This window comes from Virgibacillus salexigens (assembly GCF_000723585.1).
GTDB classification, from domain to species: Bacteria; Bacillota; Bacilli; order Bacillales; family Amphibacillaceae; genus Virgibacillus; species Virgibacillus salexigens.
This window is the reverse complement of record NZ_CCDP010000001.1, coordinates 1,499,457-1,557,127: the sequence shown is the minus strand read 5'-3', so window position 1 is coordinate 1,557,127 and position 57,671 is coordinate 1,499,457. Positions and strand designations below refer to the sequence as shown.

Below are 57,671 nucleotides of genomic sequence, written 5' to 3'. Positions count from 1 at the left end.
GGCTTCCTCCTGAGGCTTGTAGAAAAGCAGTCATCATTCCAAGTAAAAGGAGAAATCCTAATAACAGTAGATTACCAGTATTTGGAGCCCCGTCTGTAACAAAAATAGTATATAAATTATTTCCTATTTCTTTTAGCGAATCCCAAATTGCAAAATCATGAATGAGTAACGCTCCTACTACAATTCCTGTCCCTAGAGACAGTAAAACATTTCTCGTTAATAGTACAAGTACCAGCATTAATACTGCTGGGATAAGTGAAAAAATGGTTCCTTCCATTGCTGTTACCTCCATATAAGATTGTTTACAAAAGGAAAGAAAACATACTGTTCAAGAAAATGGGATAAGTAACTGTAGGGGGTGTCCGTTAGAAAGGTAGCTTTTGTAGACAGAAAAAAAGACAATGATAGAAAATAACCTACCATTGCCTTTACAATATACGTTATCCTCCATTTCGATCAGTAGTTCTCCATGCGACTTCTTTGCATGACAGTATACTTCTTATTCAAAAGCATACCAGTAACAATAAGCCTGACACCTATTGTACTTCGGCAGTAAATCCTTTCCTCCATCATCCTAGTTGTCATCCTCCGACTGAGTACTCATATCTATTGCACCTCTACCTCACCGATCTGATAAGGTTTATTATTCAAATTATTATATTAAGTATAGCAAGGTTTTAATTATTATTCAAGTCATCTTTTGGTACTGAGATATTTGGTCCACCCTCGTCACCCCCATAAAAGTCAGGGACATCTCCCATTAATACTCGAGAGTCAACATAGACCCTAGTACTTATCTCCGATGGTTCAGTCGTAAATGGAACAACAATTTGTGCATTGACAGTGACTGGGATATAAATCTCAATTAATACTGCGTTTATCCCAAATTTCTTTACCTCATACTCTACATCTGATTGAATACTACCGACAATTTCAAAATGGACAGGAACTTTTGGACCTAAATTAGATAATATTGTACTTCCTGTAGCTTGCCCAATCGGAATCTCTACCACAGTAGGATCTTTATCAGCTAAATCATTGGCTGTATCCCCATAGTCCTGCGGCTCCATATCCGGATCATCTGTGTTCAGCGTTTCACCTTTATTCATTCCATATAAGAAGTATTCTGCTCGTTTTGTAGCTGTTCGTAAGGCGCGATTGACAGCAGATGATTTCCAGCCAACAATTGCTGGACTGCCATTATCCTTTGTCGTTACTTCCATTAAATCATCGAAGCTAATATTTTCCGTTGATTTAACTGCTTCATTGATTGTCCGTGTCGCAAACTCTTGTGTTTTTTGATTTGCTATCTCCATTAAAGGCGGGGTTATCCCTTTATCCACGATGATGATACTAAGGGAGGTCAAGATTACAAAAGCAATTGTCGTCATTAAAAAAACAACCTTTACTGGAGATGTTGTTCGCAGTTTAAATCTTGGTCGTCTACCCATACGAAAACCCCCTTGAAACAAACTTATGCTTGTTTCAAGTTAGTTAGAATTTAAAATCTACATAAATAAAATGCCTCCCTCTTAGGAGACACTAACTTAAGATATTCGTATTAAGGCATCCTTGCCAATCATACCTTCTTCCCAACCATATTGTTCCTTTGCAGAATGAGTTACCTTCTCTAGTGGTGCATGTAGTAAATCATCAATCGTACGAACACCTACTGCACGACCTGCAATAACTTCTCGATCTGCCAATTTTTCACTTAACAAATCCACATCTAATGCAGCACACATAATGTAACCAATTTCATTCGAGATAATTAATAAATTCGTCTTAGGCAACTCAACACAAATAGCTGTAAAGAACATACCATCCTCTACTTCTAATGGATTTACTGTAATCATAAGTGTAAACGGCCTCCCCTTCATCCTAGTCACCATATCTATATGCAAAAGGAGGCCATGGCGTCACTACCCTTCGTTAACAAATTGTTGCAATGTTTCCGCTAGTATGTCTCTTAAAAATGCGGGTAAATAATATTGTTTTACTTCCGATTTAGCTACTTCTGGCAACAATCTACCAAATGTAAAGGTATCTGCAGTGGCTACTCTATACGTTTGATTAGCCTCTAAGGCTGATTGTCCATCAAGGAACGCTTGCCTTATAAAAATATCTCCATTCGTTAATTCTTCGGTAGCGAGTTCTATTCCAGAGAATGTCATTTTCCCTAAAACTTTTCCACGAAAACCAAAGCCTTTCAGTTGAAAATTCATAAAGTCTTCTGTTTGTGAAGTACGAATAACTTCTAATAATTCATTACCGGTCAATTCAACAACACATGTATTAATTGGATGTGGGCAGATTCGATGAATATCTCCATATGTTACCTCCCCTTCAGGAAGGCCCTCTAACAATACACCGGCATTGAGCATAGAACAATCGGCGTTTGTCTGCAATTTTATTGAATCTGCCAAAGCCTTAATAATCGGTGTTTCTTCCCACCAATTAACTGCTAGCGGTTCGGTTAAGTTTACCACTGGTTCGGCTAAATGAACGGTTGCTTGCTCTAAAAGCTGGGTAACCTTGTCTTCCGTTTGGTTATCTTGCGGTAAGTGTGAAATATTTGTAGTATAAGCTTCTTTATTTACGAGTTTTTGTGTTTGATGATCCCAAGTTAATATAACTTCACCAACATAATTACAATGCTTTCCTGCTGCTGTAATTAATGTATCATTTATATATTCTCCTGTTCGTAACAGGTGGTGCGTATGGCCACCAATAATCACGTCAATTTCTGTAAATCTATCAGCAATTTCTTGATCTTCACTGAAGCCTAAATGAGACAATAAGATAATAATATCTACTTTTCCCCTAATATCATCTATGATTTTCTCTAATTGTTCATATGGTGGAGAGACGTGCCAATCCAATAGTTCATAAAAAGCATTAAATGGTGCCGTGAGCCCAACTACACCAATGGTTACATCATGAACAGTTTCTAGTACTACGCTAGGCTTCAACCAGTCCGGCTCCACCTGATCCATACTATGTAAATTACCACAAACGACATCAAATTGAGCATGATCGTAAAGCTGAAACAATTCATCATGTGATAGGGTTATCCCCTCGTTATTTCCTAAGGTAATTACATCATAATCAGCTTCATTCATTAATTCGACATTTGCCTTCCCCTTGAAGGCATCTGCAATAGGATGCATACGATCCACATGATCTCCAATGTCAATTCTCCAACTCGAATTCCCCATTGCTTCACAACGTTTTTTTGCATCCTTTAAATAACTTGTAACACGAGACCAGTTATTAAAGTTGCTATGTAAATCATTTGTATAATAAAAATAAATTTTCTCTTCCATTTTGTTATGCTCCTTACGACAGCCCTTGAGAAATCATTCGAATTCCTATTATAATTAATAAAATCCGCAAGATCCATTCAAGCACCTTTCCTGTTAATCGTTGATTAACCCAAGCACCAAGTTTCCCACCAACCCATGCACCTGGTATAAAAAAGAGAAGATACTCCCACTCGATATGGCCGAGGGCAATATGAGTTGCCGCTCCAATTAAGCTAATAAAAAATATCATAAACATCGATGTAGCTGTAGCAATGTGAGCTGGGAAACCAAATAATAAAATCATAGCTGGAACCATAATAGAACCGCCGCCTATACCAAACAACCCAGATAATATACCAACGGCTAAAGATAAACCAAAGGCTATCCATTTTGAAACGGTATAGTGATAAGTAGTTCCATTAAGATGAAACGTTCGTACACCTTTTAATTCACTATTCATGTGAATAGATGGTTCTTTCCGTTTTATAAAAAAAAGAAGAGATATGACAATGGTAATGCAACCAAAATATAAAAGAAATTCATCAGCTTCTACAAATTGATTTAACCACGATCCGAGTATCCCGCCAGGTATACTTCCAGTTAAAAATAAGATCCCTGTTCGAACATCAACACGACCACGTTTATAATAAGATACTGTCGAAGACATTGCTGTAAATACCATTGATACTAAAGAAATACCTACGATTGCTTGTGGTGTTGCCCAGGCAAAAGCATCTGAGGCTTGATTCAGGAACAGCAAACTAGGTATAAGTACAATCCCCCCGCCTAATCCCATTAAACCTCCTACAAATGCTGTTATAATCCCTATAACTAAACAAACAACAAAGACCAATATCTATCCCTTCCATCTACATCAAAATACGTTCTTCATTTAATACTAGCATTGATTTTTAACATTTCCCACATGTATGCCTTAGCTTTTAATAAACATTTACACATAGGAAAACCAATTATAACATGAGACTTTTTAAAACCTTGAACCTCAAAAAAATTTTCTTAATAAAAATAGCACTTAACCATACATAGGTCCAGTGCTATCATTACAAGGTTTTTAACTAAATAACGATTTTTTTCCATACAGAACTTCTTTCTCCTCCGAATCAAACAACTCATTTCTGGAGATAATAAATACAAAAGGAGGGAAAGGAGGGATGTGAATGATCTATATTCAAGTTAAAGAGAATATTATATTTATAAAGACCTGGCCCATAATTATGACAATCCTACTCATCAAACAATTATGGGCACTACTTTGAAGAGGGGCATGTCCCCTCTTTTCACTTATAGTATGGATGAATTTAAATATAATTATACTAAAAGAATGAAATTTACTAGAGAAATTCATTTCAACGACTGGTTATCCCTGCTGCAACGCTCTAGTAAATCTATCAGTCTTAACTATTTATCCTTTAATTAATACCTTTCCTCTATTCAGAAACATAATTGTTTGCATTCTCTTTTTCAGGTTTAATCGTCTTCATTTTATAAATAAAATAGTAATGCTTATAGATGGCCAGAAGCGCTAATAGAACCTGAATGAAAAGGATGTCCATATACCAAATTGAAAACAAGATAAATGCATCTGCTATGAGATTAATTCGAATTTTTTCTTTCCGAGACATCCCTTTTTTCTCTTTGAATCGGACAACGTATTTCTTATAGAAAGCGGTCTGTTTAAACCAATTATCCAAACGTTTAGAACTTTTGCCAAAACAAAAAGCCGCAAATAGAAAAAAAGGGCCTCCAGGCAAAACAGGGAGTATAATCCCACCAATTCCTATCCCCAGTGATATACACCCAAGTAGAAAAAACAACATACTTTTTATATTTTTAATGGTAATCACCTTACTTCATTATTTTTCACGATCATAGGAGCGCTCGACCAAATCAACACATAGAAATGGAATCTCAAACAATTGTATGCACGGACGATAATTTTTAAACGTTCAAGATGAGAGCTACTTCAAAATAACTATACTCCTATTATACAATCGCATTACTACGTTCAACAAGCCGTTTACTTTCCATTAACTCCCTTCGTCTGCAGATAGAAATCACACCGTAACCTCCCTCCTTCGTAATCTAGCTTAAAAAACTAATTTTTTCACGTGCTGTTATTTACACTGCTTGTACGTTTACCCTTTTATACCATTGCTGTTTCTACAACATTTGTTAACGTCAACACAAAACAATATTGATCTATACAGTATAAAAGTTAAACCTTAGAGCTTTTGGCAAAAACATAATTTATTAGAGAAACAAACGAACGTTAAATTATTATAAATTCACACTTGCATTTATATGGTTATATAGCTTACTATATAACCATATAACAAACAATAAAGGCGTTGATGATATGGCTCAACATTTTCAATCGGAAAAACCAATATTTATACAAATTCGAGAAAAAGTAGAGGATCAAATAGTTCGAGGGTCTCTCAAAGAAGGAGAACAGGCACCTTCCACAACGCAACTCGTAAATTTCTATAAAGTGAATCACGTTACTGTTGCAAAAGGTATGAATCAATTAGTCGAAGCAGGGATCCTTTATAAAAAACGAGGAATTGGTATGTTTGTCGCAAAAGGAGCACAACAGAAATTGCTCCAAAAAAGAAAGGAAAATTTTGCTTCTGTCTATTTAATAAATATGATCCTAGAAGCTGAAAAACTGAAACTTTCAGAAGAAGAACTATTTGATTTAATCAAGAAAACAAAGGAGGAAATCCATAATGACGCATAAACTTGAACTAAAAAATATCTCTTTAACTTATGGAAAACAACAAAGTCTTAATGATGTTACAACTGTATTGGAATCTGGAAAAATCTACGGCCTAATCGGAAGAAATGGAGCTGGAAAAACATCATTGTTATCATTAGTTGCTTCTTATCGCCTTCCTACATTAGGTACCATTACCTTTGATGGTAATGGGCTGTTTGAACACCCTAATCATATGAAAAATATTCACTTTGGTTACGACCGTGTTTATAAAGATGAAGCAATTGAAAATGCAAATAAATACCTCGAATCAGTTAAATTACACCGACCACACTTTGATGAAACTTATGCAGATCAATTAATTTCCAAATTCAAAATTGATGTAAACAAGCCACTCAGTAAATTTTCAAAGGGAATGGTTGCTGCTTTCCACATTATGCTTGGGCTTGCAAATCGCACACCAGTTACCATTTTTGATGAGGTATATTTAGGGCTTGATGCACCGACAAGAGAAATGTTTTATCAGGAACTATTAAAAGAACATGAAAGAAACGATAGAATGTTTATTCTTTCCACCCATTTGGTCTCTGAAATGGAGCATCTATTTGATCATATTCTCATTCTACATCATGGCAAACTAGTAGCCGATGAAGATTTTGAAACCTTCACGAATCGAGGAGTAAAACTTATTGGAGCTAACGAGATCGTCGATGAATTTACTGCAAACAAACATATTTTGCATGAGGAAAAGCTAGGTGGTACCAAGGCTACAACAATTTATGGGGAATTCAAGGAGGAAGACTGGAGACGTGCTAAATTAAAAGATCTTGAAGTTTCTCCGATCTCCTTGCAACATTTATTCACATATCTCACAAAGGAGGAAGCATGATGCGTCAGCATTTAAATAAAACTGTTATTAGGGAGCTCTATAAAGAATGGTTGAAATGGTCAATTTGGTTATTTGCTATTATTATCATCCTTCGTGTTTTGCATTGGATTGGAGATTATTTTGGTGAAGTAGAACCAGCGATAGATCACTTTATGTATTTTATGAATGAATCTAGCCCTATTTTTATGCTCGTTGTTGGGATCATGATGGTATTCACGTTTCTTCGATATTATACGGAACATGGACTTACACGGAGAACCTATTTTATAGGCGGGGCTATCGCTTCGCTCATGATCACTATAACCATTGGGGTCATTAGTATGCTTCTTCCTGTAATAGAAGGAATCGTCCTATCACTATTTGGTATTCATTATCCAGAACATTTACAATTCCACAGTTTCGGATATTGGATCAGCTACTTTCTATTATTTATAATAACTTCATGGCTTTACTATATCATTGGTTGGTTTATCGGCCATGTTTTCTATCGATATAACTGGTGGAAAGGCATATTCGCAAGTTTTTTTGGCTTTGTCTTAGTGATGCTAGAAAATGTTATCAACGGAGAAACGGTGACCGTGTATGGTGTTCATTTTGAAGGACTTTCACTGTCTATATTCACTTCTATAATCATCTTACTGCTGTTAAGTGCAGGTATGTTAGTAATCAACTACCGATTAGTAAAAGATATTCAAGTGAAAATGAAGTAAACACCTTGCATCATGATTAGATACACATTAGGTATAAATCACAAACTAAAACCCTTGCCACAAACATTGCTGTGACAAGGGTTTTGTCTGTTTTAATCGATGGAACCTTCCATTTCGAATTTGAATATTTTTGACTTTCAACTCATGTTTTATCTAATCAAAACGTTTATGTTATGCGTTTTTGCTATTATTAGTCTTCAAACTAATTCATACTTTATCAAGCTGACCGGGCACAAGAACACTATTACGGGGGTAACATGAACTTTGGACAAAACATATCCATTCCCCACCATATATTGTCGAGTCATTTCGCTTTGTCCTGTTTTAGTTCAATTGATTTTAACAAGACATGTAGCAAGAGTGATTTATTCACTCTTAGAAAAATTGATACCATATAAAAAGAATAATTTTTTAACTTTAAAGACCCTAATACTGTTTTATAGGTTTCCTTTTTGTGGATAAACGATTCCCGACCACCCTCTAATATAGACTCATGCTTTTGATTCTGATTTTGTTGTTTACTATTTTTTTTAATCATTTCAGCTAGTACTTTCCTTGGAATAATCTTTTGTCCGTTTACATCTACCTCAGCCTTATCATCTGGATAACCTTTTTTCAAAAGCCACCCACGTTTATTATCAGGAAGCTTCGGTTATCGGATTTGAACAATTCGGTATCGGGCATGACCGCTCAGCTGCCGGTGGAGGAACTCGTCTATTTCGAACTGCATATAAAGAGGGGGCGGAGTATGTTCCACTACTAAAAGAAGCGCATCAATTATGGAAAAACCTAGAGATAATTTGCATTATACGTTATTGCACTTTGGCAGTTAGTCTAGCAACTTTTTTTTATGAAATTTGCCTGTATATGGAAGCAAAAAATCCTTTTTCTATAATGTGATTGCCTCCAAGCAGTCTAGTAGTTATACCGGCAGGAAAACCAACAGAAACACACCTTGAGACATATGCGGCCATTTTTCGTACGGCCGCCTACCCCTACTACATCCCCTTTCGTCTAATGTTTCAGTACTTTGAACCATCTTATTAATAAAAGCTTTTCCTTAGCAACTTTAATTTCTATTTTATTCAAATATCGATTTACGGTCCTCTAAAAGCCGAATTCTTCCTCAATTCTCTTCTCGGTTTGTTTCTGCAACGATTCTTCCCTTTCATTCGATTCAAACAAGATATTACCGCTTTGAATATATGTTTGAACTTGGCTAAAGCCAATTGCTTCAAGAGCGCGCCTCAATTCGGCCATTTTGATTTTATTTCTTCCACCTCCGTTAACACCTCGCAACAGTGCAATATAAATCATCATTCTACCCTTTTCCGGCATTACGTTTCGCATCATTCAGATAGAGCGTACTTTGCAATAAAAGCACCCCCCATTTAGACAATTACGTACACAGAAAGAAAAATTAAAACACACTTATTATTCGTCTCCCCCCAGCATTGTATAGATTTCAATCAAGTTTCCATCCGGATCACACAAATGAGCAATCCGAGCGCCCCACTCTGTACGATCATGGGGCTCGTTCACAAACGTAATGTCCTTTTCACGAAGATGCTTGTAAGCCTTATCGACATTTTCCACCTTAAACTGAAATAAGAATGATGATTGTGTTTCCACATCCACAGGCTTATTTTCCTCACCGACTCCTCTAGCCATCACGTTTCGAGGTAAAAGTTCAATTTTGGTTTCTCCCGTGTCAAAGAGAGCATACTCCATGGCTTCCTCATACAAGCTAATTGGTAATTCAAGGTGTTTTTTGTAAAACGAAACGCTTTTTCTAAAATCTTTGACCAAAAGTCTAATTTGCAGTAGTTTCAATTCCATCACCTTCCAAAAAGTAAGATTGTTTGATCGTCATTCATTCTCTTATCTGACGACCTTGTCTTACTATAAAACAACTGGACTGACAATTGCGGTCAGTCAAGTTCAGATTTTTGGTGATGATAAAGTAATTTTGAAACAGCATCAACTAATTTTTCCTTTAAAAAAGTAGGTTCTAAAACATCAACCGTTGTTCCATAAGTAAGCAAAAAATTAGGAACATAAGTCGAAATGGCACTTTCATCAAGTTTAAAATAAGCCCGATTTTTCGATCGTTCCACAATCGCGTGTCAAAATAACCAATGATTACACAGATCATTAATGGCATGCGGAGTACCTTGAATGGAAACCGTCAGTAGTTGGTTCTGATTTTCCCTATCAGGTAAAAGATTTTGAAGGAAAAACTGCCGAGTTGAAAAACTTTCTGGCTTTTTAAATATAATATCTGTGATGGATAAGGATTGAATGCGATCCACTCGAAAACTGCGAATATTACGGCGTAAATGGCAATAGGCGATGACATACCATTTTCCCTTCCAATACGTCAATCCATATGGATCAACCCGACGTTCCTGCAAGGAGGCTTGGTATCCTTTTTGATACACTATAGTGAGCATTTTGCCATCTGCCACTGATATTTCCAACTCCTGAAGAAAAGAATTCAAGGAAGAATCAGGTTTAGGACTAATCACATCAATTCCCTTTTCGTGACGGTCAATTTCCTCTGATTGATTCGGATTTGTGTATCTTTTCAGCTTGGAAACCGCTCGATTTAATGCGTCACCGAAGGGGTAGCCAGCCTCTTCTGCAAATTTGGATGCATGGACAAGTGCCTTCTGTTCATCCATGCCAAAAAAAAGTGGAGCTTTAGTCAAGTCATAAAGCAAACGGTACCCACCGTTATGCCCGGAATCAGCTATAATTGGAACGCCGCTGGCACACAACGAATCAATATAGCGATAAACACTTCGAATATGGATTTCAAGTTCATTCGCCAATTGTTTAGCAGTCATCTGTTTTTTCGTTTTTAACAACCATAAAATGGCGAGCATCTTATCAGCCTTGGACATACTACACCTCTTAAAGACAAAATTTCAAACTACTGCCATCTTTATCTCATAAATCATAAGAGTATTTTCGTACAACCCTTCTAGAAATCAAGAGTATCGCGTTGTTCGACAATCTGGCCCGATTCAGGAAAGACCTTATTCCAGATTTGCACCCTTTAACGTAAGACTCGATTTCAAGATAAACTTAATATACATTAATATCTATCTTTAGTTACTGTTCCCTTATATGTCCCAGTGACAAAGTTCTTACCCTAGACCGCAAAGCACCACATTGTTAATGATTCTCCTAATTCAAACGTTCTTCTTTTATGATTTAATTGAATCAATTATAGTATTTCTATATACCCATCTGCTCCGTTCACCCTGATCCTTTGTCCATCCTTGATCAGCTTCGTAGCATTTTCCACTCCAACAACTGCTGGCAAGCCATATTCACGTGCGATAACCGCTCCATGGGTCATCAGTCCGCCAACTTCGGTGACTAGACCTTTTATGGATACAAACAATGGTGTCCAGCTAGGGTCGGTAAAGGCTGTGACTAATATATCTCCATCTTCTAGATCAGCATCTCCCATGTTTAAAATGACCCGAGCGCGTCCCTCTATAACTCCGGAAGAGACAGGAAGACCTAAAATAGCATCTGCTGGGAGATTTTCTCGTTTGTATGCTCCTGTAATGATTTCACCATCAGACGTGATCACACGTGGAGGAGTTAGTTTTTCATATAATTTGTACTCATCTTTTCGTTTACTAATGATCTGATCATCCAGTTTATGTGTGCGTACGATTTCACGAAGTTCTTCAAAAGTGAGATAGTATATATCTTCTTTTTCATGAACCACGCCTACTTGTACGAGCTGTTCGGCTTCTTTCAGTAAAGCCTGTTTATAAACAAAGTAGCGATTAATCATACCGTATTTTGGATATTCCCTAAACCCGCTGAAATTCCGAATTAGGTCAATCATTCGTTTTGTTTCTTTAGCTTTTTGGCCACCATCCGGTAATTGCTTCAATCGATCTAATAACTCTTGTTCTTTTTTCAAAGCAATACGTCGACCTTGCTCAAATTTCTGTTTGCTGGCATTAGACTCGAAGTTTTTGATATTACTAAGAATCATAGGGACAAGTGTAATTGGTTTTTCGCTCCAACGGGTTTTCGTAATATCGATTTCTCCAACACATCGCATTCCGTAGTTGTTAAGATAAGCTATTATGGCGTTCTGAGCTTCCTTTCCACCGTCAAACTTAACCAGTTCATCCAAAAAGTTATTGTCTTTTGCTTGCTGTAAAAAATCAATTACTTCCGGATAAGGGCGAATCACATCGGCAACATCCAAAAGCGCCAGACCCATTTCTGAAGTAATATTATTTGGTACAGATTGAGAAAGCGTGTCTGCTGCGTTTTTTTCGCCTAACCACTTATTCATTTTTTCATTGATCCATGATGAAGCATCCATCGCATCCATAATCACACTCATACGTGGGTCAAATAGATCCTTCTTTAATCGCAGTATATCTTCTAGAATAAAATCAAATAAATCTGAACCTGATTTCGTTTGGATGTTTTGTTTTAACCCTTCTATCGATGTTTGACTGCTCTTAATCAAATCAGAAACAATTTTCAGTTCTTTTTCGATTTGTGCTTGAGAATCCATAACCGATATACCTTTATTGCTTTGTTCAGGACTCTGTACTTTTATATCATTTGGTGATGATTTAATAAAGTCTTCTCGCTCTACGATAGTCATAAGTGCGTCTTTTATGAGGGGATCGGATTGTCCTAGGGCATCTATTATATTCTTTCTGCTGTCAGGTGATGCCAGTTGATGGGAGACATCAACAAACAACCTTCCACCAGCTTTACGCATGGGTGCAGGAGTCGTTAACAGGAAAAAAGACAATCCCAATGGTTTCATGGCTTCAGTCATCATTTGTTGATGCCCAACAGATACATAAACGTGATTTTCTTGATCAGTCGCTTCAGGGATGGGATATAAAGTCGTGATTGGACGACTCTGAACAATATAACATGTATCGTCAACCAAACACCATTCGATATCTTGTGGGCAACCAAAATAAGCTTCGATCCGTTTTCCGATGCGTGCCAGATGTAAAATTTGTTGTTCAGTAAGTGTTTGAGTCTTTTGCTGATCCGCATCTATCTGCTGGGTCTCTGTTCCGCCTTCTTTTCGTCCGTATATGGCCAATTTTTTGATTGCGATCATTTTATCGATGATTTCCTCTTCCTTTACTTTATAACAATCGGCGGATACCAAACCAGAGACCAATGCTTCTCCAAGTCCAAAACTGGCATTGATTGATAGCAGCTTTCGATTGGAGGTAATGGGGTCAGCAGTAAATAAAATTCCTGAAGCATGTGGGAAAACCATCCTTTGAACGATAACGGATAAATACACTTGTCTGTGATCAAATCCGTTTTGCATTCGGTAGATTACCGCACGATCCGTAAATAGGGAAGCCCAACATTTTCGGATGTGACTCAAAATAGCTTCTTTTCCGATAATATTTAAATAGGTTTCTTGCTGACCGGCAAAAGAGGCATATGGTAAATCTTCAGCAGTTGCACTGGAACGCACTGCATAAGCATGTTCATCGCCAAATTGGGAGAGATAGTCAGCGACTGCGCCCATAACATCGGAAGGAACCTCTGTTTCCATTATGGTTTTTCGAATCCTCCTGCTGATTTCACCAATTTGATCTCGATCCTCTACTTTAAGCAGTGTTAGTTGATCCAACAATGCGTAGAAGGCTTCATTTTGTTCGAGAGCTTTTTGATAGGCTTCTGTCGTAACACAAAATCCTTCCGGCACTTGTATTCCATGAATTTTTGATAATTCCCCTAAATTAACCCCTTTGCCTCCGGTCGCCCTTTGTCTTGTTTTATCAATCTCCTGAAGCTCTAAAACATATTGATTCATTTCTTTCCCTCCCATTTAATAGCTGCAGACTGCGTCAAAGAAGCAACATTACTTGATTTATGCTAACAATTTTTAAAAATAAATAACAGTCTAAAAATGGTCAGGAAACTATGGTATAATTAAACTAGGGAAAGGGACAGTTGCCGATTTTTATCTTACTATCTTTTTTAGTAACAAATACTATTGAACTATCCTGCCCATTAACTTAATACCATTACTTCATACGACTGCCAAGGATTTCTTCTCGATTGCTAAAAATCTTTTTTACTCCACAATCTGGCCCTATGAGCCAACAGCGGGCGTATTCTTTAATTCCGTGAGCGCGCCCTTTTATTGAATAAGAATTTTTTTCAAATTGAGACGGATTGGCATATAACATTTCAGTAAAGGCTTTATATAAAAACGTTACTTACTTATTTGTTACCGAGTTGTTCCGCTAAACCGATTAGAATTCCTTCGGTTCCACGAATGTAGCAGAGCCGATACGAGTCTTCGTACTGAACCACTTCGCCAACGATCTGAGCACCATACTTAGTGAGTCTGGATACCATTTCGTCAATATCTTCAACGGTGAACATGACGCGTAGATAACCAAGCGCATTTACAGGAGCAGTCCGGTGATCTGATATAGTAGGTGGGTTGAGAAATCGTGAAAGTTCAATTCGGCTGTGACCATCTGGGGTAACCATCATAGCAATCTCTACGCACTGAGAACCCAATCCGGTTACGCGACCAGCCCATTCACCTTCGACAGTGGCTCGTCCTTCGAGGTTCAAGCCAATCTCCTCAAAGAAAAGGATTGCGTTATCAAGGGATTCTACAGCGATGCCGACATTGTCCATTCTTAGTAATTTGTTTTTTGCCATAGTTTTATCTCCTTATGTGTAAAATTTATTACTATAGACTTCTTCTAGATTACTAAAACAATTCCTTTATATCTATACCATTTCTTTTATTCGATTAAATGACCCTTTTCATAAATAAAGAGCACAACTCTTATTCTGAACTGCACCCCAATTGTTAGACACAACTAACAAATTGGAGGTGCAGTTCAATTCGGGATAAGCGCCCTTCGTATATTATTATTAACCAGATTTTTTCTGGTGATAAATCTATGTACCTTTCATTCAAGGTATAATGGATTTAAATCAGAGAGAGGATGCCGTTCTGCGCCCTTGAAGCATTGTCTTCGTGCAATAGACTGGCACCTCTTTCTTTATAGACCTATTCGAATGAGCTGGATGACACGTGGTTGTCGTATATCGAACGAGGTTGGGTATCTATCAAGTTTTAGAGGTTTTCCTTCTACTCTGGTTAATTTTACTTTGAGGTGTTGTTATGATCTATCTTGGAATTGATATTGGAAAACGTCATCACGAAACTGGATTGATTAACGAAAAAGGCAATTCTATTGGAAAAACAGTACGTTTCGCTAACTCTAAAACAGGTAGTGATAAACTCCTTAAATTCCTGAATCAACACCAAGCTACACCCGAAAATTGTGTTTGTGGTATGGAAGCCACCGGTCATTATTGGTTATCTGTTTTTTCTTTCCTTCATAAACTTGAGTTTAAGGTTACTGTTTTTAACCCGATGCAGTCCGATGCTTTACGGAACTTTTATATTCGTAAGACAAAAACGGATGTGAAGGATGCCTTTCTCATTGCTCAGGTAATTCGCATTGACTCCCCGAAAGAAACGCCTTTTATAGAAGAAGATTTACTTCAACTTCGGCATCTTGAGCGATTACGTTATACCTTAGTTGACCAAAGCCCCGATGTTAAACGGAAAATCATCGCTTTCTTGGAGTTTCCATCGGTACAGACGTTTTTAGGATGCAGATCCAACTTTTATTGGAACAAATCATGTTACTTGAAAAACAATTAGTACAAATCGAGGTAACAATGATGGAGCTCTCGAATCAACAAAAGCATTTTTTAACGACCATTACTGGAGTGAGTCACCTAACAGTTGCCGTCATATTAGGTGAAATTGGATCCATTAATCGCTTTGAGCGTCCTGGACAGTTAGTGGCGTTTGCCGGTCTAGATGCGTCCGTCAACCAATCGGGCGAGTTCAACAGTTCCTATACCAAGATGTCAAAACGTGGCTCGCCTTATCTGAGACGCGCTATTTGGCAAGCAGCATTTGTGGCTAGTTTTCATGATCCTGCATTATCCCTTTATTATCAAAAATTAAGAAACCGAGAAAAAGTTTATGGAACTGCGGTAGGCGCCGTCGCTCGGAAATTAACGCACATCATATTTGCGATTTTGAGAGATGGACAGCCTTATGAACCTCGAGCTTAATCAAAGAATTATAAACAACTTATTCATCCAATTTCTAAAATCACCCAAACGGGTGGTCTATTTGTCGTACAAAAATGCGTAGAAAAAAAGGATTTACAGGAAAATAATTTACAAATAATGCTTGACTTTTTATAGCTGGTCTATTACGGAATAACTCAGGGTCGTTGAAATTAGTTCAAATCTTAATCAACATTAGTACTACCAAAGTTGAAGAACTGTTCTAAACAACCCTTTAAATTGAATAATCATGAAGTTTGGTGCTTGAGTTACTCTACCTATTTTGATATAGGTAAAGTCCATAATCTTGCATGACAGAGGTGTGTCCCATTTGCCGCAACATGGTGGCTATATTCCCACGGTGATAGGATCCGTGAGTGACTACGTGTAGTACAGTTTCAGAAACAGAAGTCTCAAGCAACCCTGCATATGGATTATTAACTGAAATTACCCTTTCCAGATTTTCTTGGCTGTTGAGAAGTGCATTATATCGCTCAGATAAATCTAAGTATAACTTTTCCACTTCATCAATATTTTTTGTCTCCACTTGTTCACTTAATTCATTCGCAGACGTCATCGCTTCACTCATACTTTTACCTGAGATAACACCAAACCAGGTACAGTCTACGATGTAAATATGGGATAACACCTTTGATACCGAAGAGAAACCACTTTGAATTTCCTTATGATAAATGTCCTCTGGCAGTTCTTTTAAACGATCAATGATCACTCTATTTGCCCATGCGTGGTAGTCGTACATTTTTAAAACGGGATGCGTCATTTTAAAGATCCTCCTATTTCACTTTTTAAAATTGATCATTTTACAAATAAATGATTAAACAACTTCCTTGACAATTGTTTCAGTACCCTTATACTTCTAATTCTAGTTTAACTATAAAAGTCCTTCTTCAACTAAATTGTCCTATTCAAAAATAGAGCGCATTTCAACTTCGGAAATGCGCACGATAACGGAAACTCATTTACTAATTTTTATACAACAATAATTAGTATTCAACGATAAATCTACTCAATATTTCGAAGAACTCTCAATGCATTGCTCCAAGAAATGACTTGGTCAATTACTTTGTTGACAGACTCCTCTTGAAAGGATTCAGGTTTAAAATCACTAAAATTTTTAAAGTCAGTAAATAGTGATAATGCGACTTGAGCACGCACGTCGGCAACCATAAGTTCACCCATGATAAGCCGTAAGTTCTCGACTGCACGAGTACCTCCATTGGCACCATATCCTACAAAACCAGCAGCTTTATTGTTCCACTCCTTATATAAATAATCAATAGCATTCTTAAGAGCGCCGGATGTTGCATGGTTATACTCGGGAGTAACGAAAACATAGCCATCAAAAGAAGTAATCTTCTTAGACCAATTTTTTGTATGAGATTTGGTATACTGCCCGGATGCTGCTCCCATGGGCTCGTCGAGCAATGGTAAGTCATACTCTGCAATATCCACAATCTCGAACTCGGCATCACTGCGTCTATTTGCTATTTCATGTACCCAACGTGCTACTGCCTCCCCATTGCGACCCGGACGCGTACTCCCAATAATAATTGCTATCTTAATCATGTTTTACTCCTCCAATAAAAATATATACTTTCTATCCAGGGGAACAAGCTCCTGAATTTTAACTTTGTTGCTTTTAAACAAAATTGTTTTTTGAAATAAGCATTGTATTATTGATAAAGAGCTACTTTTTTGTCTTCATGTTTTCTCGATCACTTGTGTAACTTGAAAGGTATCGACCTCTACAGTCCTGGCCCCACAGCGCTTAATAACTTCAGCGATGGATGCTTTGGCTATATCAAAACCAGTTGCTGGAGAGCTACTCTCCCAAGCTTCCTTTGACAACCATTGCCCATAGTTCACCACCCGACTTCCATTTTCACTTGCATGAAAGCTTGCTGAAACAAATCCAGTGAAATGGGTAAAGTGTTGTTCGACTTGATCAGCAATTCCATCAATCAATGCTTGTTGATATGTTGGGTCGACCTCGAACTCTACCATTACCGTAAAAAATTCGTTCTCTTTTATTCTCGGCATATTAATTAACCTCCTCAAATTAAATAACAACTTTGTCTGGTAACGCGACTTTACTACAATAAGTGATTGCCATCTCCAAACTGATCACATAAAACCATAAAATACTTCCAACTAAACGGTCAGGGTGCACGATGACAAGAATAAGTATTTGATTAGTAACCATACCCACCTTTGATCGTCACTACTGACTGACATATTTTTCAAAAAATGACTAGGGGGTTAAACCCCTAGTAAATATCGAGACACTTTCTTCGATAAAGGTTTCAATAGGAATAACTTCTAGTATTGGGTCCTTATTGATTCGTCCCATAGCTGCACCATAATTCATGTATAGAAATGCAACAGCCTGCCTTTTAGGATCCGTTTTAATAACTTTTCCCTTTTCACACATTTCTCTGAAGTATTCAGTTAAGAACTCCTTTAACTGTTGAGGATGCTTATGAGTAGCCTCCTGAAATCCAGGAAGATCTTTATGTCCCCTTGCACTAATTTGAATCATTTTTCGATTCTGATACATGATCCTGTGATACGTTTGGCTTATCATTAGTAAGTCTGCATGAAGATCCCATTTTATGTTCTCATCAAAGAGATCTTTCATCCTTCCTGCATAATGATAACGTTGAAAGGCTGTCTCTAACAGATTTTGTTTGCTTTTAAAGTGCCTAAACAGCGTTTTTTCACTAAACCCGGCTTTTGTTGCAATTTCTTCAGTCGATACGCCATTGTATCCTCTATCTGCCATAAGATCTATAGCAACGTTCATGATTTTATCAGAAGTAGCCTGTTTTCTACTTGAAGTCATTCAAATAACCTCTATTCTTTTTAACTGTCAGTACTGACTGTAACAAATATAAAAGATTATCTGTTTGTTGTCAAGTTCAATTCTAAAATTTTTTTTGATACCTTGCTTATTCCATTAAATGGCCCTATAACAGAAGGACGCGTTATTCGATAAACGCGCCCGTTAATGAAATAAGCCAGCTAAAAAAACAGAGTTAATAATTTATTGGACATAAGACCTGTTCATTAATACTATTCGCCAACCGTCGGGATCTTCTATTGTAATCCCTTGTTCCTTCCAGTATCCATTCTCCGGTTTAACCTCTGTATATCCCATTTTCCTTAACCGTTCTGATACTTTATTGATTTCATTTTTACTAGTTATATAAAATACTAAGAGATTATCTTTTGTTGGGGCAGGGCAAGGACTACCATCAATATGGCGGGTAAATTCTAAATGATAATCAACATCTGGCAATCCAAATATGACTCCTTCATAACCCCTATGCCCTTTAAATTGTTGAATTTGTTTAAGTCCTAAGCCATATTGATAAAAATTTATGATTTCTTCAAATTTATCAGTAGGTCTAGCTATTCTTACCTGTGCTGCAGTGAATTCCTTAAATTCCAAATTTAAAACCAACCTTTCTTAATAGAACTTTTAAACTTTAAATTGCTTTCTTGTTCAACAAAATGGTCCAATTCCCGCACAGAGGTGGTTAATCAACAACTGCACCCGTTAGTTGAGGGGGTTGATATACAACATGAATCATATTTTCTAATATTACTGTCGCTTTTCCTGTAACTGAACAGTAAATGGTTTTGACTCATAGGACTTAGCAACCTTCTCAAAGGTTTGTTGTATATCCTTTTTTGTGGCCTTTCCTTTATTTTCAGTTTCCGAGATTACCACAATATACTTTATCCTTTTTTCATAGTCTTGACTCATGATTAAACCAGTTGAGCTATAACCTTTAGATTCCAATTTTTCAGCAACCTTTTCTCCAAATTCAGATTGAGTTATATCTACACTTTTAACTTCTGTAGAGTCATTTGCATTCACTTGACTCTGCGGCTTCCCATTATTATTCATAAAGTTGAATATGACTACAAGAATTGAACTAACTGTCAGAACTCCAAGAAGAATTCTTTTCATTCAAACACTCTTATTTCATTATAGTATATCCAAGAGTTTTTATTGAGAAGTAAAAGAGAGCACGGTGGTTAAGTAAGGTATAGGCAGGGTTAAATCTATAATGAAAATAAGCGCTAATCCTTATTAAAGAAAAGCGCCCGGTAAACGAATAACTGTAAAGCTAATGAAGCTTTTTTAAAAGCTGCGTTTCCCTGCCCAGGCTCCTTGCATTTTACTGAGGAATACAATTTGCCCAATATGATATGCGTTGTGCATTGCTAAACTCTTCAGTTCAAGCACTAATGGATTATCATCAGGAATCGGTCTATACAAATCTTCTAGTTCTGATTTTGCTAGTATTTTTTCAAGTTCACGATGAACAGAAAAGTATTCTTGTTTTGTTTCCTTCCAATTTTGAAAGGTCTCAGTTGGTAATCGATATGTAGCGTCATTATTTTCTGCCTTTGGTTCATTTGCTGTTTCACCAAGAAAGCGTAACAGAATTCTCTTTTCATAGAAAAGTAAATGACAAACTAATTCCCAAATGCAATGTTCCCCCTCAACTGGTGTCCAAATTGCCTGTTCCAAAGTAATATTCTCTAGTACTTTTTCAAGCGGTGGAAACCAGTCTTCTTTATCTAAGCAGCTTGCCCATTGTTTTAACAAAAGTGTCCTTACATCCATTTTCTATTCCCTCCAATGCGGCGTATTGTTTTGGTACAACTTACAATTTCAAGATGAACCATCTGATTACCTCCCTTACTCAACAATCTGGCCCTAATATGGCATACGCTTGTTCTGGAATTGCACCCGATTGCTTATTTTTTTGTGTTTGAAATCCTTAGCCTTTTCTGCAAGTATATCACGGCAAAAGCAATGGCAAGGATGTACAATACCCCATCTATAATTCTAATCGTTACTGTGTATTCAAAAAATGTCCCAGCCAAGAATCGCAGTACACCAATAGCAACTAAGTCAATTATCATCACCCATTTATAAAACTTGTAACTAATAATAATCCCCCCGTCTTTCGCGAAAGGGTCCTTATATGAATATTGGCGCGATGCTTATTAGTTAATCGCGCCCGATTGTTTAAAAGTAAAAACAAATTTTTTAAAGTCATATACTTAGAGTTGATTTGATAACTTTGTTTTAATCATCTTTTGTTGCTTTCTCATAAATCCTTCCATCGGTATCCGTAATAATAATCTCAGACTGCACTCGATTTAGTCCAATGGCAATGACAGGGTTCGCTTCAACTGAGTTATTATAAAATGTTCTTATTTTTATTTCAGTTGTGTTTCCGTATTCCTCGACATCTAGAACTTCTATGTTGTTACCTGCCATTTCTTCACCTAAAGATAAAATAACAGCTTTATTTCCCTCTGAAATAGTAAAGGTTTCGTATCCTTGAATAGTTGTATCTGTCTGAAGTTGCTCCGTATATGAACCAAAATCATCTCCACCAGAATATTGTGTTTTTTTCACTATCCAGTAATCAACTTGATTGAAATAGATCAATGCACTATACGAAATTATAAACAAAATGACAATGGTATATATTAACTTTTTCCCTAATGAACTTTGGCCAAACAAAGCTAATACAATTGAAATTGCCAGAATTCCTAAACTTAATACTCCAAAGGGCATACCTTCAAATCCACCTATTACAGTAAGACTTCCAATTAAAGATAGACCTCCAATTATCGCAACCACTAAAACCCTTTTCTTATTATCCATTGCTTTTACAAAAAGATAAGTAAGTGCATAGATTGCAAGGCCTATTAACAACCCTATTAAAAACATATATACAAACAAATTCCCACCACCTTTTATTTTTCCGAGCAACTCTTATGTAAACTACAACATATCAAAAGCAAGTATTGTGCCACGATCTGGCCCGTTTGTTGTATTGTCACATCCCATATTGTCAATGTCCTTGTATTAAAATTTTTTATAAATTATCAGAGTCATCTGTAACATGATCTAAGAAAATCTACAGGGCATAAATCGGGCACAAACATATATCCCATTATAAAAAACCCTTGCCACAAAATTGCTGTGACAAGGGTTTTATCTGTTTTAACCGATGGAACCTTCCATTTCGAATTTGATCAGACGGTTCATTTCGACTGCATATTCCATTGGAAGTTCTTTTGTAAATGGCTCAATGAAGCCCATTACAATCATTTCAGTCGCTTCTTCTTCTGATAAGCCACGGCTCATCAAGTAGAAAAGCTGTTCTTCTGAGACTTTAGATACTTTTGCTTCGTGTTCTAATGAAATATTGTCATTGTTAATTTCATTATATGGGATCGTATCTGAAGTTGACTCGTTATCCATAATCAAGGTATCACATTCAATGTTGGAACGGGCACCAGTTGCTTTTCTTCCAAAGTGAACCAGACCACGATAAGAAACTTTTCCACCATGTTTCGAGATAGATTTGGAAACAATCGAAGAAGAAGTGTTTGGTGCTAAGTGATGCATTTTTGCACCAGCATCTTGTAATTGACCTTTACCAGCCAATGCAATGGAAAGTGTCATTCCGCGAGCACCTTCTCCTTTTAGCAGAACAGCTGGGTATTTCATTGTTAATTTGGAACCAATGTTTCCGTCAATCCATTCCATCGTTGCATTCGCATCACAAGTTGCACGTTTTGTAACTAAGTTATACACATTATTTGCCCAGTTTTGGATGGTTGTATAGCGGCAGTATGCATCTTTCTTAACGAAGATCTCAACCACAGCACTATGCAATGAATTTGTTGTATAAACAGGAGCTGTACAACCTTCAACATAATGCACGGATGCACCTTCATCAACAATAATTAATGTTCGTTCAAACTGTCCCATATTTTCCGAATTAATACGGAAATAGGCTTGTAATGGTGTTGAAGTCTGTACCCCTTTTGGAACATAGATAAATGAGCCACCTGACCAAACAGCAGAATTTAATGCTGCAAATTTATTATCGGTTGCAGGAATTACTTTACCAAAATATTCTTTAAAGAGTTCTTCATTTTCTTTTAATGCTGTATCTGTATCTTTAAAGACAATACCAAGCTCTTCAAGATCTTCTTTTAAGCTGTGATAAACAACTTCAGATTCATACTGAGCAGATACGCCTGCCAAGTATTTTTGTTCTGCCTCTGGAATACCTAATTTATCAAATGTCTGTTTAATCTCATCAGGTACTTCATCCCACGTTCTTCCTTGTCGTTCAGATGGTTTTACATAATATACAATCTCATCAAAATTCAACTCAGATAGATCACCACCCCATTGTGGCATTGGACGCTCGTAAAAATGCTCTAGTGCTTTCAAACGGTAATCAAGCATCCACTGTGGCTCTTCTTTCATTTTAGAAATCTCTTCAACTACTTCACGTGTTAGCCCTTTGCCTGAGCGAAAAACCGAAACGTCACGATCATGAAATCCATATTTGTACTCTTCGATTTCTGGCATATTTTTTGCCATTCGTAAACCCTCCTTCAGGTATTGGTAGAAATCAACTATTAAACACTCACGTTACCCTTCATTAACTCCCTTTTCCATCGCTTTCCAAGAAAGGGTTGCACATTTAATTCGTGCAGGAAACTTCGAAACTCCTTGTAATGCTTGAATATCTCCAAGATCAATACCTTCTTCGTCTACTTCCTCACCTAACATCATCTGTGAGAACATGGTAGACATCTTCATTGCATCCTCTATCTTCTTGCCCTTAATTGCTTGTGTCATCATTGAAGCGGAAGCCATACTAATAGAACATCCTTCTCCTTGGAATTTCGCATCCTTGACAATCCCATCCTCCACTTGCAACTGGAGTTGTATACGATCACCACAAGTAGGATTATTCATATCAACGGTTAAAATATCCCCTTCTAGACTTCCTTTATTCCTTGGATTTTTATAATGATCCATAATAACTTGTCTGTAAAGTGTATCAAGGTTGTTAAAAGACATTACCAAAATACTCCTTTGTTTTTTGAAGTCCATCTACTAAGCGGTCAATATCTTCTTCAGTATTATAAAGATAGAAACTTGCTCGAGCAGTTGCAGTTACATCAAGCCAACGCATCAACGGTTGAGCACAATGATGGCCCGCGCGAACAGCAATTCCTTCTGCATCAAGTACAGTGGCTGTATCATGTGGATGAACATCATCTAGATTAAAGGTAACTAGTGCAGCACGTTCCTCTGGACCAAAGATTGAAATACCATCAATGGTACGCATTTGCTTCATTGCATACTTAGCTAACTGCTGCTCATGCGCTGTAATTTGATCCATGCCGATTTCGTTAAGAAAATCAATTGCTGCGCCTAGCCCGATAGCCCCAGCGATAATTGGTGTACCACCCTCAAACTTCCAAGGAAGTTCTTTCCAGGTAGAGTCATATAAATTAACAAAATCAATCATCTCTCCACCAAATTCCACTGGTTCCATCTGTTCAAGTAATTTCTTCTTGCCATATAAAACACCAATTCCAGTTGGTGCTCCCATTTTATGACCAGAAAATGCGTAAAAATCACAATCAAGATCTGTTACATCTACTTTAATATGCGGTGCACCTTGAGCACCGTCAACAACTATGACAGCACCGTGCTCATGTGCAATGTTTGCAATATCTTTAATTGGGTTAACCGTCCCTAATACGTTGGAAACGTGTGTAACAGCAACAAGTTTCGTTCGGTCCGTTACGGTTTGACGAACATCTTCTAGACTTAATGTGCCATCCTCTTGCAACGGAATATATTTTAATGTAGCACCAGTGGCTTTTGCTGCTTGTTGCCAAGGAATGATATTGCTATGATGCTCCATCGGAGTTATAACAATCTCATCCCCTGCTTGTAAGTTTGCTCTTGCATAACTGTACGCAACGGTATTTATTGATGTTGTGGTACCACGGGTAAAAATAATCTCAGCAGTGCTTTCAGCATCAATAAACCGACGTACCTTGTCTCTGGCACCTTCATACGCTTCTGTTGCCTTCGTTCCAAGTGTATGAACACCACGATGCACATTTGAATTATAGCCTCGGTAGTAATTATCTACAGCTTCTATCACAGAAATTGGCTTCTGTGATGTTGCTGAAGAATCTAAATATACAAAAGGATGACCATTCACGTCCTGATTAAGAATCGGAAATTGTTCTCGAATGGCCTTTACATCCATTAGTAAACCTTCCTTTCAATTACCTGAGTTAATTGATTTTTAACAGCTTCAATTGGTAATTGATTAACTACTGGTGCTAAGAAACCATGAATAATCAAGCGTTCTGCCTCTTCCTGCGTAATACCACGACTCATTAGATAATACAATTGAACTGGGTCTACTCGGCCGACAGATGCGGCATGACCAGCTGTAACATCATCTTCATCAATCAGCAGAATAGGGTTTGCATCACCACGTGCCTTTTCACTTAACATCAGTACACGAGATTCTTGTTCTGCATTTGATTTAGAAGCACCGTGTTCAATCTTTCCAATACCATTAAAAATGGCTGTTGATTTATCCTTCATAACACCATGTTGTAAGATATACCCCTCAGAGTTTTTACCAAAGTGAACGATTTTAGCAGTGAAGTTCTGTGTTTGATTTCCTCGACCAACCGATACCGTTTTAGCATTGGATAGGGAATTCTCACCAACTAAATGTGTGATGTTTTCAGATACTGTATTTCCATCATTCATTTGTCCTAATGCCCAATCCACCGTTGCATCACGGTAAGCTACGCCACGACGATTATTATAAGCAGTCGTACCTTGAGCAAAATTATCCACTGCTCCGAATGAAATTTTTGCATTATCTTGTGCAATCACTTCGGTTACAACGTTCGCAACAGTTGCTTCTTGTTCATTGTGCGAGATATAGTTTTCCACATAAGTTAATGAACTACCTTCATCCGCTACAACAAGAACATGGTTAAACAGTGCTAGCTCTGGGTCTTCTTGCCAAAAAATCGTCTGTAATGGAACCTCCACTTCAACATTTTTTGGTACATATACAAAGACACCGCCGTTCATTAAAGCAGCATGTAATGCAGTCAAACGATGCTCATCAATCGAAACTGCATCTTTCATGTAATAACGCTTTACTAAATCACCATGTTTTTCTAAAGCTGTGAAAATATCCGTAAAGATTACTCCTTTGCCTTGGAGGTCTTTACTTAATGTACTGTACGCAACAGAGTGATTTCGTTGAATTAGAAGATTCTCAGGTAGATTATCCTGATCAAGAAATTCTTGTAATTCACTTGGTAACTCACTCAGCGACTGAATAGCATCACCAGGGGCTGTATGTTTGAATTGGCTAAAGTTCCACTTACCGATCTTTGTTTTATCAGGTTTGGGTAATTCAAGAGCATCAGCTTGTTCTAGTGCTTGGAAGCGTAATTCACGCATCCATTCTGGTTCATTTCTTTCTTTCGAAAACTGATCAATATATTCTTTATCGTATGGCAGTTTTGTTTCCACAGTCATATTACCCCTCCTTACCATTACGCATTTTGCTCGATAGTTTCGTCTTCAATACCTAATTCTTCCTTAATCCATTCATAACCTTCCGATTCAAGGCGTTGTGCAAGTTCAGGACCACCCGACTTAACCACACGGCCTTGCATCATTACATGTACTTTATCAGGCGTAATGTAGTTAAGTAAGCGTTGATAGTGGGTAATGATTAAGCAACCAAAGTTTTCATCACGTAGTTTATTGATTCCTTTAGATACAACTTTTAAAGCGTCAATATCTAGTCCAGAATCAATTTCATCTAAAATCGCAATCTCTGGTTTCAATAGCATGAGCTGAAGGATTTCGTTACGTTTTTTCTCACCGCCGGAGAATCCTTCATTTAAGTATCGTTGGGCCATGTTTTTATCAATTTCAAGATAGTCTAAGACATTATCCATTTCTTTAATGAAGTTCATTAGTGAAATTTCATTACCTTCACCACGACGAGCATTCATGGAAGAACGAAGGAAGTCTGAAGTTGTAACACCACTAATTTCACTTGGATATTGCATAGCTAAAAATAAACCTGCACGTGCACGTTCATCAACTTCCATTTCCAATACATCTTCACCATCTAAAAGAACCGATCCTTCGGTAATTTCATACTTAGGATGCCCCATAATTGCAGAAGCCAAGGTAGATTTCCCTGTACCATTTGGTCCCATTACTGCGTGGAATTCTCCACCTTTTATAGTAAGGTCTACACCTTTAAGTATCTCTTTATCTTCAATTGAGACATGTAAGTTTTTAATTTCTAATGTTGATCCTGCCATATTGATACCTCCAAATACAAATAGTTTTATTGTTACTCTGTAAGGAATGTAAGATTCATTCTCACTTTATTCTCATTACAATCTTAAATCATTTCGAATTTATTATCAACTCTTTTAAACAGAGACCTTGAAGTATGGAAAATCCTTTGTTTATAGGATATCATGCCACCATGATAAAGTTCAAAATAAAAAGGTGCGAATACGCATTGTATTCGCACCTTTTTTCGTTATCATATATAGTTAATAATTATTCTTCACTTTTTCATATGCCCTTCATATTCAGCAGCAAAATGCTTACACTTCTCATGCTCTTGTTGACGCTTTTTCTCAATTGCTAGGCGTTTATCTAATTTTCTTTCGTATTCAGCAAAACCAATGTGATGGGTTTGCTGCATTGCCTTTTCCATTTCTGAAGTGTAATTCATGTCTATTCCACTATTAATAGGGAATCATCCTTTCTTGTTTTTGACACTAATAAGCGTATCACAAGTTTATTTCCCTAAACAAAGTGAATTAAAACGCATTTATCCATTTATATAATAAATTTTCCTCTATAACTTTGCTGAAAAAATTCTGTTCCGCTTTTTACGATCATATCCTTCATTATTCTCCCAATTACAAAATTGTTTAAAAATTAAGGCTATCCCCTTAAAAAGAGATAGCCTTTGTCCATCATTATTTTTGATTCCCACTTACCGGTACAACTGCACCACCATATTCCTCTTCCATAAATTGCTGTATTTCATCTGAATGTAATACTTCCACTAGTTTATTTAATGCTTCATTATCTTTATTCTCTGCTTTCACTGCAACTACATTCACATATGGAGAATCTTCATCTTCTACCATTAATGAATCCTCTAGCGGATTTAAGCCAGCCCCAATTGCATAGTTTGTATTAATCACAACTAATGCATTCTCATCTGATTCATAAAAATCAGGAAGCATTGCTGGACCATAATCTGGCGAAAACTTCAGGTTCTTCGGATTTTCCGTAATATCATCAATGGTTGCTTCTGCTTTCTTTACATTTTCATCTAATTTTATTAAGCCATTTTTCTCAAATAAAGATAGTACCCGGCCATGATCTGCTACGGCATTACTCATTACAACTTCTGTTCCTTCAGGAATAGCTTCTAAGCTAGAAATCCCTTTCGAATAAACACCCATTGGCTCAATGTGAATCCCATCAATATAATCTAAATCATATCCTGTATCTTCAATTGTTTGTTCCAGATAAGGAATATGCTGAAAATAATTGGCATCAATTTCGCCATTTGCTAAGTCATCATTAGGAAGAACATAATCCTCATATTCTTCAATTTCAAGCGTAATTCCTTGTTCTTCAAGGATTGGCTTGGCTTGTTCAAGAATTTCTGCATGAGGAACGCTTGAAGCGCCTACTTTTATTGTATTTGGATCTGAAGAACCTTCTTCTCCTCCACATGCAGCTAAGATAATACCTAAACTAATAAAAAGTACGATTGAAGTAATTAGTTTTTTCATTGTTTTCGCTCCTCTTGCTTGTCTTATTTTTCTAACGCTTATCTAATTTTCGTGTAATAAAGTCCCCAAGGAATTGGAAGATAAATACGATAACCACAATAATAACGGAACAGATGAGTACGACATCAAAATCTCTTCGTTGGAAACCAGAATAATATGCATAACTTCCTAACCCACCTGCACCTATTGCTCCAGCCATAGCTGTGTACCCGATTAATGCAATTGCTGTTACCGTAATTCCCGAGATTAATGCTGGCATGGATTCTGGTAACAACACCTTAAAGATGATAGTACTTGTTTTGGCTCCCATTGCTTTGGCAGCTTCTACAACCCCTTTATCAACTTCACGTAAAGCAATTTCCACTAGCCTTGCATAGAATGGCGCAGAACCAATAATTAATGCCGGCAAAGCAGCCTTTGGCCCACGTATGGTACCCATTAAAAACTCTGTAAATGGAAATAACAATAAAATTAATATGATAAATGGAATCGCGCGAAAGATATTAACAAACGATGCTGTTGTAACGTTCAGTACTTTATTTTGCCACATACCGCCATTTCTAGTAAGGAATAATAATAAACCTAATAATATTCCAAATACGAAAGTTCCAATTAAAGCAATAATTGTCATATAAAATGTTTCATATGTTGCCGTCGTTAAGTCTTCTAATTTAAGATTTGGAAATAATTCAGTCAGCATCACGGACAACCTCCAATTCTACCGAGGTTTGTTCACGAATAAACGTAATCGCTTGGGTGACATCATCCTGATTACCACCCATTTGGATGAACAATGTGCCATAAGCCCCTGCCTGAGTTTGTGTGATTTTCCCCTGCAATATACTCACATCTACCTGATATGTTTTAATAATTTGGCTGATCAAAGCATCGTTGGTTGTTTCCCCAACAAAATGAAGCCTAATAATTTTCCCTTGCTCGTTGTTTTTAATTAATTGGTTAATATCATTATCTTCCTCGTCAGATCCCATTACCTGCTTCACAAATTTTTTGGTAACCGACTGCTGTGGATGCAAGAATACATCTAAGACATTTCCTTGTTCAACCACTTTCCCATTTTCCATCACTGCCACTTGATTGCATATTTTGCGAATGACATGCATCTCATGGGTAATTAAAATGATCGTTAGACCTAATTGTCGGTTAATATCCACTAATAAATCCAAAATCGCATTTGTTGTTTCTGGATCTAAAGCCGAAGTTGCTTCATCACATAATAGAACAGATGGTTTATTAGCTAATGCACGCGCAATTCCAACACGTTGTTTTTGGCCGCCGCTTAATTGTGAAGGATAGGACTGTTCTTTTCCTGAAAGCCCAACTAAATCAATTAATGAATGTACACGCTCTAAACGTTCTTCTTTCGATACACCTGCTATTTCTAATGGAAATGCAATATTCTCTTCCACCGTACGTGACCATAACAGATTAAAATGCTGAAAAATCATACCAATATCTTGTCTAGCTATTCTAAGATCCTTTTTATTCAATGCTGTCACGACTTGATCGTTAATAACTACTCGTCCATTCGTTGGTTCCTCTAAGCGATTGAGTAATCGAACGAAAGTACTTTTACCAGCACCGCTATAACCGATAACACCAAAGATATCTCCTTGATCAATCGAAAGGGTCAAATTATCGACGGCTGTTGTGTCTGTCTTGTTTGATGTAAAAATCTTACTCAAACCCTCTATCGATATCACATGTCTTCCTCCTTCATTTCAAACTATCTATTATTGTACCCTATAAAATAAATAAAAACGCCTTTCTGTAAGAGAACAGAAAGACGTTTGAAATTCGTCATTTCGTCCTCTCATCTGTCAAAGCTATGCTTCGCAGGAATTAGCACCTTTCGAATAAACTTCGTCGAAGGTTGCCGCGGTTTCATAGGGCCAGTCCCTCCACCGCTCAAGATAAGAGTAAAGAATCTATTTATTTTCGATAAACTAAATGTTAGCATGCCGTTATACCCATGTCAATGACTTTTCACTTATTTGTTTGCAAACATTTCAGGTTTGTAAGTTAGTAAAAAGTTATAGATGTTCGGAATATCTTTGAAAGCATAAACCTTTTCTATAATTTCACCATCTCTTTTTATACATAAACAAGGCACACTCTCAATTTGATGTTCTTGCATAAACTCTGGATGGAGGGATGCATTCATTTCATAAAAAATGTCTTCTTGATGCACCGACTCTATTTTTGAAAGCATCGTCCTTGCAAGATTACATGTTCCACAAAAAGGGGTAAAAATATAAAGCAGATAGTTATCCTGTTTCAGCTGATCATTCGTAATTAATTGCAAAATATCACCTTACTATATGAAATTTAAATCAAAAAGATCGGATTAACAGCGATCCGTTTGCTCACTAATGTTTGAGCAAGTATATTTTCAGGTGTTGTAGCTACTTCTCGGTATTCACTACTAATATAAATATGGTTAGCATGTGGTAATTCTCTAGCCAATTGTTTGCGTAACTTTATTCCAGATTCATCTTCATCCACTAGGATATAAACGTCTTTATAATCAAGTGCATAATCTTCTAAAAGTTGATCAAAACGTTCTACACCTAAAGTTCCATTTGTACAAATGATGGTTAGGTCTTCAGAAATCACCTTTTTAATCTGTTTCTTATCTGTCAATCCTTCTACAATGATTATTTTTTCTAATTCATCCGTTATCATCACATAGCACTCCTCAGAAAATCAAGCGACAGGTTTTCATATATTATATGATGAAAAACTGTTATTTAGTGATTGTTTTCATAATAAATGTACAAGTTCTGCTCTGAATAGAATCATTTTCTTCATTGTAAAAACAAGGCTGATTGCAATTGAATTGCATATCAGCCATTACTGTAACTAAATTTAATTAATCCTCGCTTATTATTTCTCCATAACCATCAGCAGATAATAATTCGTCTAACTCTGATTTTTGGCTTGGTTCTACTACTACCATCCAAGCTTTTTCGTAAGGTGACTCATTTACATATTCCGGGTTGTCCTCCAATTCTTCATTCACTTCGACAACCTTGCCACTAATGGGAGCATATAATTCTGAAACGGTTTTAACAGACTCTACACTTCCAAAGGGTTCATTGATCTCTAATTCATCACCTGGTTCAGGGAGTTCAACAAAAACAATATCTCCTAGTTCATCTTGGGCAAAATCCGTAATACCAATACGTACATTGCCATCCTCTTTTTTTACCCATTCATGTTCTTTTGTGTAAAATAATTCCTTTGGTAAGCTCAAAACAATCCCCTCCAATATATCATTCCACTTTCACTATACAAGTTTCCATGACATTTATCCAGCATTTCTTTTTAAATTTTTATAGCCAGTGATCTTGAAACAATTCTTCTTTAAAACCAACCGTTACTTTAGAGCCATCTGTAACAATTGGACGTTTTATTAACATCCCATCCGATGCAAGAATTTCTGCTATTTGTTCATTTGTTGCTTCTTTAATTTTATCCTTGATATGTTGCTCACGATATTTTTTGCCGCTCGTGTTAACAAATTTCTTGGCTGGAAGCCCACTTTTTTGAATTAGATCAAGCAATTGTTCTTTACTAGGTGTCTCTTCAACGATATGTATCGGTTGATATGTAACCTGATTATCTTCGAACCATTTTTTTGCTTTTTTGCATGTCCCGCAATTTGGGTACCAGTAAAATATTACTTCCATATATAAACCTCCTCATCCTATATTGAGCATTATTATAGCAAACGAGCTGTGAAAAGATCGAGCAAAAGAGAGCAGCTATCCGTATTCTTTTTCGTATGTCACATAAATCACAAATAAAATATCCCTTGCACTATGGCAAGGGATGAACAGCTCGATAAATTAAAGGACGTATTTTTCAGCCTCAATAATAGCACCGGCAATTTCACGTTTTTTCGTTATTACATTTGTTGGTGTATGTCTTGTTAATTTACGTAAAGAAGAAAGCATCATTCGTAAGGTGTCTCCCTCTTCAACAGCAATTAATGTTTCTTTTGCATCTGCTTCTATTCGGTTAAATGCCTCTTGTACGTATACTTGTGTGTATAGCAGCTTTTGTTTATTCTTTTCTTCACCCGTATGATTAATCGCTTTTTCGGTACGAAGAATTGCAGATTCCATATTATAAACCTCAGCCACCATGTCTGCAAGATTTACTAAGATTTCTTGTTCTTGCTCAATTTTTTGCATATATTTTTGAGCCGCAAGTCCAGCTGCTAATAGAATGATTTTCTTGGCATTTTTGAGTAAATGTTTTTCCTGTTCCAATGTTTCCGTTCCAACTTCTTCTGGCATTAACATCATTAATTCTTCTTGGAGCCCTTGTGCTTTCTGAAGTAAAGGAAGTTCTCCCTTCATTGCCTTCTTCAATAAGGTACCTGGCACAAGCAATCGATTAATTTCATTTGTACCTTCAAAAATACGATTAATTCGAGAATCACGATACATACGTTCTACTTCATATTCTTGCATAAAACCGTATCCACCGTGTAATTGGACTGCTTCATCCGCAACATAATCCAACAGCTCTGTACAAGTATATTTGTTCATGGAGCATTCAATTTGGTATTCTGCAATGGCACGAGCAACTTCTCTTCCATCATTTAATTGTTCTTGTGTTAACGAACCCATGCGTTGCTCAAAAAGTCCCACTGTACGATAAACAGCACTTTCATTTGCATATATTTCCGATGCCATCGTAGCCAATTTCTCTTTCGTTAAAGCAAAGCTAGAGATAGGTGTATTAAACTGCTTTCGCTCATTTACATATTTTGTAGCTATTTCTAAGCCTCGCTTCGAACTACCAACACCGCCAATTGCCAATTTATAACGACCAACATTCAAAATATTAAACGCAATAACATGACCTCGACCTTTTTCTCCTAATAGATTTTCAATTGGTACTTCAACATCTTCTAATATTAAGGTTCGTGTAGAAGAACTTTTAATTCCCATTTTCTTTTCTTCTGGGCTTGTGGATACACCAGAAAATGCTCTTTCGACAATAAAAGCTGAGAAATGCTCTCCGTCAATTTTTGCATACACTATAAACACGTCGGCAAATGCAGAGTTGGTGATCCATTGTTTTTCTCCGTTTAAAATATAATGGGTGCCTGCTTCATTTAATTTTGCTGTTGTTTTTGCACCTAAGGCATCTGATCCAGAACTAGGTTCTGTCAACGCATAAGCAGCAAGCAATTCCCCAGATGCTAATTTAGGAAGGTATTTTTTCTTTTGCGCTTCGTTACCAAAAAACACTATCGGTAAGGACCCAATCCCAACATGAGCACCATGCGTGACAGAAAAACCGCCAGCACGTGAAAATTTCTCGGTGATCAAGGAAGAGCTAATTTTATCTAAACCCAATCCGCCGTATTCTTCAGGGACATCTGCACCCAGTAAGCCTAAGTCACCAGCTTTTTTTAATAGATCTACCGAATATTCAAATTCGTGGTTCTCTAAATTATCTACTTTAGGAAGTACCTCTCCGTTTACAAACTCCTCGGTTGTTTTAGCAATCATTTTATGTTCTTCTGTGAAATCCTCTGGCGTAATAATATCTTCTGCCGTTAAATCTTCTACAAGAAACCCGCCGCCTTTAAAAACTTTTTCTTTTGTTTCACTCAATATCATCTACCCCTTTTTGTTATTTATTGAAGAGAAAAGTTCCATAGTTAAACAAGTTCAAATACTCCAGCAGCTCCCATTCCACCTCCGATACACATGGTTACGACACCAAATTGTACGTTTCTCCGCTTCATCTCATACATCAAACTTAATGTTAATTTTGTCCCTGTCATACCGAGCGGATGACCAAGAGCAATGGCACCACCGTTGACATTGACTTTTTCAACATCCAAATCTAACGCTTGAATCACTCTTACTGATTGAGAGGCAAATGCTTCATTTAATTCAAACAATCCAATATCAGATAGTTCTAAACCTGCAATCTTTAGAGCCTTTGGAATAGCAGCAATTGGGCCGACCCCCATAATCTCTGGTTCGACACCTGCCACCGCAAAAGAACGGAATTTAACCAACGGTGTTAACCCTTCCCCTTCTGCTTTTTCACGGTCCATTAATAAAACGGAAGCCGCACCATCACTCATTTGCGAAGAATTACCTGCAGTAACCGTTCCTTCTATATGGAAGGCTGGTCGCAGTTTTGCTAAAACATCTATGGTGGTACCTGGCCTTACTCCTTCATCTATTTGAAATGTCACTGTTTTTTCTTCTGGCTTATTATTTGTATTAATAAACCGATGGGTTACTTCTACTGACACGATTTCGTCTTTAAATTTCCCTTCCTCTAAGGATTTTGCTGCACGCTCATGACTGCGCACAGCAAACGCATCTTGATCTTCTCTAGATATGTTGAATCGATTGGCAACTTCTTCTGCTGTATGTCCCATTCCCATATAGTAGCCAGGAGCATTTTGCACAAGGGATGAATTTGGTTTAATCACGTGTCCTCCCATTGGAATTAAACTCATTGATTCTGCTCCACCAGCAATTATAGAATCACTTGCTCCTACCATAATCCGCTCGGCAGCATAAGCAATGCTTTGTAATCCAGATGAACAATAACGATTAATGGTTATACCTGGCACATCATGTTTTAACCCTGCAAGGCCAGCAATATTTCTGGCCATATTCATTCCCTGCTCTGCTTCTGGCATTGCACATCCAATGATGACATCGTCTATATTTCCATCGTAATCCCCTGCACGCTTTAACGTCTCTTTAATTGTTAATGCTGCTAAATCGTCTGGCCGTGAATGAGCTAACGATCCTTTATTCGCTTTTCCTACAGGGGTTCTTGCACCTGCTACAATTACTGCTTCCTTCACATCATTTCCCCCTTTGCTTTTAGTTACGTAACGGCTTCCCTTTTAATAACATGTGCTGCATACGTTGTTGGGTTTTTGGTTCCCCAATTAAACTTAAGAAGGCTTCTCTTTCTAAATCAAGCATGACTTGCTCATCGATTTCTGTACTATTGGTAATGCGTCCCCCAGACAATACATAGGCTAATTTTTCAGCAATTTTAAGATCATGTTCCGAAGCATAACCACTTAATTGCAATGACTTCGAACCAAGTAACATAGCTGCATAACCAGCATCGCCAACAACTGGAATTTTTTCACGCATTGGCGCTTGATACCCTGCATTAGCCAATGCAAGGACATTCTCTTTCGCATCATGAAGTAAGTGATCAGGATTTACACTAATCTTGTCACTTTGATCTAAAAATCCATTTTCACGTGCCTCAGCTGCAGAAGTAGAAACGGTAGCCATCGCTATCTTTTCAAACACATCATTGGCAACTTTGCTAAGGTCAAAATGAATACCCTTTGGTAAATTACGAAGCTGCTTTAAATACAACTCCTTCGTACCACCACCACCGGGTATTAAACCAACTCCAAATTCAACAAGCCCCATATATGTTTCTGCTGAAGCTTGAATGGAAGCTGCTGGCAAGGATACTTCTGCACCACCACCAACTGCCATATTGAACGGAGCAGTCACAATCGGTTTATTGGAATATTTAATCCTCATGGCCATATTTTGAAATTGACGAATAACCATATCTAGTTCAAAGAAATTATCATCTTGTGCTTCCATTAGCATCATACCTAGATTAGCGCCAACACAGAAATTCTTTCCTTGATTTCCAATCACAAGTCCTTGATAATTTTCTTCTACTTCATCGATGGCTTCATTTACCATTTGAATAATATCTAGACCAATAGCATTGCTTTTGGAATGAAATTCTAATCCCGCAACTCCGTCTCCTAAATCTATCAAACTAGCACCCGCGTTCTTTTTTATAACCCCATTTATCTCTTTTAATTGCTTTAAATTTATCTCTTTCTTATTAAATGTTTTTTGTTTATAGGTTTCATTATCGTAATAATATACATTTCCATTATCCGATTTATAAAAGGATTCGTTCCCTTTTTCCAACATATGGATAATCCAGCTTGGAATCACTTCCCCTTCTACTTCCATTCGTTCAACCGATTTACGTAAACCGATTGCATCCCACGTTTCGAATGGTCCCATTTCCCATCCAAATCCCCATTTCATCGCATTATCAATGGCAACAATGTCATCGGCAATTTCCCCTGTAAGTTCTGCTGCATAAATGCACACGGGTTTTAGAATTGACCATACAAGGTCTCCTGCGCGATCTCCTTCGTTTGATATAAGCGTTTTCAATTTTCGGTGCGCGCCTTTTTCTTGGTTGGCCATCTCTGTTGCAGCTGTTTTTAATTTTTTACGATCCTCGTATTCTAGTGTTTCAGGGTTCAATTCATAAATCGTACTACCTGTTTTATCTTTTTTCTTCAAGAAAAATCCTTGACCAGTCTTTGCCCCTAGCCATCCATTTGCTTTCATTTTTGAAATAAATGCTGGAATGGCAAATACTTCTTTCTCCTTCCCATCGACTTGATCATAAACATTGTTGGCAACATGGATAAATGTATCTAAGCCGACAACGTCTAATGTACGAAAAGTTGCACTTTTAGCTCGACCTATCATTGGACCAGTTACCGAATCAACTTCCCCAATACTATAACCACCATTTAACATTTCTCTTACCGTTACTAACAATCCATACGTACCGATACGATTAGCAATAAAATTAGGAGTATCCTTTGTTTCAACGACACCTTTACCTAGAACATTTTCACCAAATCTTTTCATAAATGCTACGACTTCAGGATCTGTATCCTTCGTTGGTATAATTTCTAAAAGTTTTAAGTAGCGTGGTGGGTTAAAAAAGTGTGTCCCCAAAAAATGTTTTCGAAAATCCTCCGAACAATCACTAGCCATTGCTTCAATCGAAATTCCTGAAGTATTGGAACTAATAAATGTACCTTCCTTGCGATATTTATCTACATCTGCAAATACCTTTTTCTTAATGGCAAGGTCCTCTACCACCACTTCAATAATCCAGTCTACATCCACTAGTTTATCCATATCGTCATCCATATTCCCAATTTCAATTAGATCAAGACTCTTTTTGGTTGTAATTGGAGATGGCTTCTGCTTTTTTAGTGCTTGCTTACTTTGTGCTGCTATACGATTTCTAACTACTCGATCATCTAAGGATAACCCTTTCTTTTCTTCTTCTTTGGTTAATTGCTGTGGTGCAATATCAAGCATAAGTGTTGGTATTCCAAGATTAGCTAAATGAGCAGCAATTCCAGACCCCATAACACCAGAGCCTAAAACAGCGGCACGCTTGATTGATTGCTTCATAGTTTATCCCCCAATCCATTTTGAATGAATACTCATTCATTTTTCTGCGAAAATAAAAAGATAGTTCCCTATCCACTTAATTATTACTATATAGTATTTACAGACTTTTCGCAATCCATAATTGAAAATAATTTTGTTGATCTTTACAAGACTTTAATACTGGGAATAGAGGTATAAAATCAAAATTAATAAATCTACTATTCTATGGAACCCATGCGGAATTCACTCAAAAGATAATCTGTCTACACGGCATGCAATTACGATACATAGACGAATCATCCAATAATCACAAAACGTGTGGTGGAGTGTACATATACTTCCGCCTTCGGTTACCTACTTTTGTTTGATGATTCCTCTTAATACAAACATCACATTCGCCGGTCGTTCAGCCAGTCTACGCATATTGTAACCAAACCAATCCTTTCCATACGGCACATATACGCGTACCTTATAATCTGCAGCAATTAGTTCGTTCTGTAAATCAATACGTATCCCATAAAGCATTTGGAATTCAAATTGCTCTCTAGGAATACGAAATTCTTTCTCACATTTTTTCACAAAATCGATAATGGCTTCATCATGGGTTGCAATCGCTGTATAATTTCCTTGGAGCAAATTCTGCTTAATAATCCTCCGGTAATTTTCATCGACATCTTGTTTATTTGGAAAGGCAACCTGTTCTGATTCTTTATATGCTCCTTTTACTAATCGAAGATACGGGTCATATGCATTTAAGTCTTCAATATCTGCTTCTACTCGATATAGATATGCTTGAAGAACTGTCCCAACGTTCTTATATTCACTTCTAAGCTCCTTGAAAATCTGTAACGTTTGCTCAGCTCGCGAAAAATCTTCCATATCGATGGTCACAATCAAGCCATGTTTCTTTGCAGCATTTAGGATGAATCGCATATTGTTCATTACTAGTTCTTGCGAAATATCTAATCCAATGGAAGTTAATTTTAAAGATAATTCAGCATCTAACCCCTCTTCAGCAAAAACATTTATTGCATGAATACATTCCTCCACGGCCGCTTTTGCCTCCGCCTCATTATCAATAAATTCTCCTAAATGATCGACCGTAACCGCAAACCCATCTTCATTCATTTGTTTAATTTTTGTTGAAGCCTGTTCTATCGTTTCACCAGCGACAAACCTTCCTGCCCCAAACTTAAATCCATATGATTTTGCTAATTTGGTTAACGTTCGATTATTTGATAAAAATAAGAAAAAGTTTCGCAATAGTTGATCCAACCATAATCCCCCCTTGAAACTTCCAATAATTCATGATTAAGCTTAGTTTACCATCATTAGACAAATGATGGCTATTATTTTCTCAAACTTACAAACTTTCTTTTATTCACATTATATGAGTCATTCACATACCTGTGTAGTAGATAGTCTAGCAACCTATATTTATAAAATCGTAATCGTTCCTATTTACATTTCGAAATGATTACGATAATATAATAAAAGACATTCACCTAAGGAGGAACATAATCGTGAAAAAGTTTGCAATTATAATAGTTATCGTCGGATTTATTCTAGCCGGGTGTTCCTCTAATGAAGCATCTACAAAGAAAAAATCCGATTTAACAATATATACTTCCATTTATCCCATTCAATACCTAATTGAACAAATTGGCGGAGATACAGTAAATGTGAAATCTGTTTATCCAGCAGGCGTTGATGCACATACGTATGAGCCTACTTCCAAAGATATTACTGCTATGGCTAAAAGTGATGCATTTATTTATATGGGAGCAGGTATGGAAGGATTTGCAGAAAGTGCAGCAGATGCCCTTTCCTCAGAGGATATAACCCAAGTCGAATTAGGGAAGCAGGATTCCCTCTTCCATTCTAATGATGAAGAGCACAATCATGCAGACGAAAGCAGTCATGACCATTCTCATGATGGTCATAATCACGGTGATCATGACCCACATGTTTGGTTAGATCCATTACGCATGGTAGAACTTGCTGAAATGCTGAAAGAAGAACTTATTCAATTAAATCCCGATCAACAACAAGCATATACAGAGAATTTTAATCAGTTAGAAGAACGTCTGATTAATTTAGATAACGACTTTAAAGAAACCTTAAATAAAAAAGAAAACAAACATATCCTCGTTTCTCACGCTGCTTACGGGTACTGGGAGGAACGATATGGGTTAGAGCAGATTTCCATTAATGGTTTATCTTCAAGTAGTGAACCATCGCAGAAAGAATTAACTAAAATTATCGACCAAGCAAATCAATTCCAATTAGATTATGTTGTTTTTGAACAAAACAGTTCAAATCAAGTGTCTGAAATTATCCAAGATCACATTCATGCGGAGGCAGTAACGATTCATAACTTGTCCGTATTAACAGAAAAAGATATTTCAAATAATGAAGATTATTTTTCAATAATGAAGCAAAACTTACAAGTACTTGATAAAATTACAAAGTAAAGCTGGGACTTATAAAAAGAAAGCATCAAATCCATTGATGCTTCTTTCATTTGTAATTGAAAGGAGTTAACGACATGACTGACGTCGTAGTATCTATGAAGAATATCAATTTTGCTTATGAAAATAAACAGGTGTTAGAAAACATAAATTTTTCGATACCAAGTGGTTCGTTTTTAGGTTTAATTGGGCCAAATGGTGGTGGTAAAACAACACTTATTAAACTTATTTTGGGATTAATTAAACCAAATTCGGGGTCAATTGCCCTTTTCGACCAGCCATTAGACAAATTCTCAGCATGGGATAAGATTGGCTTTGTCTCTCAAAAAGCCAATACATTTAACCGAGGATTTCCTGCTACTGTATTTGAAGTTGTATCCATGGGATTGACTGCAAAGGTCGGTTATTTCAAATTCTTTACTAAACATCATAAAGAACAAATCCAGCAGGCTATCGAGCAGGTCGGTATGCAAGCATATACCTATGAAAATATTGGTAATTTATCCGGTGGACAACAACAACGTATTTTTATTGCACGGGCATTAGTAAGTGATCCTCAATTTCTCATCCTCGATGAGCCGACAGTTGGTGTTGATCATGAAAATGTACACCGTTTTTACGAATTACTATATCAATTAAATCATGAACAAAACATTACAATGCTAATGGTGTCACATGATACGGGAACAATGACAGAACATGCTACGGATATTGCTTGTTTAAATAAGCAATTGCATTTTCATGGAAAACCAGATGAATATCATGCACTTACTGCAAATGATTTGTCACGAATTCATGGACATAACGTCAATATTGTTACACATGATCATTAAGTTGGAGGAAACCTTATGTTAGCAGATTTTTTACAATACGACTTTTTACGAAATACTTTTTTCACAGGAATATTAATCGGGATTATTGCACCATTATTAGGTACATTTATTGTGGTTAGAAGATTATCTTTAATTGCAGATGCCTTATCTCATGTTACACTAGCAGGTATAGCCTTTGGACTTTTACTCGAGAAAAAATTTGCTATTATGTTAAGTCCACTTTATAGTGGCATGGCCTTTTCCGTCCTAGGTTCTATACTTATTGAAAGGCTACGTGGACTTTATAAAGCGTATCAAGAAATAGCTATTCCCATTATCCTGTCTGGAGGCGTAGGATTAAGTGTCATTTTCATTTCACTAGCGGATGGTTTTAATACCGAGTTATTCAATTATTTATTTGGGTCCGTCTCAGCTGTGAGTCAAAATGATTTTTACACCATTGCGGGAATTTCGATTTTTATTATTATTATAATTGGGTTATTTTTTAAAGAGCTATTCACGCTTTCTTTTGATGAAGAACATGCGAAAATTGCTGGCTTGCACGCGAAATATATTCATTTATTATTTATTGTACTAACTGCTCTTGTAATTGCAGCATCGATTCGAATTGTTGGTGTGCTTCTTGTATCTGCCTTGATGACATTGCCAGTTGCTGCAAGTATGCGAATAGCTAAAGGATTTAAGCAAATGTTAGTTTTATCTATTGTATTTGGTGAATTAGCTGTTATTATAGGGTTAATCTCTGGGTATTATTTAAGTATACCTCCTGGCGGGACCATTGTTATGGTTTCAATTCTTATTTTACTCTTATCGATTGTCGCCAAAAAGTTAAAGAACTATAACAGAAGGAATAAAACCGTTAAATAAAAAGTGAGGGAAGCTGAATGAAGATAAATGAAGCGATCGAACTCTTGAAGCAAAAAGGATATAAAACAACAGGTAAGCGAAAAGAAATTTTAACATTTTTTGATAATGCTGATGGGTATCGAACTGCAAAAGATCTTATCCAACACTTAGAAGCGAGCTATGAAGGAATTAGTTTTGATACCGTTTATCGAAATCTGCATCTTTATAATCAAGTTGGTATTTTGGAAACCACCGAATTAAATGGGGAAAAACATTTCCGTATGAACTGTACTCATCACCATCACCACCATTTCATATGTAGGGATTGTGGAAAAACGAAGGAAATTGAAGTTTGTCCAATGGATGAAGTACAGCATTCACTTGCAGGTTATTCCATTGAAGGGCATAAATTCGAGATTTATGGCAGGTGCCCAGGATGCAGATTGGCTCTAACTTAAAAACCTATGCTTTAATCGGTTTAGGTGGTGCAATTGGTGCAATAACTAGACATGGTGTATCTATAATCATAACAGCAAAGGGATTTCCCTTTGCTACTTTATGCGCGAATTTAATTGGATGTTTTTTACTCAGTTTCTTTTTAAGTCAAGATGCAATTAGAAAAAAACTTTCCCCTGACTTGTTTGCAGCCATGAATATCGGCATAATTGGCTCTTTTACAACATTTTCTACTTTCGCAATTGAGACCATTGAACTTTGGCGTACAAGTGAATTAGCAGCAATGACATATTGTTTAATGAGCATCATCGGCGGATTAATAAGTTGTTTCCTTGGTTACACTGCCTCGCTTAGAAAAGTGAGGGAGCAAGGATGAATTGGTTACTTATTGCAGTTGGGGGGATTATTGGTAGTATTACACGCTATCAACTGTCGCTTTTAGCCAACAAACGATTAATTGGTACATGGACAGCAAATATAACTGGCTCTGCCTTATTAGGTGTTCTCCTTCACTACTATCTGGATGGCGTATTGCCTAGAGCAGGTTGGCTTCTGTTAGGTGTGGGATTTTGCGGCGCATATACAACATTTTCTACGTTTGGAAATGAATCACTACGATTAATATTAAAAAAGGAATTCAAACTTGCCATGGTTTATATTAGTACTTCTGTCCTTTTCTCACTATTCGCTGTACTGCTAATCCTTTATTTATTATAATTTGATGACAAACAAGGACTGTCCCTTAATACGGGACAGTCCTTGTTTGTCATGATTACCCAAATATTTCTTCTAATACCTTTGTTTCCTCATGATCAAGCATATTTTTATTAATGACATCATTAATTGGTTTATTCATTTGATCTTTAAATGCTTGAGTTGGTCCTGGTTCGCCAACCACATAGATTTTATCCCACTGCTTATCCTTTGCTTGCTTATCTATTTTTGGTGCGATTTTTTTATACCAACGGTGTTTATTTGCATTAAATCTTGCATTTAAGTTATCTTTTTGAACAGTTGGATTACCTGGGCCCATGGCTGTTTTTTCACGCCAATCGTCGGTTTCTATATCCAATTCGTAGGACTTCTTATCTTCAATTTCATTTAAATAAGATTCGATTACCTTCACCTGGTTTTGTTGAACAAGAATAATACCCGACTTCGGATGTGCTTCTTCAAGACTTTTTAACTGATCTAATACTGGAGTTTCTTGCCAAAAGAAAGCCGTATCCAAACGCATTTGTACTCGTGCAGCAAACCAAACTTCTTCGTCAGCTGTTGCGAAAATAATAATGCCTCTACGAAATTCTTGCTCATTGCCACGAACAAATTTTTCTACCTTCTGTTTTACTAATTGAAAGCTTTTTAGCTCTTCTTTATTATTCGCCTCTTCCAAATACTGTTCAAAATTACGCATCCCATTTTTAAACTGGATTTTCCATTCTCCACCTTGTTGTTCAGGGTCGGAAGGGTCTGTATTTAAATACATGGTAAAAACCTTATCCGCTCCATCTCGTTGGATGGCTTCCAATTGTTTTAATTCTTTAGCTAAATCCATTATTATCGGCCTCTCCTTTAAGATTATTGCGTTTATTAATTACTGTTTATCCGATAACTATGAACGATAAACATATTTAGGAGATCAGCTTCAGTCCAATTGCCGCACAAAGAATCATGGCAATAAATAACAGTCGTCGCCAATCTTTTGATTCATTATAGAAAAACATACCTGCCAATGCACTGCCTACGGTACCAATACCAGTCCAAACCGCATAAGCAGTACTCATTGGAATTGTCTGCATGGCTATACTTAAGAGGGCAAAACTTAGAATGAATCCGCCAATTAACCAAGTAAAAGAGGTGATTGTTCGCTGTTGGTTTACTTTATTAATCCCCATTACGCCAATAACCTCACTGACCCCGGCTGCAATTAAGAAAAACCAATCCATACTTACACCTCTTTTCTTTCTTTTTCAGTTGTAATCATTTTTAAGCCAATCACTCCAGAAAGCAAAAGCAGTATGAGTACGATTTTTGCAATCTGAAACGCTTCATTAAATAAAACAATTTCAAGAATAACTGTCCCAGTAGTTCCGATACCAGTAAATACAGCATAAGAAGTACCAATTGGCAGTCTACGAGATGCAATGATTAATAAATGCATACTAATATAAATCGCTACTATCGTTAGCAGCCAAGTTATCCAATCATTAGAGTGTTTTAAGCCAATAACCCATCCTATCTCAAACAGTCCGGCTAAAAAGATAATATTCCAATCCTTTTTCATTTGTATCACCTCATATAAGTAGCTTTTCCAAACTTTCAAGAATCTTTCAGGCATAAAAAAAGCCCGAGAAGATATCAACCAATTTCGATATCCTCCCGGGCTTTTGTCCCTCCGTGTACACGAATCACGTGCATTTTCTCTCGGACCAGTCCAAGCAAAAAAACTACTTGCGGAACCCTAGAAAATAATTTCTTGAATTCATTTTAGTATATCCATACATACGATGCTTGTCAATTTATAGTTTAGAACAATCGCTAAACCTAGGTTAATTTGACTTTCAAATAACTTTGGTTACACGCGGTATCAGCTATCCTTTGACTATCTTTACTTCTTTGATCTGGTATCCTTCCATTTCTTCTACAATAAATTGATAATTCTCATGGTGGATTGTCGTACCTTTTTTGGCATCCAGATTATTCAGAAATATCCAACCCCCAATCGTATCAATTTCTTCATCACCTAACTCTGTATCAAGCAAATTATTTACTTCCTCCAGTTGCAGTTTCCCAGAAACAATGTTCACATTTTCTTCTACTTTTTTTATCATTGGTTTTTCATGTAAGTCAAACTCATCCCGAATATCACCAACTATTTCTTCTAGTATATCTTCAACAGTTAAGAGACCAGCAGTTCCTCCATACTCATCATTAACAATTGCCATATGAATACGTTCTTTTTGCATCTTTAATAACACTTGCCTAATTGGTGTTGACTCTGCTACATGGATAATAGGCCTGATAAACGTATCAATGGATTGGGGGTTAGCCTTATCCATATAGTTGGTAAATAGCTCTTTAATATTTACCAGTCCAACAATATGATCCTTTTCCTCATCGGCAACTGGATATCTTGTGAACTGACCTTCTTGAACCACCCGAATATTGTCCTCATAACTATCTTCCTTAAAAAAGCAGATCATTTCTGTGCGTGGCGTCATGATTTCCTTTGCTATCCGTTCATCAAATTCGAATATATTCGTTACATATGTCATTTCTGACTGATTAATTTCACCGCTTTTATAGCTTTCGGATAAAATGATTCGTAATTCTTCCTCTGAATGTGCCATTTCATGTTCTTTAACGGGTCTAAACCCAAACAATTGGATAAATAAGCGTGCAGAACCATTTAATAGCCAAATAAATGGATACATCAACTTATGAAATAGCATAAGTGGTCGAGCAAGATATAATGTAACAGTCTCTGCCTTTTGAATAGCAATTGTTTTTGGAGCTAACTCACCTAACACCACATGCAGGTAAGTAATCAGAACAAACGCAATCCCAAATGATAGAATAGAAGATACTGTTTCAGTTAGTCCTAATCTATCAAATATTGGATGTAACAATCTTTCGACAGTAGGTTCTCCTAGCCATCCCAGTCCTAATGCCGTTACAGTAATACCTAGCTGACAGGCAGATAAATAAGCGTCCAAATTATCGATTAATTTCTTAGCATAGACCGCTTGCTTATTACCTTCCGCAATTAAATGGTCAATACGTGTTGCACGAACTTTTACAATTGCAAATTCGGTTGCTACAAAGAATGCAGTAAGCAAAATCAATATAGCAACCAAAACTAAATTAACAATATCCAATTAGCATCCTTGTATCCTTTGGATACAAGGAATCCACCTCCTGTATGTCGATAAATAAAATTATCCGTCTGCAGGTGAGTCACCTACCATTAGTAAATATGCGAATGCTATTGCCTTCCCATGTGAATCACCTACCTGCCTTTTTTCTATATTCATTTTATCTTATTACCTATATTACGTCTATTATTACAAAAAACAGGTAAAGGAAAATGCCCCTTACCTGCTTTTCATTTATTTATTTTCTTCTTCCTTTTTCGTCTTCCGATAATCTTTATTGATCATCCGTAAGAAGGAGATCATCATAATTAATAAAATAACCGTAAATGGAAGTGCCGAAATAAGTGAAGCTGTTTGTAAGGCCTCTAAACCACCAGCCAATAACAATACAACAGCAATGGCTGTAATTAATACACCCCATACAATTTTAGTAAGTAGTGCAGGGTTTAGACTTCCTCTAGATGTCATCGATCCTAAAATGTATGTTGCTGAATCAGCAGATGTGACGAGGAATGTAAAAATCAAGAAGATCGATAGTAACGATAAAATTGTTGTAAATGGTAAATGCTGATAAGTCTCAAATAAGGCTACAGCAACATCTGCATTGACTGCTTCAGCAATGGATGTACCATTAAATAAATCGCTATAAAGTGCTGTTCCTCCAAATGCAGCAATCCATAAACAAGCAATTGCCGGAGAAACAACTAATACACCAACAACATATTGTCTAATACTTCTTCCCCTAGAAACTCGTGCAACAAAAGCACCAACGAATGGGGACCACGCTGTAGACCATGCCCAGTAAAATATCGTCCAATCCCTCACCCATGATTCACCAGAATAAGGTGTTAAACGCAAACTGTATTGAACAAAATTTGTAAAATAATCACCTAAGCCTAATACAAATGTATTTAAAATGAATACAGTCGGACCAGCTAAAAATACAAATACTAATAATAATAAACAAAGTCCTAGATTAATATTACTCAACCACTTTATTCCTCGATCCAACCCTGTACTGGAAGAAATTAAATATGTAATCAACATTACCGCAGCAATTCCTATTTGTACCCAAATAGAGGTAGGTACATCAAAAACAGATTTTAACCCTCCATTCATCTGCAGAATACCTAAGCCTAATGAAGTTGCCACTCCCATTACCGTTGCTATAACAGCTAACGAATCAATGGTATCGCCCAATACTCTATTCTTTCCGACCACCGGCTGGATGGAAGTAGATATTAAACCTCTTTCCTTCTTTTTAAACTGTAAATAAGCGATGACTAGACCAACCACTGCGAATACGGACCATTGGCTAATCCCCCAATGGAAGAATGCATATCCCATCGCAACTCTCGCCGATTCTTCAGACATCGATTCTAATTCAGGGAATGGTGTATTAAAGAAATGACTCATTGGTTCTGCTACACCCCAGAAAACAAGACCAGCACCAAATCCTGCTGAGAACAGCATCCCTATCCAGGTGAAAAATGAATATTCAGGCTTAGAATCAGCTGCTCCTAAGCGCATTTTCCCAAATTTGCTAAATGAAATCGCGATTAGAAATAAAATAAAGACAAAAACTGCCAGTAAATAAAACCAGCCAAAATTATTCGTCGTGAAATTAAATAATGTATTGGCCACTTCCCCAAATTTTTTGGGTGTCGTTGCGCCAATAACTACTAAAAGCAATACAATAAACGCAGATACATAGAACACTGGGTTCTTAAACGAGTTATTATTCTTCATAACATATCCTTTCTATCGGTTTTTATGTCTCGCGTTGTTCAGGTGCCAGGAGTACATTTACATATACCCCAACTACTATTCAATAAACCTTTCGCCAATATTGAAAATATCACAAGTAAAGACTTCTTTTCTTCATCGTATGTTGTTCTGTATTTAAAAATTAGTATTGTGAAAATCCCCCTCAAATAAAAACGAATCCACCTCATTTCTATTGGACGGGACTTCACGTTGCTGCAGCCCTTCAGAGAGCCATTCCTTTTCCCCTTGATAACCGATAGCTACAATGGCATGTATTTCAAAATTATCCGGAATTCGCAATGCTGCTTTTGCTTTCTGTTTATGAAAACCAGCCATTGCATGTGTAATAATTTCTCTTCGTGCTGCCTCCAAAGCTAAGCAAGCCCAAGCTGCACCCGTATCAAACGCATGTGTAGGATTATGCCCGCCAAATTTTTGCTCATCCATTTTAGAGATCACCGCAGCTAAAACACGTGCGTGCTTACACCAAATCGTATTTGAATCGTGAATAAACGATAAGAACGCTTCTTTATCCGCTTCATTTCTTGCAATAACAAATCTCCAAGGCTGAACATTTGCTGAAGATGGGGCCCATCTTGCTGCTTCAAATAAGCCTTTTAAATCATCATCTGGTATTGCTCTGCTTAAGAAAGATCTTGGAGACCAACGTTTTGTATAGATCGGGTCAATATCATATACAGGTTTTCGAATAGCGTCCTTCAACAACAAAACCTCCTTTTTAGTTTTTAAAAACGTATAATTTTCATTATAAATGAAATAACATACTTTTCAAAACCTTCCATATAGAAGAATCAGCTGAAGCTTTTTAATAGACAAAACGATAGCTTCTCTCTATTTTAGATGATGATGTTACAAATCGATGGAATGTACCGAAAATAGAACGAGTTAAAAGAGAAGCAGCTATGATACGATGATGTTTTCGGATTATTAACCTTGTTTATCTAATAAATACTTAACAAAACATAACTGAGCACGTAAAATATAATGGTTAGGAGTGATGACTTTTGTATCTTGAACAACAAGAACCAGTATTGCACAATCCGACGGGAAAAACGCGTGTGGGACTAGCACTGCTACTCGGTCTGCTCGCATTTCTAGGACCACTCAATATCGACATGTATTTACCTAGTTTCCCTGGAATTGCACAGGATTTAAATACCAGCGCTACATTGGTGCAAACCAGTTTAACTGCATGTTTGCTCGGACTTGCTGTCGGTCAATTAATTGTTGGACCAATTAGTGATGCACAGGGAAGAAAGAAGCCATTATTAATTGCTACTAGTCTGTTTGCATTAACATCTATTCTCTGCGCATTTGCACCTAATATTGCGATATTAATCGCAGTACGTTTTTTGCAAGGATTTACCGCCTCGGCAGGAGTTGTTCTTTCACGCGCTGTCGTACGAGATGTGTTCAGTGGTAAAGCTCTAACGAAATTCTTTGCACTGTTAATGGTTATTAATGCTGTTGCCCCAATGATCGCACCTATGGCCGGTGGTGCAATTCTCTCTTTTGAGTCTGGAAGCTGGCAAAGCATCTTTTTATTTTTAAGTTTCATTGGCATCTTGATTGTAGCTGTTGTCGCCATGAAATTAAAGGAGACCCTACCACCAGAGAAAAGGATACCAAGTTCACTTGGTGCAACTGTTGTAACCATGGGAAGCTTACTGAAGGATCGTTCGTTTATTGGCTATGCACTGGTCGTTGGATTTGTACATGGAGGAAGCTTTGCTTATGTATCGGGAACACCATTTGTATATCAGGATATTTATGGGGTATCCCCACAAACGTTTAGCGTACTATTTGGCATAAATGGGCTGGCAATTATTACAGGGAGTTTTATTATCGGACGTTTTGGTGGAATAATTCCAGAAAAAAAACTACTTCAGACAGCCATCACGATTGCGTTAACAGCAACATCCATACTGCTTGTCATGGCAATAATTGAAGGACCACTAACATCCATTGTCATATTAATCTTTATATATATGATCACAATCGGAATGGTTATTACAAGTACATTTACCCTTGGAATGGCCAAGCAGGGACACCGTGCAGGAAGCGCAAGTGCCGTCTTAGGTATGCTACCGTTATTGCTCGGTTCAATATTCTCACCACTTGCTGGTATTAATGAAGCATCAGCTGTTCCGATGGCAGCTATATTATTTACTACTTCCCTGATTGGCTTTACAGCTTTCTTCTTGCTAGTTAAAAAAGAACATACAAAGATTGAATTAGATGATTAAGTAGAAGCTGATCCCCAAATTTTATTAGGATCGCGCGGGGATCAGCTTAAATTAGTCGATTCTATCTTGCATAACCATTATTAATTAGAATTTTTAGTAGGAACGATTACCCCAACCAATCCAATTAGAGAAAATAAAACAAAAGTAAAAGGATATGAAATAGCATCAATTGTCCCTCCAGCAATAAAAGAACCAATGGACTGACCTATTCCCAACGATAAAAAGGATAAGCTAACACCGATGGATGGCAAGGACGTAAATATACGTGTTGACCAAACAATTAAAATCCCCGTCATAACGATATAAGATACGCCAAAAAAGATGGATGAAGTATAAATCGTTATAGGGTTTGGTATTGTAATGATAACAAGAGAAGTCATCATTATTAAGAGTGTTAGACGATAAGATAAAGACAAACCTATCTTATTTATGAAACTTCCTGCAACTCCTCCAATAATGCCTGATACCCCCATTAAAATCCAAAAAAATACACTTTCAAAGTCACTCATTTGATAAACAGCTGTTAAGTAGCTTCTTGAAAAAGTCCAAAAAACAGAAGAACTTCCCCCTACCATTATAGAAGCAATTATCAACCATTTAGCTCGTTTTAACGAGCGAGAACCCGTTACTGTTTTATCTTGGCTTGGAAAAGAAGCTGGAGTTGGTATACGTATTGTATTCCAAATAAAAACGACGATAGCCATAAGTGCAAAAAGAAGAAATGAAAGTCTCCAGTGTTCTGTAAACAGAAGTGCTATTGGACCAGACACGATAAGTCCAAAACTAGTTCCACTATTCATCCAAGTGTTGCCTCTATCTCTATCTTTTTCTCTTAATGAGGTTGCAGCAACTTGAGAAAAAGCTGGAGAAGACCAGCCACTCCCGAGACCGGCAATAAAAGTACTTAACGCTAATATATAAAAATTAGGAGAAAAGGCGATCCCTAATAAACCTAGAATTGCACTTATTCCAGCCAATTGAATTACCCGTAATTGTCCCCATTTTTGAATGAATAATGAGGCTGTCAATAAAGCCAAAGTATAGGATGCATAAGCAGTTGAACCAACAAAACCAGCATTGCTTTCCGTGAGGTCTAATGATTCAGTTATATGAGGTAAAAACAAACCAAAACTAAAACGTGCAAATGCATAAGTGACACCAATCATTGCAATTCCAGGTAGTACAAACTTCCACATACGATCTCCCCCTCCATTTATATAGAACGATCATTATATATTTATTGAATATATAAGTAAGCTAGACATCATTCCAGCTTACTCTCTAAATGAATCTTTTATTAAACTTCTAAACTGAATCGCTATATCATTTACATCGAGTATTTCTGAAAGTGAGGTAGCCCCTTCAAACAACATTGCTAACTGAATCGAGTGAGCATGAGAAAAGCCTTGTTTAACCAAGAAAGAAATGAATGATTTTTTGTGAGCAATGACTTGATTAACAATTTCTTCATTCTCTAAAGCGTACTCTTCCTTTGCTCTTAAAAACATACAACCATTCGTTCCAGAAGAGCTTAGCCATGCAATATGTGCTTCAGCAAACAGTAATGCAACTGAAACCGTACCTTCTGTATTTCTACATTCAGCCATACTGTTTAGATGTGAAAAATATCTCTTTTCTCGATTTTTAAGGACTTCAAGAATTAGGTCTTCTTTAGAGTCAAAGTGATTATATAACGTCATTAAAGCAACTCCAGCATCATGAACAATACGTTTAAGACCAATCGCGTGAAAACCGTTTTGATAAAATAATTTTTCAGCATGTTCTAATAAATCTTGCTTTTTTTTACTCATTATACACCACCTTTAGATAGAACGATCGCTATAAAACCATCTTATCATATCAAAAAGTACGTTACAATAATTAAGTGTATGTGGATAAAGCTAATTGTACTAAGTGATCACTCCTGCTTACAAAATGGAAAATTCCCTTTCACATTTCGGATAAAAAATCAGGTAGTTGAGTATATCTCAACTACCTGATTTTATTCTGTATTATCTAATGCGGCGTACATGTCCATTAAATTTTTCGTTCCAATAACCACTCGTCATTGTTTCTACCGATAACCCCGGTGTACTCTGTGAACCGATAAATTTACCGCCTCCGATGTAAATGCCGACATGTCCATTTTTCTTATATGTGTCAAAAAACACAATATCTCCAGGTTGAATATTACTATAGGAAACCTTTGAACCTGTACCTGCTAAAGCAGATGTACTAGATGGGATCGAATAACCACCCTGTGCAAATGCCCATGAAACAAATCCAGAACAGTCAAATCCACTTGGCGTTTTACCTCCCCATACATATGGAACACCTAGGTATTGATAGCCTGCATTAATTACCGTACTTAGGCCACCGCCTCCAGTAGAAACAACAGCTTTAGAAGGAGAGCTTTTTTTACTTAGTGTTTGCAATTCCCCTCCATCTGAACTAGCTACTGGTTGTTCTGCTGCAGCAATACTTTCTTGTACTTGTGATTCAAGGGTTGCTAAGTTACTATCCTTAACTTGAAGTTCATCTTTTAGTGCTTCCAAATCTTGTTTTTTTGATTTTAATGTATCTTTTTTTGATTCATTTTCTTGTTTTTGTTCTTTAATGGTTGCCTGGATGCCTTCTAATTCTGCTTTCATATCTTTCAATTCTTCAAGACTATTGAGCACCTTATTTTGTTTTTCTTCTACTTTCTTTTTATCCGCTTCCTGTTTCTCCATTAATTCAACATCCGAATCAGATATTTTATTTACAGCAGAAACACGATTAATAAAGTCACCAAAACTCTTGGAACCAAAAATTACTTCTAGATAACTTACATTACCGCCACTTTGTTGATATGAAACAGCTCGTTCCTTTAAAATGTCAAATCGTTTCTCAATCGCTTCTTCAAGTTGTTTAATTTCTTTTTCTAATTTATCAACTTCTGCTTGTTTAGATGAAATGCTGTCCTCCGTCTCATCCATCTTTTTTTGGTTTTCTGTTAGGGCATGATTAACTTGACTTATTTCTTTATTTAATTCTTCTAATTCTATTAATACATCTGCTATCTCAGATTCCGCATCGGATAGATCCGCTTTTATCTCCTCGCGGTTATCTTGGATTTCAGATTGCTTGTCCTTTAAGTTATTGATAGATTCTGCGTTTGCTTCGGTTTGGAAAAATACACTACTAAACCCGACGACTGCTACAGCCGATACTGTTAAAACTGATTTTTTCAACATTCTCCCCCACTTCTTGAATCACGGTCTGCCATCATTTATCTATGTATCGTGTTATTCTTCCGTTGTAGCTAAGCAGTAAAGTGAAACTAATTTTTTATGTATTTCTATTTATTTAGGCAATTAGTAGTATAACAGGTAAAAATTTCACTCATATTATGAAAATGTTACAATTATATTTCAAATACGACATATTACCTGGTAATTGGATATGAATCTGGGCATTTCGCTATGAATAAGATCGAAAAAAATCGTATCGAATCATATAAAAAGCGTTCACCCCACAAAGGAATAAACGCAATTATATCTATTATTCTATCATTCTAAGAGGTAAATTGTTCTTCTTCTGTTGATCCTTTTAATGCTGCCGTTGAGGTTGTTCCACCAGCAATTACTTGAGCAACTTCATCAAAGTAGCCTGTTCCTACTTCCCGTTGATGTCGAGTAGCACTGTAGCCATATTTTTCACTCGTAAATTCACCTTGTTGTAATGCAGCATAGGCCTTCATACCCTCTTCCTTATATTTCCTAGCCAGTTCAAACATACTATGGTTTAATGCATGAAATCCTGCTAGTGTTACAAATTGAAATTTGTACCCTAACTCTCCTAGCTTTTCTTGAAAGGACGCAATTTCTTGATCGGAAAGTTTTTGTTTCCAATTAAAAGATGGGGAACAATTATAAGCTAATAACTTATTTGGATATTTCTTATGAATTGCTTCAGCAAATTGCTTCGCCTCCTGATAATTTGGTTCAGCTGTTTCACACCATATAAGATCAGCATATGGAGCATATGCTAATCCACGAGCAATCGCTTGATCAATTCCCGCTCTTGTCTTATAAAATCCTTCTGTTGTTCGCTCTCCCGTAATAAATGTTGAGTCAGATGCATCAATATCACTCGTAATTAAATTAGCAGCATTTGCATCGGTTCGAGCAATTATAATGGTGGGTGTGCCCATTACATCAGCTGCAAACCGAGCAGAAATTAAATTACGAATAGCTGTTTGTGTAGGTAATAACACCTTTCCACCTAAATGTCCGCATTTCTTCTCCGAGGATAATTGATCTTCAAAATGAACAGCTGCCGCGCCAGCCTCTATCATTGATTTCATTAATTCAAATACATTTAGTTGTCCGCCAAACCCTGCCTCAGCATCAGCGACAATTGGAGCGAACCAATCCAAATTCTGGTCCCCTTCTGCGTAATGGATTTGATCTGCTCGTTGTAAGGCCTGATTTATGCGTTTCACTACATGCGGAACGCTATTGGCAGGATATAAACTTTGATCCGGGTACATTTGACCGGAAAGATTCGCATCAGCTGCTACTTGCCAACCACTTAAATAAATTGCTTTAAGACCTGCTTTTACCTGCTGTACCGCTTGATTTCCAGTTAAAGCTCCTAATGCATGAACATAATCTTCTGTGTGCAGTAGCTCCCATAATTTATTTGCTCCTCGTTCAGCCAAAGAATAGGTTATATCCATACTCCCCCTTAAACGGATTACATCTTTAGCGAGATACGGCCTTTCTACCCCTATCCAACGTTCGTCTTTCTCCCAATTTTCGATTAGCATATTAACTCGTTGATCTTCCATATTAATCCTCCCCATTTGTTATATTACATATATTTTTGTTATATAACAGATTAGTCAAAAAATTAATCTTCCTTTTTAGACAGACAGTAATCGCATTCCAAGATATACGTTTTATTATTTACTTTCTCTCCACATTCAGGGCATCTTGTTTCATTTTCATGATTCATTTGCGCACCTCCTTTTATATAACAGTTAAAATTTACTATTTATTGTTATAAAACAGTTTATTCTAATAGTCTAAAAATTGCAACCTTTTTTAGGGAGATAGTTGAAAAAATTTTTTTATTAGTGGAGAATAGATCATGATATTATTGTTCACATAGGATTACTTCAACTAGGAGATGACCAACGTGAAACGAAAAAAATTTCACTTTATTGGGAGCAGGGTCGTGAAAACAGGAGTAGCTGTTTTTCTTACAGCATGGATTTGCTCAATATTAGAAATCCCGGCGGTATTTGCAGTTATCACTGCGATTGTAACAATTGAACCAACGGTTGCCGATTCCATCCGAAAAGGGATGATTCGCTTTCCTGCTTCAGCTATTGGCTCAGCGTATTCAGTACTATTTATTTTCTTATTTGGAAATTCACCTTTAACCTATGCACTCGCTGCTACACTAACAATAGTCACCTGTTTCCGCTTAAAACTTCATGCAGGATTATTAGTTGCAACCTTAACAGCTGTAGCAATGATTGAAGTCATTCATAGTAATTATTTTATTTCTTTTCTAATTCGATTAGGTACGACCACTATTGGTTTATTGGTTTCGACTGGGGTAAATATGTTTGTCTTACCTCCTAATTATACCGAGCATATTACCCAAAACATTGAAAGTGTGAGAAGACAGACGGCTCGTTTAATTGAACAGGTGTTTCAAAGGGTTATTGAGGTAAATAATCATGATGATGTGTTAACTTCGATAAACCCAGCCGATCAAGTGTATAAAAAAATCCAACAAACAGAAACGCTGATCCGTTTTCAAAAAGAGGAATCGAACTACCACCCACTTGGCGAAAATGAAAAGAAACGCTTTAAAGAAATTGAAAAACAGTTAATTTGTTTAAGACTGATACACTATCACACGGATAATGTTTTAAATACGCCTTCCCAATTTACCATGTGGGGTACGAAAGAGAAGAAAACAATATTATTAGCTGTTAACGAACTAGTTCAAGGATTGGCAAGTAAATCAAAAATTGAATCCGAAAAACATCAAGCTTATCTGAAACAATTAAGTGATATGTTTTGGGAAGAAACTGGAATATCCAGAACCAAACCTAACGTTGAAGCAACAACGTTTCCTCCTGAAGTAATAATTATTTATGAACTTATTTCCATCTATCAACTTGTAGATAAATATTTTGAACATTGCGGACCAGAAAGAGTGACTAACTAAAAAACGAGTACATAAGTATGTGCTCGTTTTCCACTTCTATTTTACTAAGCTATGTTTAAACGCATAAATAACTGCTTGCGTACGATCCTGAACTTCTAATTTTCCTAGTATATTACTAACATGTACTTTTACTGTCTTTAATGAGATATATAATTGATCGGCAATTTCTTGGTTCGTTTTCCCTTGAGCTATAAGTAGCAGGATTTCTTTTTCTCGTACCGTTAGCTGTTCATGTAATTCCGCTTTAGGGGTACGCATGCGATTCATTATTTTTCCAGTTACTTCCGGTTCCAAAACCGTTTGTCCTTCATACGTTGCCCGGATAGCCTTTGCTATTTCCCCCGCTTTCGATGTTTTCAACATATAACTGGTAGCTCCAGCTTCAAGGGCAGGATATACTTTTTCGTCATCTAAGAAACTTGTCACGATAATTATTTTTGCTTCCGGCCATTGCTCGATAATCTGTTTTGTTGCCTCAATGCCATCCATTTGCTGCATAACAAGATCTAATAAGATAATATCGGGTTTTAATTCAAGTGCCAATTCTACAGCTTGACCACCATCATCAGCTTCGGCTATGACTTCAATATCTGGTTGAGCTGATAAGTAAGATGTGACGCCTATTCTCACCATTTCATGATCGTCAGCAAAGAGAACATTAATCATTATTTTCACCTTCCTTTCCCAAATTCGGAACTTTTACTTCAATCCGTGTCCCTTCATTAGGAACACTGACAACTTTGTAACTTCCACCAACTTCATACGCTCGCTCTTGCATATTTTGCAATCCATATGAGCCTGTTTTCATTTTCTCCATATCAAAACCTATTCCATTATCGGCAGCTCGCAGAATAACATTTTCATCTCGTTCCACCAACATAACATGTAATTTTGTTGCTTTTGCATGTCGTAACGTGTTTGAAACGGCTTCCTGAAGAATACGAAATAGTTGATCTTCTACGCCTTTATCAACAGTGAATTCCTCAATTTTCCAATCAATTTCCATTGGTACTTTTTGCGTTAACTCAATGAGTAATTCTTCAGCACCTTCCTGCAATGACTTCCCTTTTAAGGCAACCGGACGAAGGTG

Annotated in this window: 60 protein-coding genes, 3 pseudogenes and 3 riboswitches (2 of these 66 cut by a window edge); of the genes and pseudogenes, 12 read left to right on the top strand and 51 right to left on the bottom strand. The window is 36.8% G+C overall.

Annotated elements, in window-relative coordinates:
• The 6 genes from BN990_RS07050 to BN990_RS07025 form a co-directional block, all read right to left on the bottom strand.
• Positions 1-277, bottom strand: the beginning of a protein-coding gene (locus BN990_RS07050; protein ID WP_038243145.1) for a Na+/H+ antiporter NhaC family protein. It extends 1,283 nt beyond the left edge of the window; 277 of the gene's 1,560 nt are visible here — the first part of the coding sequence; its start codon is at positions 275-277; the stop codon falls past the left edge of the window.
• Positions 278-452: 175 nt separating this feature from the next.
• A riboswitch (Lysine riboswitch) is annotated at positions 453-628 on the bottom strand.
• Positions 629-677: 49 nt separating this feature from the next.
• The gene (gene yunB / locus BN990_RS07045) at positions 678-1,451 is read right to left on the bottom strand and encodes a sporulation protein YunB (RefSeq protein ID WP_038243142.1); all 774 of its coding nucleotides are present in this window, start codon (positions 1,449-1,451) and stop codon (positions 678-680) included.
• A 96-nt stretch (positions 1,452-1,547) separates the two neighbouring features.
• Positions 1,548-1,856, bottom strand: a complete 309-nt coding sequence (locus tag BN990_RS07040; protein WP_021288943.1) for a YunC family protein — start codon at positions 1,854-1,856, stop codon at positions 1,548-1,550.
• Positions 1,857-1,922: 66 nt separating this feature from the next.
• The gene (locus BN990_RS07035) at positions 1,923-3,326 is read right to left on the bottom strand and encodes a bifunctional metallophosphatase/5'-nucleotidase (RefSeq protein WP_038243139.1); all 1,404 of its coding nucleotides are present in this window, start codon (positions 3,324-3,326) and stop codon (positions 1,923-1,925) included.
• A 13-nt stretch (positions 3,327-3,339) separates the two neighbouring features.
• On the bottom strand, positions 3,340-4,158 hold the full coding sequence (locus BN990_RS07030) for a sulfite exporter TauE/SafE family protein (protein WP_038243136.1): 819 nt from the start codon (positions 4,156-4,158) through the stop codon (positions 3,340-3,342).
• Positions 4,159-4,753: 595 nt separating this feature from the next.
• Positions 4,754-5,143: a YbaN family protein gene (locus BN990_RS07025; protein WP_038243133.1), complete on the bottom strand. Its 390-nt coding sequence runs from the start codon at positions 5,141-5,143 to the stop codon at positions 4,754-4,756.
• Between the two features lie 539 nt (positions 5,144-5,682).
• Between BN990_RS07025 and BN990_RS07020 the strand changes: the two genes are divergently transcribed.
• The 3 genes from BN990_RS07020 to BN990_RS07010 are packed head-to-tail and all read left to right on the top strand — an operon-like array spanning position 5,683 to position 7,641.
• Complete coding sequence (locus BN990_RS07020) at positions 5,683-6,066, top strand: GntR family transcriptional regulator (RefSeq protein ID WP_021288948.1); 384 nt, start codon at positions 5,683-5,685, stop codon at positions 6,064-6,066.
• Positions 6,056-6,931 (top strand): ATP-binding cassette domain-containing protein, encoded by an 876-nt coding sequence (locus BN990_RS07015; protein ID WP_038243121.1) that lies wholly within the window; start codon positions 6,056-6,058, stop codon positions 6,929-6,931. Before BN990_RS07020 ends, BN990_RS07015 begins: the two co-directional genes overlap by 11 nt.
• Entirely contained in the window at positions 6,931-7,641 is a 711-nt protein-coding gene (locus tag BN990_RS07010; protein WP_038243118.1) for a hypothetical protein, read from the top strand. The genes BN990_RS07015 and BN990_RS07010 overlap by 1 nt, the downstream gene beginning before the upstream one ends.
• A gap of 427 nt (positions 7,642-8,068) precedes the next feature.
• Here the strand turns inward: BN990_RS07010 and BN990_RS23470 are convergent.
• The 6 genes and pseudogenes from BN990_RS23470 to BN990_RS06980 all read right to left on the bottom strand — a co-directional run.
• Positions 8,069-8,281, bottom strand: a pseudogene (locus tag BN990_RS23470) (hypothetical protein); the annotation flags it as partial.
• Positions 8,282-8,748: 467 nt separating this feature from the next.
• Positions 8,749-8,994 carry a DUF1697 domain-containing protein gene (locus BN990_RS07000; RefSeq protein ID WP_051739043.1) on the bottom strand — a complete coding sequence of 82 codons (246 nt, stop codon included), beginning with the start codon at positions 8,992-8,994 and terminating at the stop codon, positions 8,749-8,751.
• An 81-nt stretch (positions 8,995-9,075) separates the two neighbouring features.
• On the bottom strand, positions 9,076-9,474 hold the full coding sequence (locus BN990_RS06995; protein ID WP_038243110.1) for a VOC family protein: 399 nt from the start codon (positions 9,472-9,474) through the stop codon (positions 9,076-9,078).
• 98 nt (positions 9,475-9,572) lie between these two features.
• Positions 9,573-10,547: pseudogene (locus BN990_RS06990) on the bottom strand (helix-turn-helix transcriptional regulator).
• Positions 10,548-10,873: 326 nt separating this feature from the next.
• Positions 10,874-13,486 (bottom strand): phosphoenolpyruvate synthase, encoded by a 2,613-nt coding sequence (ppsA, locus tag BN990_RS06985; protein WP_038243108.1) that lies wholly within the window; start codon positions 13,484-13,486, stop codon positions 10,874-10,876.
• A 413-nt stretch (positions 13,487-13,899) separates the two neighbouring features.
• Entirely contained in the window at positions 13,900-14,352 is a 453-nt protein-coding gene (locus tag BN990_RS06980; protein WP_021288957.1) for a VOC family protein, read from the bottom strand.
• Between the two features lie 472 nt (positions 14,353-14,824).
• Between BN990_RS06980 and BN990_RS23685 the strand changes: the two are divergent.
• Positions 14,825-15,795 (top strand): annotated as a pseudogene (locus tag BN990_RS23685) (IS110 family RNA-guided transposase).
• 271 nt (positions 15,796-16,066) lie between these two features.
• Here the strand turns inward: BN990_RS23685 and BN990_RS06970 are convergent.
• The 26 genes from BN990_RS06970 to BN990_RS06855 all read right to left on the bottom strand — a co-directional run bounded on the left by BN990_RS06970 (position 16,067) and on the right by BN990_RS06855 (position 39,110).
• Entirely contained in the window at positions 16,067-16,573 is a 507-nt protein-coding gene (locus tag BN990_RS06970; protein ID WP_021288958.1) for a DinB family protein, read from the bottom strand.
• Positions 16,574-16,815: 242 nt separating this feature from the next.
• Positions 16,816-17,379, bottom strand: a complete 564-nt coding sequence (locus BN990_RS06965; RefSeq protein ID WP_021288959.1) for an NADPH-dependent FMN reductase — start codon at positions 17,377-17,379, stop codon at positions 16,816-16,818.
• A gap of 135 nt (positions 17,380-17,514) precedes the next feature.
• Positions 17,515-17,853 (bottom strand): antibiotic biosynthesis monooxygenase, encoded by a 339-nt coding sequence (locus BN990_RS06960; RefSeq protein WP_038243106.1) that lies wholly within the window; start codon positions 17,851-17,853, stop codon positions 17,515-17,517.
• A 19-nt stretch (positions 17,854-17,872) separates the two neighbouring features.
• Positions 17,873-18,016: a hypothetical protein gene (locus BN990_RS22515; protein WP_155974746.1), complete on the bottom strand. Its 144-nt coding sequence runs from the start codon at positions 18,014-18,016 to the stop codon at positions 17,873-17,875.
• Positions 18,017-18,064: 48 nt separating this feature from the next.
• The gene (locus BN990_RS06955; RefSeq protein WP_038243104.1) at positions 18,065-18,655 is read right to left on the bottom strand and encodes a TetR/AcrR family transcriptional regulator; all 591 of its coding nucleotides are present in this window, start codon (positions 18,653-18,655) and stop codon (positions 18,065-18,067) included.
• A 201-nt stretch (positions 18,656-18,856) separates the two neighbouring features.
• A complete protein-coding gene (locus BN990_RS06950) occupies positions 18,857-19,264 on the bottom strand; it encodes a VOC family protein (RefSeq protein WP_021288962.1) in 408 nt (135 codons plus the stop codon).
• A 153-nt stretch (positions 19,265-19,417) separates the two neighbouring features.
• Positions 19,418-19,789 (bottom strand): hypothetical protein, encoded by a 372-nt coding sequence (locus BN990_RS06945; RefSeq protein WP_038243101.1) that lies wholly within the window; start codon positions 19,787-19,789, stop codon positions 19,418-19,420.
• Positions 19,790-19,963: 174 nt separating this feature from the next.
• Positions 19,964-20,452 carry a DinB family protein gene (locus tag BN990_RS06940; RefSeq protein ID WP_021288964.1) on the bottom strand — a complete coding sequence of 163 codons (489 nt, stop codon included), beginning with the start codon at positions 20,450-20,452 and terminating at the stop codon, positions 19,964-19,966.
• 468 nt (positions 20,453-20,920) lie between these two features.
• A complete protein-coding gene (locus BN990_RS06935) occupies positions 20,921-21,586 on the bottom strand; it encodes a hypothetical protein (RefSeq protein ID WP_021288966.1) in 666 nt (221 codons plus the stop codon).
• Between the two features lie 264 nt (positions 21,587-21,850).
• Positions 21,851-23,248, bottom strand: coding sequence for a Fe-S cluster assembly protein SufB (gene sufB, locus BN990_RS06930; RefSeq protein ID WP_021288967.1), 1,398 nt, complete (start codon positions 23,246-23,248; stop codon positions 21,851-21,853).
• Between the two features lie 51 nt (positions 23,249-23,299).
• Positions 23,300-23,734, bottom strand: coding sequence for a Fe-S cluster assembly sulfur transfer protein SufU (sufU, locus tag BN990_RS06925; protein ID WP_021288968.1), 435 nt, complete (start codon positions 23,732-23,734; stop codon positions 23,300-23,302).
• Positions 23,724-24,944 carry a cysteine desulfurase gene (locus BN990_RS06920; RefSeq protein ID WP_038243098.1) on the bottom strand — a complete coding sequence of 407 codons (1,221 nt, stop codon included), beginning with the start codon at positions 24,942-24,944 and terminating at the stop codon, positions 23,724-23,726. The genes sufU and BN990_RS06920 overlap by 11 nt, the downstream gene beginning before the upstream one ends.
• On the bottom strand, positions 24,944-26,251 hold the full coding sequence (gene sufD, locus BN990_RS06915) for a Fe-S cluster assembly protein SufD (protein ID WP_038243094.1): 1,308 nt from the start codon (positions 26,249-26,251) through the stop codon (positions 24,944-24,946). The genes BN990_RS06920 and sufD overlap by 1 nt, the downstream gene beginning before the upstream one ends.
• 17 nt (positions 26,252-26,268) lie before the next feature.
• Positions 26,269-27,054, bottom strand: coding sequence for a Fe-S cluster assembly ATPase SufC (gene sufC / locus BN990_RS06910; RefSeq protein ID WP_021288971.1), 786 nt, complete (start codon positions 27,052-27,054; stop codon positions 26,269-26,271).
• Between the two features lie 254 nt (positions 27,055-27,308).
• Positions 27,309-27,479: a hypothetical protein gene (locus BN990_RS22910; RefSeq protein ID WP_021288972.1), complete on the bottom strand. Its 171-nt coding sequence runs from the start codon at positions 27,477-27,479 to the stop codon at positions 27,309-27,311.
• Positions 27,480-27,729: 250 nt separating this feature from the next.
• The gene (locus BN990_RS06905; protein ID WP_021288973.1) at positions 27,730-28,560 is read right to left on the bottom strand and encodes a MetQ/NlpA family ABC transporter substrate-binding protein; all 831 of its coding nucleotides are present in this window, start codon (positions 28,558-28,560) and stop codon (positions 27,730-27,732) included.
• A gap of 31 nt (positions 28,561-28,591) precedes the next feature.
• Entirely contained in the window at positions 28,592-29,260 is a 669-nt protein-coding gene (locus tag BN990_RS06900) for a methionine ABC transporter permease (RefSeq protein WP_021288974.1), read from the bottom strand.
• Positions 29,250-30,281: a methionine ABC transporter ATP-binding protein gene (locus BN990_RS06895; protein ID WP_038243091.1), complete on the bottom strand. Its 1,032-nt coding sequence runs from the start codon at positions 30,279-30,281 to the stop codon at positions 29,250-29,252. Before BN990_RS06895 ends, BN990_RS06900 begins: the two co-directional genes overlap by 11 nt.
• Positions 30,282-30,388: 107 nt before the next feature.
• Positions 30,389-30,498: riboswitch (SAM riboswitch) on the bottom strand.
• A 70-nt stretch (positions 30,499-30,568) separates the two neighbouring features.
• Complete coding sequence (locus tag BN990_RS06890) at positions 30,569-30,883, bottom strand: thioredoxin family protein (protein WP_021288976.1); 315 nt, start codon at positions 30,881-30,883, stop codon at positions 30,569-30,571.
• Positions 30,884-30,906: 23 nt separating this feature from the next.
• A complete protein-coding gene (locus BN990_RS06885) occupies positions 30,907-31,263 on the bottom strand; it encodes a toprim domain-containing protein (protein ID WP_021288977.1) in 357 nt (118 codons plus the stop codon).
• Between the two features lie 187 nt (positions 31,264-31,450).
• Complete coding sequence (gene gcvH, locus BN990_RS06880; protein ID WP_021288978.1) at positions 31,451-31,834, bottom strand: glycine cleavage system protein GcvH; 384 nt, start codon at positions 31,832-31,834, stop codon at positions 31,451-31,453.
• 79 nt (positions 31,835-31,913) lie between these two features.
• Complete coding sequence (locus tag BN990_RS06875) at positions 31,914-32,270, bottom strand: arsenate reductase family protein (protein ID WP_021288979.1); 357 nt, start codon at positions 32,268-32,270, stop codon at positions 31,914-31,916.
• Between the two features lie 159 nt (positions 32,271-32,429).
• Positions 32,430-34,214: an acyl-CoA dehydrogenase family protein gene (locus BN990_RS06870; RefSeq protein ID WP_038243087.1), complete on the bottom strand. Its 1,785-nt coding sequence runs from the start codon at positions 34,212-34,214 to the stop codon at positions 32,430-32,432.
• 47 nt (positions 34,215-34,261) lie between these two features.
• Positions 34,262-35,437 carry an acetyl-CoA C-acetyltransferase gene (locus BN990_RS06865; RefSeq protein ID WP_038243086.1) on the bottom strand — a complete coding sequence of 392 codons (1,176 nt, stop codon included), beginning with the start codon at positions 35,435-35,437 and terminating at the stop codon, positions 34,262-34,264.
• A 19-nt stretch (positions 35,438-35,456) separates the two neighbouring features.
• The gene (locus BN990_RS06860; RefSeq protein ID WP_038243084.1) at positions 35,457-37,856 is read right to left on the bottom strand and encodes a 3-hydroxyacyl-CoA dehydrogenase/enoyl-CoA hydratase family protein; all 2,400 of its coding nucleotides are present in this window, start codon (positions 37,854-37,856) and stop codon (positions 35,457-35,459) included.
• 333 nt (positions 37,857-38,189) lie between these two features.
• A complete protein-coding gene (locus BN990_RS06855; RefSeq protein ID WP_038243080.1) occupies positions 38,190-39,110 on the bottom strand; it encodes a proline dehydrogenase family protein in 921 nt (306 codons plus the stop codon).
• A gap of 248 nt (positions 39,111-39,358) precedes the next feature.
• On the opposite strand from BN990_RS06855, the gene BN990_RS06850 reads away from it, so the two are divergent.
• From BN990_RS06850 to BN990_RS06825, 6 genes are all read left to right on the top strand, one after another.
• Positions 39,359-40,309, top strand: a complete 951-nt coding sequence (locus BN990_RS06850) for a metal ABC transporter solute-binding protein, Zn/Mn family (RefSeq protein WP_038243076.1) — start codon at positions 39,359-39,361, stop codon at positions 40,307-40,309.
• Positions 40,310-40,383: 74 nt separating this feature from the next.
• Positions 40,384-41,139: a metal ABC transporter ATP-binding protein gene (locus BN990_RS06845; protein ID WP_021288985.1), complete on the top strand. Its 756-nt coding sequence runs from the start codon at positions 40,384-40,386 to the stop codon at positions 41,137-41,139.
• Positions 41,140-41,154: 15 nt separating this feature from the next.
• Entirely contained in the window at positions 41,155-42,006 is an 852-nt protein-coding gene (locus tag BN990_RS06840; RefSeq protein WP_021288986.1) for a metal ABC transporter permease, read from the top strand.
• 17 nt (positions 42,007-42,023) lie between these two features.
• Positions 42,024-42,443 (top strand): Fur family transcriptional regulator, encoded by a 420-nt coding sequence (locus tag BN990_RS06835; RefSeq protein WP_021288987.1) that lies wholly within the window; start codon positions 42,024-42,026, stop codon positions 42,441-42,443.
• A complete protein-coding gene (gene crcB / locus BN990_RS06830; protein WP_051739042.1) occupies positions 42,422-42,817 on the top strand; it encodes a fluoride efflux transporter CrcB in 396 nt (131 codons plus the stop codon). Before BN990_RS06835 ends, crcB begins: the two co-directional genes overlap by 22 nt.
• Positions 42,814-43,158 (top strand): fluoride efflux transporter FluC, encoded by a 345-nt coding sequence (locus BN990_RS06825; protein WP_021288989.1) that lies wholly within the window; start codon positions 42,814-42,816, stop codon positions 43,156-43,158. Before crcB ends, BN990_RS06825 begins: the two co-directional genes overlap by 4 nt.
• A gap of 55 nt (positions 43,159-43,213) precedes the next feature.
• Here BN990_RS06825 and BN990_RS06820 read toward each other — a convergent pair whose 3' ends face one another.
• From BN990_RS06820 to BN990_RS06795, 6 genes are all read right to left on the bottom strand, one after another.
• Positions 43,214-43,996: a VLRF1 family aeRF1-type release factor gene (locus tag BN990_RS06820; RefSeq protein WP_038243073.1), complete on the bottom strand. Its 783-nt coding sequence runs from the start codon at positions 43,994-43,996 to the stop codon at positions 43,214-43,216.
• Positions 43,997-44,072: 76 nt separating this feature from the next.
• On the bottom strand, positions 44,073-44,387 hold the full coding sequence (locus tag BN990_RS06815; RefSeq protein WP_038243070.1) for a DMT family transporter: 315 nt from the start codon (positions 44,385-44,387) through the stop codon (positions 44,073-44,075).
• 2 nt (positions 44,388-44,389) lie between these two features.
• Complete coding sequence (locus BN990_RS06810; RefSeq protein WP_021288992.1) at positions 44,390-44,725, bottom strand: DMT family transporter; 336 nt, start codon at positions 44,723-44,725, stop codon at positions 44,390-44,392.
• A gap of 90 nt (positions 44,726-44,815) precedes the next feature.
• Positions 44,816-44,917: riboswitch (guanidine-I (ykkC/yxkD leader) on the bottom strand.
• 115 nt (positions 44,918-45,032) lie between these two features.
• Positions 45,033-46,319, bottom strand: coding sequence for a hemolysin family protein (locus BN990_RS06805; RefSeq protein ID WP_038243063.1), 1,287 nt, complete (start codon positions 46,317-46,319; stop codon positions 45,033-45,035).
• A 231-nt stretch (positions 46,320-46,550) separates the two neighbouring features.
• The gene (locus tag BN990_RS06800; RefSeq protein ID WP_021288994.1) at positions 46,551-48,065 is read right to left on the bottom strand and encodes a BCCT family transporter; all 1,515 of its coding nucleotides are present in this window, start codon (positions 48,063-48,065) and stop codon (positions 46,551-46,553) included.
• Positions 48,066-48,218: 153 nt separating this feature from the next.
• On the bottom strand, positions 48,219-48,806 hold the full coding sequence (locus tag BN990_RS06795; protein WP_306465027.1) for a nitroreductase family protein: 588 nt from the start codon (positions 48,804-48,806) through the stop codon (positions 48,219-48,221).
• 302 nt (positions 48,807-49,108) lie between these two features.
• Here BN990_RS06795 and BN990_RS06790 point away from each other — a divergent pair, with 302 nt between their 5' ends.
• Positions 49,109-50,350 (top strand): Bcr/CflA family efflux MFS transporter, encoded by a 1,242-nt coding sequence (locus BN990_RS06790; RefSeq protein WP_021288996.1) that lies wholly within the window; start codon positions 49,109-49,111, stop codon positions 50,348-50,350.
• Positions 50,351-50,430: 80 nt separating this feature from the next.
• On the opposite strand, the gene BN990_RS06785 is transcribed toward BN990_RS06790, so the two are convergent.
• From BN990_RS06785 to BN990_RS22905, 5 genes are all read right to left on the bottom strand, one after another.
• A complete protein-coding gene (locus BN990_RS06785; protein WP_038243060.1) occupies positions 50,431-51,546 on the bottom strand; it encodes an MFS transporter in 1,116 nt (371 codons plus the stop codon).
• A gap of 78 nt (positions 51,547-51,624) precedes the next feature.
• Positions 51,625-52,161: a TetR/AcrR family transcriptional regulator gene (locus BN990_RS06780; RefSeq protein WP_021288998.1), complete on the bottom strand. Its 537-nt coding sequence runs from the start codon at positions 52,159-52,161 to the stop codon at positions 51,625-51,627.
• A 201-nt stretch (positions 52,162-52,362) separates the two neighbouring features.
• Positions 52,363-53,586, bottom strand: a complete 1,224-nt coding sequence (locus BN990_RS06775) for a C40 family peptidase (protein WP_031334955.1) — start codon at positions 53,584-53,586, stop codon at positions 52,363-52,365.
• A gap of 320 nt (positions 53,587-53,906) precedes the next feature.
• Positions 53,907-55,184 carry an isocitrate lyase gene (gene aceA, locus BN990_RS06770; RefSeq protein WP_021289000.1) on the bottom strand — a complete coding sequence of 426 codons (1,278 nt, stop codon included), beginning with the start codon at positions 55,182-55,184 and terminating at the stop codon, positions 53,907-53,909.
• A gap of 62 nt (positions 55,185-55,246) precedes the next feature.
• A complete protein-coding gene (locus BN990_RS22905) occupies positions 55,247-55,351 on the bottom strand; it encodes a hypothetical protein (protein ID WP_021289001.1) in 105 nt (34 codons plus the stop codon).
• Positions 55,352-55,525: 174 nt separating this feature from the next.
• Between BN990_RS22905 and BN990_RS06765 the strand changes: the two genes are divergently transcribed.
• A complete protein-coding gene (locus BN990_RS06765) occupies positions 55,526-56,581 on the top strand; it encodes an FUSC family protein (protein WP_038243057.1) in 1,056 nt (351 codons plus the stop codon).
• A gap of 36 nt (positions 56,582-56,617) precedes the next feature.
• Here BN990_RS06765 and BN990_RS06760 read toward each other — a convergent pair whose 3' ends face one another.
• Together BN990_RS06760 and BN990_RS06755 are read right to left on the bottom strand one after the other, a co-directional pair.
• The gene (locus BN990_RS06760; protein ID WP_021289003.1) at positions 56,618-57,247 is read right to left on the bottom strand and encodes a response regulator; all 630 of its coding nucleotides are present in this window, start codon (positions 57,245-57,247) and stop codon (positions 56,618-56,620) included.
• On the bottom strand, positions 57,240-57,671 hold the 3' end of the coding sequence (locus BN990_RS06755; RefSeq protein ID WP_038243055.1) for a sensor histidine kinase. 609 nt of this gene lie beyond the right edge of the window; 432 of the gene's 1,041 nt are visible here — the last part of the coding sequence; its start codon lies off the right edge, out of view — the gene reads right to left on this strand; it ends in the stop codon at positions 57,240-57,242. The genes BN990_RS06760 and BN990_RS06755 overlap by 8 nt, the downstream gene beginning before the upstream one ends.

Bases quoted from the DNA above. Each gene is read 5' to 3' on its own strand.
- yunB (WP_038243142.1), bottom strand. From the start codon at position 1,451: ATGGGTAGACGACCAAGATTTAAACTGCGAACAACATCTCCAGTAAAG.
- BN990_RS07040 (WP_021288943.1), bottom strand. From the start codon at position 1,856: ATGATTACAGTAAATCCATTAGAAGTAGAGGATGGTATGTTCTTTACA.
- BN990_RS07035 (WP_038243139.1), bottom strand. From the start codon at position 3,326: ATGGAAGAGAAAATTTATTTTTATTATACAAATGATTTACATAGCAAC.
- BN990_RS07025 (WP_038243133.1), bottom strand. From the start codon at position 5,143: ATGTTGTTTTTTCTACTTGGGTGTATATCACTGGGGATAGGAATTGGT.
- BN990_RS07020 (WP_021288948.1), top strand. From the start codon at position 5,683: ATGGCTCAACATTTTCAATCGGAAAAACCAATATTTATACAAATTCGA.
- BN990_RS07015 (WP_038243121.1), top strand. From the start codon at position 6,056: ATGACGCATAAACTTGAACTAAAAAATATCTCTTTAACTTATGGAAAA.
- BN990_RS07010 (WP_038243118.1), top strand. From the start codon at position 6,931: ATGCGTCAGCATTTAAATAAAACTGTTATTAGGGAGCTCTATAAAGAA.
- BN990_RS07000 (WP_051739043.1), bottom strand. From the start codon at position 8,994: ATGATGCGAAACGTAATGCCGGAAAAGGGTAGAATGATGATTTATATT.
- ppsA (WP_038243108.1), bottom strand. From the start codon at position 13,486: ATGAATCAATATGTTTTAGAGCTTCAGGAGATTGATAAAACAAGACAA.
- BN990_RS06980 (WP_021288957.1), bottom strand. From the start codon at position 14,352: ATGGCAAAAAACAAATTACTAAGAATGGACAATGTCGGCATCGCTGTA.
- BN990_RS06970 (WP_021288958.1), bottom strand. From the start codon at position 16,573: ATGACGCATCCCGTTTTAAAAATGTACGACTACCACGCATGGGCAAAT.
- BN990_RS06965 (WP_021288959.1), bottom strand. From the start codon at position 17,379: ATGATTAAGATAGCAATTATTATTGGGAGTACGCGTCCGGGTCGCAAT.
- BN990_RS06960 (WP_038243106.1), bottom strand. From the start codon at position 17,853: ATGCCGAGAATAAAAGAGAACGAATTTTTTACGGTAATGGTAGAGTTC.
- BN990_RS22515 (WP_155974746.1), bottom strand. From the start codon at position 18,016: ATGGTTACTAATCAAATACTTATTCTTGTCATCGTGCACCCTGACCGT.
- BN990_RS06955 (WP_038243104.1), bottom strand. From the start codon at position 18,655: ATGACTTCAAGTAGAAAACAGGCTACTTCTGATAAAATCATGAACGTT.
- BN990_RS06945 (WP_038243101.1), bottom strand. From the start codon at position 19,789: ATGAAAAGAATTCTTCTTGGAGTTCTGACAGTTAGTTCAATTCTTGTA.
- BN990_RS06940 (WP_021288964.1), bottom strand. From the start codon at position 20,452: ATGGATGTAAGGACACTTTTGTTAAAACAATGGGCAAGCTGCTTAGAT.
- sufB (WP_021288967.1), bottom strand. From the start codon at position 23,248: ATGGCAAAAAATATGCCAGAAATCGAAGAGTACAAATATGGATTTCAT.
- sufU (WP_021288968.1), bottom strand. From the start codon at position 23,734: ATGTCTTTTAACAACCTTGATACACTTTACAGACAAGTTATTATGGAT.
- BN990_RS06920 (WP_038243098.1), bottom strand. From the start codon at position 24,944: ATGGATGTAAAGGCCATTCGAGAACAATTTCCGATTCTTAATCAGGAC.
- sufD (WP_038243094.1), bottom strand. From the start codon at position 26,251: ATGACTGTGGAAACAAAACTGCCATACGATAAAGAATATATTGATCAG.
- sufC (WP_021288971.1), bottom strand. From the start codon at position 27,054: ATGGCAGGATCAACATTAGAAATTAAAAACTTACATGTCTCAATTGAA.
- BN990_RS22910 (WP_021288972.1), bottom strand. From the start codon at position 27,479: ATGAATTACACTTCAGAAATGGAAAAGGCAATGCAGCAAACCCATCAC.
- BN990_RS06905 (WP_021288973.1), bottom strand. From the start codon at position 28,560: ATGAAAAAACTAATTACTTCAATCGTACTTTTTATTAGTTTAGGTATT.
- BN990_RS06900 (WP_021288974.1), bottom strand. From the start codon at position 29,260: ATGCTGACTGAATTATTTCCAAATCTTAAATTAGAAGACTTAACGACG.
- BN990_RS06885 (WP_021288977.1), bottom strand. From the start codon at position 31,263: ATGATAACGGATGAATTAGAAAAAATAATCATTGTAGAAGGATTGACA.
- BN990_RS06875 (WP_021288979.1), bottom strand. From the start codon at position 32,270: ATGGAAGTAATATTTTACTGGTACCCAAATTGCGGGACATGCAAAAAA.
- BN990_RS06860 (WP_038243084.1), bottom strand. From the start codon at position 37,856: ATGAAGCAATCAATCAAGCGTGCCGCTGTTTTAGGCTCTGGTGTTATG.
- BN990_RS06845 (WP_021288985.1), top strand. From the start codon at position 40,384: ATGACTGACGTCGTAGTATCTATGAAGAATATCAATTTTGCTTATGAA.
- BN990_RS06840 (WP_021288986.1), top strand. From the start codon at position 41,155: ATGTTAGCAGATTTTTTACAATACGACTTTTTACGAAATACTTTTTTC.
- BN990_RS06835 (WP_021288987.1), top strand. From the start codon at position 42,024: ATGAAGATAAATGAAGCGATCGAACTCTTGAAGCAAAAAGGATATAAA.
- crcB (WP_051739042.1), top strand. From the start codon at position 42,422: ATGCAGATTGGCTCTAACTTAAAAACCTATGCTTTAATCGGTTTAGGT.
- BN990_RS06825 (WP_021288989.1), top strand. From the start codon at position 42,814: ATGAATTGGTTACTTATTGCAGTTGGGGGGATTATTGGTAGTATTACA.
- BN990_RS06820 (WP_038243073.1), bottom strand. From the start codon at position 43,996: ATGGATTTAGCTAAAGAATTAAAACAATTGGAAGCCATCCAACGAGAT.
- BN990_RS06815 (WP_038243070.1), bottom strand. From the start codon at position 44,387: ATGGATTGGTTTTTCTTAATTGCAGCCGGGGTCAGTGAGGTTATTGGC.
- BN990_RS06810 (WP_021288992.1), bottom strand. From the start codon at position 44,725: ATGAAAAAGGATTGGAATATTATCTTTTTAGCCGGACTGTTTGAGATA.
- BN990_RS06800 (WP_021288994.1), bottom strand. From the start codon at position 48,065: ATGAAGAATAATAACTCGTTTAAGAACCCAGTGTTCTATGTATCTGCG.
- BN990_RS06785 (WP_038243060.1), bottom strand. From the start codon at position 51,546: ATGTGGAAGTTTGTACTACCTGGAATTGCAATGATTGGTGTCACTTAT.
- BN990_RS06780 (WP_021288998.1), bottom strand. From the start codon at position 52,161: ATGAGTAAAAAAAAGCAAGATTTATTAGAACATGCTGAAAAATTATTT.
- BN990_RS06775 (WP_031334955.1), bottom strand. From the start codon at position 53,586: ATGTTGAAAAAATCAGTTTTAACAGTATCGGCTGTAGCAGTCGTCGGG.
- aceA (WP_021289000.1), bottom strand. From the start codon at position 55,184: ATGGAAGATCAACGAGTTAATATGCTAATCGAAAATTGGGAGAAAGAC.
- BN990_RS22905 (WP_021289001.1), bottom strand. From the start codon at position 55,351: ATGAATCATGAAAATGAAACAAGATGCCCTGAATGTGGAGAGAAAGTA.
- BN990_RS06765 (WP_038243057.1), top strand. From the start codon at position 55,526: ATGACCAACGTGAAACGAAAAAAATTTCACTTTATTGGGAGCAGGGTC.
- BN990_RS06760 (WP_021289003.1), bottom strand. From the start codon at position 57,247: ATGATTAATGTTCTCTTTGCTGACGATCATGAAATGGTGAGAATAGGC.